Consider the following 44,805-nt stretch of genomic DNA (forward strand, 5'->3'; position numbering starts at 1 on the left):
GCGCACGCCTGGAACGCGTGTTGGGTTAACGCCCTCGGGGGTTCAAATCCCCCATCCTCCGCGTTGTCAAGTAGCCCCTGGCTAGTGGAAACACCGGTCAGGGGCTACTTTCATGTTCGGGGTGCCGGATCCGCCCAGCACCACGTTGCTGACCTATGACCCACGTCCCAATCCTGGACATGTGAGGCACTGTTCTGTAGCCGACGACATTTCAGGTCGAGATGCGTATCGAAAAGGCACTCTGAAGTGCGTTCTCGCGCCACAGATGTCAGGGCCTTCTAAGACCGCGGCTTTGTGGTGGTATTCGACCCGAGTTTCGGCCGTCCAGGACTGGTGGACTGCACACTCATCGACGGTGCGACCAAGATTCCCCGCACCCCGCATGCTGATCGACGATAGAGCCAAGAATCATTCGGTTCCAGGCGTTACCGTCGATCAGGATGCACTGGCTCAGGTGTGAGGGCACTACCGTCGACCAGAATGCAGTGCCACCGCCGAGCCTCCGTGCGCCGCGAGCGGTGGCAGAGGGTCAGCCGTTCCGGCGCCTGGCAACAGTGTCTGCATAGGCGGTATCAGGTGGGGCTAGAGCCCCGGAGCTACCGCTTCTTGGGCGTGAACGACGTGGTGCACTTCCAGATCGTGTTGCCCTGCTTCGCGGATACCTCCACAACCACCTTGCGTCCGGGTGTTGCACCGGCGATGGGGTACTTGATCGACGCGGTGCCCTTGGTGGAGGCGGTCGCGTACTTGGTGTTCGTGGTGGTCTTGTACTTGGCCTTGGTGGTGACCTTGGAACGTGCCCCCACCTTGGACACGTTCACGTACGTGTTCGTGTACTGGCGGGGCTGAGTCACGGACATGGTGGCCTTGCACGGCTTGACCACCGCGGCTTCGGCAGGTGCGGTGCCGACGGCAACGGTGCCGGAAGCCAAGAACAATGCAATGAGTCCGGTCGTCACAGAACGACGGAAGGATGATGCGGCAATCATGCGCGGATCCTTTGTTACGGGCGATAACTCTCCGAACTCGGAACCAATATTCCGCGTCAGGACGGCCCAGCCAGGCCGTGAGTCCCTCGCCGATCAGGGGGATGCTCACATCATAAGGACACTCATGACCTGCCAGTAACTATTGTCACAAAATGACGCGCACGAGTTTTCCAGGCTGCCGAGGCTGCAGACGCCGCCGCGCCCAGTTCGGCGCACATCGTCACCGCACCGGGCCTCCCACGTTTAACAGCGCCGCGGCCACGCTCGAAAGGAGCGTGGCCGCGGCGTCGTCGGCGGTGCTGTGAAGGCTACTTTTTGCCCGCCCGGAAACCCGCGATGTACGGGTCGTGGTCGGATGAAGCGATCTCGTTCGCCACGTAGTAGTCGAGCGCGGTGGTGCGGTACTGGCTGTACTGCAGCAGCGGGGACTGGCCGGAGTTGATGTTCCAGGCGTCCGCGCCGGTCATGCGCTTCTTCAAGGACGGCGAGACCAGCATGTGGTCCAGCGAACCCACCTGGCCACCGAACACGTACGTGTAGTCGTCCTCCGTGGCCTGCGCGTAGCCGGCGCCGTAGAACTCCTGCATCGGGTCCTCCTGGGCGTAGGAATTGAAGTCACCCAACACGGCCACGTCCTCGGAGCCCGCGGCCTTGCTCAGCTCGGGGATCCAATTGACGACGGCGCTCGCTTGCGCCACGCGCGCGGCGTTCCAGGCTCCCTGGCCGTCGCCCGAGTCGCGGTTGGGGCCCGTACGAGGCGCGGAACCCTTGGACTTGAAGTGGTTGACCACCACGGTGGTGGGCGCGGCGCCGTGCTTGCCGCCGCCCTTGGTCGAGGTGAAGGTGGCGGCCAGGGGAGTGCGGGCGTTTTCGAAAGCGCCCCCTGCAACGGCCTCGGAACCGAGAGCCTGGGCTCGGCCCACCTGGGTGACCTGCTTGGGCTGATAAATGATGGCGTTGGTGATGAAGTCCTGATCGGCCACGGGCTGCAGCTCGGAGTCGGGCACGGACACTAAGTCCCACTTCTTGAACCCGGCGGCCTTATTCAGCGCGGCGACGAGGTTCTGCAGGGCCTCGTCCTTGGGCTCACCGAGTTTGACGGAATTCTCCACTTCCATGAGACCGACCACGGAGGCGTCCAACTGGTTGATCGCGGAGACCGTCTTAGCCTGCTGGCGTTGGAAATCGGCCTGGTCGAACGCGCCGCGCACATCGCAGTTCTGGGCCACGTTGTAGGTGCCGTCGGTCGAGTAGTTGCCGCCGCGGCAGCCCTTTTCCTGGCCCACGGTCGTGAAGTAGTTGAGCACGTTGAATGAGGCGATCCGCATCTGCCCGCCCACCGCCGACTTGGGATCGGCCGAGCCCGAGAAGCGCGCCGGTTCCTCACCCGGAACCACAGGGGAGGTCGGCTGGAAGCGCCACTTGTCGAAGCGGTAATCCACGATCACAGGTTCGGTGATGCGCGCGGAATCGCCCACCGCCACGGGATCCTCACGGGTCAAATAGGGAACCTGACGGGGCTCCTGGGTCGGCGACGCCGCGAAGCCCCGGTTGGTGCCGTCATCGAGCGTGACCGAGATGGCACTGTTACGCTCCGCCTGAGCTTGCGCCTCCGCGCTGCCCGGCCGCGCGACCTGGGTCGGTTGCGCGGGAAGTTCCTTCCCCGCGGCCAGCCCGAGTTCGCCATAGCGACCCAGGCCGTAGGTATCCGCGACCTGGAACTTATCCTTGGGCTTGTACAGCATGGATTCAAGGTTCTCGCGGGTGGCGGCGGTGGAAGCCCAGTCATTGGTGGCGGGCTCCACCGCGGGGAGCTCCTCGGCCACCGGCGTGATCTCGATATTGCCTTCCAGCTGGGTAAGACCGCGATACTCCCCGGCTTCGCCCGTGACCTGGACCCTGTCGCCCACGGACACTGTGGACTGCGTGCTACCGGTGTAGACGAACACCCCGGTGGAGGCCTTGCTCATGTCCACCTTCCCACCGGAGCCGGGGGTCTGAATCACGAAACCACCCAGCGTGCCCGGATCGCCCGGGTACACAGCGGTCACGATCGAGGGTTCAGTCGTGACGGTTTGACCCTTGAGCGGAGTCTCGGCTCCGGTGCCCTGAATCTCGGCGATGGACACGGTGTCGGTGGCCGGGGCTGCGAAGGCGGGCGCCGCGGCAATGCCGCTACACAGCAACACCGCTCCGGTGGAGGCAGCGGCAATGCGGGTCCGCAGCGAGGGCTTGGACATGGATACGGGCATGAGTGATCTCCAGATTGTGGTGAGGGGCTATCGCTTGCCCGGAACCTTGACGTCCACCCATACCAGGCGGTGGTCGGAGGTCGGGAACGGGTATTCGCCGGTCAGTTCGGAACCGGGCTGACCGGGCGCTGGCCAGAAAACACCGGCATCCAGCAGCGGCAAATTCTTGGACGGCAACGCGTAGTCCACGCGCAGGTTGCCGGGGGTGGGGTTGTCATTGAAGTCGGCGGTGTCGCGTGCGGGATCGGATTCGTGGGCCAGGTTGGCGCCGCCCTGACGCTCGCTCGCCTCAGTGGCTCCGGTTGAGGTCGGTTGCGGATCGCGCACCCGCGAGTTGTTCAGCAACTGGCCGATGGCACCCGGGAACGAATCGCCGTCGTTGGGGTCGGAGTTGTAGTCCCCCACGATCACGAAGCGCTCGCCGCGCGGCAGGCCACCGTGGTGCCCGGCGTCGTCGTAAATGTAGGAGGTGGTCTTGTTGCCCGTGACGTAGTCGGCCCAGAAGCGGATCTCGTCGTTGTTCTTGCGGCCGTTGCGGTCTTCGGGGCCGTCGAAGCTGGGTGGGGTGGGGTGTGCAGCCAGAACGTGCACGGTTTTATTGCCGATGCGCACGGGCACGTCCCAGTGGGACTTGGACGAAAGCCGCAGCTGCTCGGCCTGCTCACGCGTGTAGTAGTCGGTGGGCAGTTGGTTACTGGGCATGTCCTGCCAACGGAAATTCTGGAAGGTGCGCACCTGATCGTGGGCGATCGGATACTTGGAGTAGATCACCATGCCGTACTGGCCGGGGAACAGACCGAAGCCCCAAGCATCGTCGGGCCCGCCCGTCTGCCCGTCCTGGTTGAGATCCAGCCCGGACTGCACACCCGTATTGACCGGCGCCACGTAGTAGTAGGGGTAGTCCACCGGTACCTGACCGTTCTGCCCGACCGAAAGATAGTTGTTGCGGAACGCCTCCGCAGCCTGGCCACCGGGCACGTAGTCGAACTCGTTGACGAGCACCACGTCCGGGTTGTTGATCTGGATGACTTCCGCGATGTTCTTGGCCTGCTGATTGTCCGGCGTGGACAGGTCGCGCAGCAACTGCCCCGCCTCATTGCGGTTCAGGGACGCGTTGTACGTGGCCACGCGCAGCCCGTGCTTGTCGCCGGTCGCATTCGTGCTCTTCGACGACGACGCCGCTCGCCCACCTTCACCAGCCACGGCCGGTGCCGCGGCGCTCACGGCGAGAGCAACGGCGAGTGCACCCGCCGACGAAACGACAAGGGCGCGAGATCGAGCACGCATACGAACCTCCAGGTCAACACACAGTGACCTTGAGCATAAGCGCGATAAACGACCAGGTCGTGGCGGGGAAGTAAAAACTTGGTGGTGGCGGGCTGCTGTGTTGCGGAGTACTGGCGACGCGAGTCCCGGGGAGGGGTGAGTTCGCTGATCACCGTGAGGCTGATGTTCAGCCCATGCCTGACATGACCTGTTCACGATGACGGATGTCCGGCAGACTCGAAGCATGTCTTTCGGTCGTCGTGTCCATGCGCCCCCTGAGTTGGCGGAGCCAGCCTCGAATCCTGGGGATGTCGTGCTCAGGGTTGAACTTCTTGGAATAGAGCCAGTCATTTGGCGGCGCATCCGCGTGGGGCAGGATGCTCGATTGCCCGATCTCCACACGATCGTCAACGCCGCTATGGGGTGGCTGGATTGCCATTTGCACTCGTTCAGAGTTGAAGACAATGCGCCGTTCCTCACGAACATCGACTTGATCGAGGGTTCAGACGCGGGCATTCATGAGGGCTCCGTGCGCGTCAGCCAGGTGTTGCGCTCAGTCGGTGACGAGCTGATGTACGACTATGACTTCGGGGACGGTTGGGAACATCGAATTACTCTCGAGGAGATCCTGCCGAGCATTGAATCCACGGTGCCCCATGTGCTCGACGGGGCCCGGGCCTGCCCACCCGAGGATTGTGGAGGGATCCCCGGCTATGGCGAACTCTTGCGGGCTCGCCAGGCGACTAGCCCTGATGAGCATCAACGGATGCTGTTGGATTGGTGCCCACCGGGATGGGATCCGGAACGCTTCGACGTGGACCGGCATAACCGCGTGGTCAACGCGCTGATGAATCCGCAGCCACTGGACGATGTAAGGCCTGAGCTGATCGAGCTGATCGACTCATCTGCTACGCGGAAAGAACTACTCGTGACGTTGCAGATGACCGAATTCAGCCAACATCCGCCCACGGAACAAGAAATGGCCGACGCGGTTCGGCCGTTTCAACTGCTCCTGGACGCGGTTGATGACGGCGTCACGCTGAGTAAGGCGGGTTGGCTCCCACCCACCGTGGTCAAACGGCTGGCAACGACCCTGGGCGTGCCGTCGTGGATAGGTCAAAACAATAGAGAGCAACACACAAGACCAGTTCAGGACTACCGGCGGACCCTCACACACTTGGGGTTGCTGAAGGTCCGCAAAGGAGAGCTCAGTCGGACGCAGATCGGAAAGAAGCTGTCAGGCGACCCGCGTGAACTCTTCTTTTACATCGCCATGAAGTTGCCCCTGGGCCGGGACGATTTCGACCGTCACGCTGGGTGGTTGTGCCTACTCCACCGAGCCGCTGGTATACCCGATTCGACCTACGGCGACTGGGTAGCCGACCAGCTGATGCTGCTCGGCTGGGCCCCGCCGGGTGAGTCTCCAGTCTCCGCGTTCGAGGTGTATGAGGTCACCCGGGATACAGCATGCGCGCTTGGGCGGGATGCATGGGAGCTTTCGATTGTTTCCCAGGAAGGCTCCCTGGCTCTGGCTCAAGCCGCGCTGCTCCGCCCGGATGTTCTTAGATATTCAATATAATGATGGGTCTTCTGAACTCCAACCTCTCACCACTACTCATCAAGGTGTCTATCGCAGCAAGTGATGCTCGATACCTCTAGCCGGCTATTGTTCGCTATGCCAATATATTGATATGGGTCAGCCTGAATTTCACTACGTGGACCAACTTCCCCGCCGCCCGCAGAAGCCTGAGATGCGCCTCGTTGCAAAAGATGGTGTGCGGCTCCGCGAGATGGGCGGCGAATCGTGGCTGGAGGTGGACCCGAGCGCGATCAAAGCGATGGCCTACGAGGCGTTCAGCGATGTATCCCATTTCTTGCGGACCGATCATCTGGCACAGCTGCGGCGAATCCTGGACGACCCGGAGGCCTCACCCAATGACCGCTACGTGGCCCTGGACCTGTTGAAGAACGCCAACGTGTCCTCCGGGGGTGTTCTGCCCATGTGCCAGGACACCGGCACGGCGATCGTTGCGGCCAAGCGGGGTCACCGGGTGATCACTGACGGCAAGGACGCCGAGTACCTTTCGCACGGCATCTTTGACGCTTTCCAGGAGCTCAATCTGCGGTACTCCCAGATGACGCCGGTCTCCATGTGGGACGAGGTCAATACGGGAACCAATCTGCCTGCCCAGATAGAGGTTTCGCTGGGTGAAGGAGCGCAGTACGAGTTCCTCTTCATGGCCAAGGGTGGTGGGAGTGCCAATAAGTCCTTCCTCTACCAGGAGACCAAAGCGCTCCTGGATGAGCAGCGGATGCTGGACTTCCTGCGGGGGAAGATCGAAAGCCTGGGGACGACGGCCTGCCCGCCGTATCACTTGGCGGTTGTCATTGGTGGTACGTCCGCGGAGTTCGCGCTGAAGACCGCCAAGCTGGCCTCCGCCCACTACCTGGACACCCTGCCCGATCACGGTGAAGGCCTGGGAAACGGCTACCGCGACATGGACTTCGAGGAAAAAGTCTTCGAACTCACCACGCAGCTGGGATTGGGCGCCCAGTTCGGCGGTAAGTACTTCTGCCACGATGTGCGCGTTGTCCGGTTGCCACGCCACGGCGGTTCGCTCCCCGTGGCGCTCGCGGTGTCCTGCTCGGCGGACCGTCAGGTGCTGGGGAAGATCACCTCGGACGGAGTCTTTCTCGAACAGCTCGAGCGGGACCCCGCCCGGTTCATCCCGAGCGCGGGGCTGGAAGAACTGACCGGTCCGGAGGATGTGGTGACCATTGACCTGGACACCTCGATGGGCGAGATTCGGCAGCGACTGAGCCAGTGCGACGTCGGCGCGCGAGTATCCCTGAACGGGACTCTGATCGTGGCCCGCGATATCGCCCACGCGGAAATGCGCGCGAAACTAGAGCGGGGCGAAGACCTGCCCGACTACATGCTCAAACACCCCGTTTACTACGCCGGGCCGGCCAAGACTCCGGATGGCATGGCGTCCGGATCGTTCGGGCCGACCACTGGTGGCCGGATGGACGGATACGTCGAAGATTTCCAGTCGCGGGGTGGTTCATTGGTGATGCTGGCAAAAGGCAACCGGTCCGCCTCCGTGACCCAATCGTGTGAACGCCATGGTGGCTTCTATTTGGGTTCGGTGGGCGGACCGGCTGCCCGGTTGGCTCAGGACTGCATCACGTCAGTCGAGGTGCTCGACTATGAACACCTGGGAATGGAAGCAGTCTTCAAGATCACTGTGGAAGATTTCCCCGCTTTTGTCGTTGTCGATGACAAGGGCAACGACTTCTTCCAGGATGGAGGTGCGACCGTTGTCCCCCTGGGTCGCACTCGGCTGGTAGATCACCCCTGATGTTTCGGGCCTAGTCAAAGTCCGATGCGTACTTTTGGCGCTCATCGAGCTCTTCGGTCAATTCCTCGACGCGATCCAGCGTGGCAGGATCTGCGCCCTCCGGATTGGTGAGGTATTCGCGTTCGAGCTGCCGACATACCCGGCCATGAAGGGCCATTACCGTCATCAAGTCAAGGTCTGCCAGCTCGCTGGGGAACTGATCTGCTGGAGCCAGGAAGGTGCTGGCGGGGTCGAGCCGTCGGGAGTCAGTGGGCGCACTTTGGGGAGTGCTCGAGGGGGTCGTGGGAATGATGATTTCGCTCATAATGCACCTTCTTCGTGGGGCGCTGCTACCAGGCTCGTGTAAGTGTTAGATGCGTTTATGCCGACAGTTGCGTGATGGCGGGGGAGGTGGGCGGGAACCACGAATTGAACGGGTGGCCCGTTGCCTAGGGATACCTCGTAATCGACGGCATCGCGCAGCAACTCCAATCCAGCCGCGTCAACATGGCGCGTGGGGGTTGCGTCTACGGTGACGTGAATGCCGGGCGTGAGTTTGCGAGCCCGGCGGATGAGGGGCAGAAGAGCCGACTGGCTAAACCTGGTCAGGCATCCTGCGGTGATGATCCGGATATTTTTTCCGTCCATGTCGATCTGGACGGTTACAGAAATTTTATGGTCCACTCGTGCAGCCTTCCTCCATGTTAGGGGGTGGCCGCGGCTTGACCTACAGCTAAGCCCATTGGACTACCAGTGAGTAGGGAACGTTTTCCCAGATAAGCGGTAATTTGGACGCAAAGTGTTAACGTTCAAAATGAGTGCGACCGGGCCCGCCGCCCATTTTTGCCACCAGCTCGGCGGCGAGGTCACGCAGCTTGATATTGCGGTGGTTGGAGGCCGCAGTGAGGATATCCACGGCCTCACCTTGCGAACATCGGTTCTGTCCCATGACGATCCCCACGGCAAGGTTGATCACCGTGCGTGAGTTGATGGCGGCCGTCAGGTCCTTTTCTACGTCCCGCTGACTTTCCAACCTCAAAGCGAGACGCAGTGCGCTGGAGACGGCCGCGACTTCCTGCTCGATCAGCTCCACCGCGGGGACGTCGAAGGCGCGGGGACGGGTCGCATAGACATCCAGTCCCGCGGCGGCCCCGCTTTCCAGCTCCATGGGTACCCCCAGAATCGAGTAGGTTCCCATTTCCGCCGCGGCTTTCCCATACTCCGGCCAGCGAGTATCCGATCGAGTATCGGGGACGTACACCACCTGTTTGTCCCGGGCTGCGGTCAGGCAGGGACCATCGCCGTGATGGAACTGGAGCTCATCAAGGTCTTCCAGGAGCTCGTGCGAAGAAGCCATTGGAGTGGTGCGCTTGGGGCGCAACAGGGTCACTGAGCAATAGACCTCGTTCCGGTTATCGGAAATAGTCCGGGCCAGGTTGACCGTGAAAACGTTGAGAAATTCGGAGATGTTTTCACTGTCGAGCAGCAGTTGTTGGATCTGCTCGTGTGAAAGGTCGTCGGCCTCGCGGTCGGTCATGGACTGCTCCTTTGCAGCTGTGCCGAACTCCCCGAACGGATCGATTCGGGGCCAGAAGTTTCAGCCCAGTCTAGTCTTCCACGACCTCTTTGCCTTCAGGGTCTTCCCGTTCATCGGGAGTCGGCCCGTCAACCGGTGAGGTTCGACGGCGCAGGATATCGGCCGAGTACGGAGCCCGAGGGGGAGCCTGCTCTGCGAGGAGTTCATTAGCGGCTTGGGCGAGGAGGTCGCGTTGGAGGCGCGGCAGGACCAAGGAGTGGTGGAGGAAGGCGTCCATCTCGAACTCGCTGATGCTCCCACCAACGCTGAAGAAGTACAGCCACAAGCGACCTTGGTCTATATTGGCTGCGCGCATGGTCGCCAATAACTGTCGCGCCTGTTCGTAGCCGACAGAAGCGTCATCGGACTCATGTGATTTCACGGTGATTCGCCCTGCTTCTCCCAATCAGTCAAGATTTCGGAGGCCACGTCGATGACGCGGCGATTGCTGGTTCTCGCCCGTTCCAGCAAACGGGTGCGCGCTACATCCCGGTTCAAATGCTCCTGAGCCATGAGGACACCCGCAGCCAAGCCGATGGTGTCCCGTGTGGTCAAAGCGTCCGTCAACGCTTTACTCAGTCGCACCGGGGTGTCGATGCTCTGCGCTGTGCCCAGCAGCGTGGCAGCGGCATCGGCCAGCAATCCTAGAAGGTGCACCTCTGTCTCGCCAAAGGCATGGGGCTCTGCCGCGTAGACCTTCAAGGCACCAACATGACGTCCTCGGTAAATCATGGGGGAGCTCAGGATCGATCCGATCCCCATGGAGGACACGGCCCCGATCCAATCCGGCCAGCGGGTTTCGGTGGCGGTGTCGTCTACACGTTGGGGTTCACCGGTTGCCCATGCGCTCAAGCAGGGGCCTTGTCCCAATTCGTATTGCAGAGCGTCGATCGCCTCCACGGTGGGATCGGTGGAAGCACTGGATAGTCGCTTGCCATCTTCATCGAGGAGGGAGAAGCCGGCGCCGGTTGCGGAGGGAACGGTCTGATGAGCGGCCCAAGCGAGTTTGCTGGCCGCAGAGGTGGCGTCCTTCTCGTTCAGGATCATCCCGGACAGGTGCGCGAAGATCCTACTGAGTTCAACGGGTGTGGAATCAAATGACATGATGTGCGCAGTTCTTTGGGTGGCCGGTCAAAGTGGGATGGCATCTGCCCCAAAGTGATATGTGAGTTTCCAGCCGAAGTCAGAAAATCAACTTACGAACCACTGTACTCGGGAAGTGCGGTTTCACTCGGGAAGGTGACAGGTGATTCTTAGAGCTCGAGCACCCGCGCGTGGATGACCGAGCGATGGTGGAGCGCGGTACGGAGGGCACGGTGGACGCCGTCCTCCAGGTAAAGCGTGCCGTTCCAGGAGACGACATGCGGGAAAAGGTCACCGAAAAAAGTGGAATCGGCGTCCAGGAGTTTTGACAGATCCAGCATGGACTGTGTGGTCACCAGGTCGGCGAGTCTCACTTGCTTGGGTGGAATTTTCGACCAGTCAGAGGGTGTGACCAGGCCGTGTTCGGGGTAGGGGCGTGAATCGCCCACGGCCTTGAAGATCATTGGTTCAGCCTAATGTGTTGCGCTCCTGCGATGAGGTGTGGTTCCGATGGGGGGACTTCTTACGAAACCACGCTCAAGGCCGGTCGCGCCAAAGGCAACTGAACGGGGCGGAAGTTCTGATCGAACTGGGCGCCCAGGCCACGCTGGATGAACAGAACGGTCGCATCGGTCCGTTCCTTCTGAGCTCGCTCGCTCTCGGCGCCATGACTGCGGTCCGCTGTGGACGCGAGTGAACCGTGCACGAGCTGGGTGAGCTGGGCGGGATCGGTACGGGGGAGGTAACCCTCGGACATGGCGCGTTCCAGGATGCCCACCAGGACCCCTTGGAGCTTGCCCACGTGCGCGCCCAGCTTGGCAAAATCCTCGGGTGCGAGCACGGTCTTCATCGCCTCGCCGGGGGGCAAGTGACGGCGGCTCATGTCCTCAAGCTGTGCCCGTACGTAGATGCCCAACTGATCGATGGGATTGTCGGTCTCGGTCAGATCCCGCTCCAGATCCGCGACGAACCGTTCGGTCTCGTCCAGCGCATAGGCGACCAGCAGCTCACCCATGTCCGCGAAGTAGTTGTAGACGGCGGTGCGCCCCACGCCCGCGGTCTTTGCCACCTGGGTCATGGTCAGATCGGTGAGCCCTTGGGTGTAGAGCAGTTCTCCAAACGCGGTGAGGATCGCACGCTGGGTGCGCTCTCGCTGGGCAGCGTTACTGGAGGCTGTAATGCGGGGCATGATGACACCTTATCTGATTCTGTCAGTAAAGCGGGGAAGGTCTGACCTAGGCGGGTGACGGTCTGTCATTACATTCAACGGCACGGGGTGCCAGATGTAATCCAGGCGCAGCGATCTCACTGAGATCTTTCAGGAAACGTCCCGCTTGTGCTCCGAAATGCCGACGACGCCGCGCTCGCCGGCCCCAGCGTGGGGAACCGGTGCGCGCGGCGTCGTCGATCGTGGGAGTCAGGACTCGGCGGCGAGCCCGCCCTGCCACAGGGATTCGAACGGGAGGTGAGAATCGAGTCGGTGGCGGATGCCGGCGGAAACGAACGCCTTGGCGGTGCGAGCTGCGTCGATCTCGGACGCGCCCTTGGCCAGCTCGGCGGCAACCGCGGCGGCCAACGAGCAGCCCGCACCCGAGACCGGAACCTCGCCCACCTTGGGTTCGCTGAGCACCTCGAGTTCGGAGCCGTCGTAGAAGACGTCCACGGCGTCCGGGCCGGACAGACGCACGCCGCCCTTGGCCAGCACGGTGGCGCCGGAGGAATCGTGGATGCGTTTGGCGGCTTCCTTGAGATCCTCCACGTTGTTGATCTCGTTCATGCCGGACAGCGATAACGATTCGAAGTGGTTGGGCGTCACGAACGTGGCCAACGGCAGCACCTCGGCCTTGAGCGCCTGATCAGTGTCCAGGGCCGCGCCGGGCTCTTGACCCTTGCAGATCAGCACGGGGTCCAGCACCAAGTGACGCGGCTTGAGCTCGGTCATGGCCTTGGCCACGGTGTGGATCGTGTCCGGTGAACCGAGCATGCCGATCTTGACGGCGTCCAGGTCGTACGCGGCAGAAATGGTCTGCAGCTGATTGGCCAGGGTCTCCTGGTCAACCGGAGTCAGGCGATGGGCCCAGTCATTCTCCGGATCGAACGCCACAATGCAGGTCAGCGCCAGGGAGCCGAAAACTCCCAGCGAAGTGAAAGTCTTGATATCCGCAAGCGCGCCGGCCCCGCCGGTGACTTCGGAACCGGCAATCGTCATGGCAACGGGAGGTTGCGGGCGGGAAAGTTCAGTCATGGGGATATTGTGCTCCTGCAATCCCCGTGCTCGCGAATTCAACGCAACAGGCGTAACCATTACACTGATCCACGACGCCGGGTGGCAGGCGACGTCGCACCAGTTCCCTTGATTCCGTGGAGAGTTTGTCGTGCCCAATTCCGCCACCCCGGTCACCCGTGACGTTTCCTCAACTGCGGCCCCGTCCGACGCCGCCGGCCCCGCTTTCGCTCGCCGCCCCCGTACGTACTTCGACCTGATTCTGGCCGCCTATTGCGTGATCCTTGTGCTCTCCAACATCGGAGCGACCAAGGGTGTGGAGTTCGGTCCCATCATCACCGACGGTGGGTTCTTCCTGTTCCCGTTGGCTTATGTGCTGGGCGATGTGGTGTCCGAGGTTTACGGCTTCAGGGCTGCTCGCAAGGCCATCATCACGTCCTTCGTGTTCGGTGCGTTCTCCTCCGCAGTGTTCTGGATCGTGATCATCCTGCCGCCGGCTGAGTTCTACGAGAACCAGAGCGCATTCGAAGCCGTGCTGGGCCCGGTCCCGCTCATTGTGGTCGGTTCGCTACTGGGCTACTTGGTCGGCCAGCTACTCAACGCCTACGTGATGGTCAAGGTCAAAGCCAAGACCAAGGAGAAGCACCTGTGGGCCCGCCTCATCGGCTCCACCATGGTGGGTGAGCTGGTCGACACCATCATCTTCTGCTCGATCGCGGCACCGATCATCGGCATCGATTCGTGGTCCGGGTTCCTCAACTACGTGATCGTGGGCTACGTGTACAAGTGCCTGGTCGAGGTGCTCCTCATGCCCGTCACGTACGCCGTGATCGGGTGGATCAAGCGCCGCGAGCCGAGCTACGGAACGGTTCGGAGCGACGTCGAAACCCGCGCGTAGTTCACGGGTCTCGGCCCATTGGGGTGCGGCCGCAGTGTGAGATCGGGACTGAAACTCAGTCAGTAGCCGAGGTAGGCGAGCTGCGCGGTGATGGAGTGCTCAGCCGCGCGGCGGACTCCCTCCGGTACGTCCGCGTAGACGGCGTCCGTGATGGCCTCGAGGCTCGCGCCGCTGCCCAGCTCGTTGAGCACCGAACGCACCTGATCCAGGCGTTCCAGGCGGTGTTCAGTGAGCTCCTCGCAAATCTCTTGGATATCGTGCAGCGGGCCGGCGTGGGCTGGCAGCACCATGGCACCCGAATGCCGACCCAAGACGTTGAGCGAGCGCAGGTAATCGCCGAGTGAGCCGTCCGGGTAATCAATCATGGTGGAACCGCGGCCCAGGATCGTGTCCCCGGTGATGATGGTTTCCGGTTCGTCGTGCGGAATTCTGAAGCTCACGGAGTCCGACGTATGGCCGGGGGTCGCGATGACCTGAATCCGCATTCCTGCGGCCACGATCGTGTCTCCATCGCTGAGCGGTTCGCCGTCCCGGCAGTGCTCAGGTAGTGCCGCCCGAACGGGGGCGCCCGTCAGCTCGTGGAGCCGGTCGATGCCGTCCGTGTGGTCACCGTGGCGGTGTGTGATCAGAATCAGCACGACGTTACCGACATCCACGATCGCCTTGAGATGGCCGAGATCCTCCGGCCCGGGATCCACCACCACGACATCACTGCCGGGCCACGAACCACGGCCCTGCGCCGAGGGGTGACTGCCGTAATGGGCATGCTCCGGATCGGAACCCGGCGCGGACAGGATCCACGTGTTGGTTCCGTCCAACGTCATGGGCCCGGGATTGGGCGCCAGGATCACTCCCGCGCACGCGCTGACCCGGCGAAGCTCGCCGGGGTGGGCGTGTGGCTGGTCCGTGTCCATTTAGATCCGGTTCTCCTGCACGGCCGCAGCAATGGTGTCGAAGGCGGTGAGGGTGGTCAGCAGCATCCACGCGTCTTGCGGCACCGGCCAGCTCGAGAGCTTGGTGGCGACCACGCGGGCCGGGCGGTTGATATAGATCATTTGTCCGTGGATGCCCAGGGCAAGGATCACGTCCGAACCTTCGCGCGGAATCCAGAACTGGTTTCGGTACATGCCGCCGGGCATCCGGGTGTCCGTGGGGGAATCCGCGAAAACCTGGCGGGAATCAGGGCCACCCGCCACGGTGTCGTAGATCCACTCCGCGGGGGTCACCCGGGCGCCGGTCATGGACACGCCGTCACCCAGGACCACGCGGCCCACTCGAGCGATATCGCGCAGGGAGGCGGAAATGCCGCCGTCGAACATGCCGGTGCCGGTGCTGTCCACACCAATGTTGGCGTCCTCTTCTGCACCGATGCGACTCCACAGCATGCGGGACATCAACTGCTGCATGCGTGCACCGCCGGCGGCCTCGCAGACCCAACCGAGCACATCGGTTTCCGCCGAGCGGTACTCGAACACGCCTCCGTGCTCGCGGACCTTCTTCAGGCCCAGCAGGAATTCGTACATGCTGCGCGGGCCGGGGTGGGTCCAGGGCTTCCACCCGATGGCTTCCTCGAGCTGGCGGACCTCTGCATCCGGGTCCGTGTACTCCTCGGAGAAGCGCACGCCCGTCCGCATGTCCAAGAGGTTCCGCACAGTGGCGCCCGCGTACCCCGAATATGCCAATTGCGGTACGTAGGCGGTCACGGGTGCGTCCAGGTGGAGGAGGCCCGAGCCCCAGAGTGATCCTGCAACGAGCGAGACCAGGGACTTACTCACGGACATCAGCAAGTGCTTGGTGCCCGGAGCCATGCCACCGGGGTAATGCTCGGCCAGGATCTTGCCGTCATGTTCGACCAACCAGCCGTCGGTGTAGGTCCAGTCCATGACTTCGCCCACGGTGAGAAATCGACCGTCAACCGTGACAAGGGGGAGGTTCTCCACGGGTGCGGGAGCACTCTCGAACGTAGCTGCCGGTGCCGCGGCGCGCGAAATGGCCGCGGTGGGCAGGATGTCCGCAATGTGCTGGAACGACCACGCGAGTTGCTCGGGGGTCTGCCAGTTGTTGAGAGTGACTCCCATACCCGGGGAGCCGCTGGTCTCGCTGAGCAACCTAGGCCTTCAAACCTGCAGATCCCTTGGCCCCTGCAGGACGAACCAGGGGAGTCACGGTGTACATGTCTCGGAAGGATTCGATCAAATGCTTGGCTCGAATGCTAAGCGCGGTGCCATTGCCGGTGTCACGCTGCAATCGCCCGACCGACACGATGATGCCCAGATCTGCGCCCTTCCAACGAAACTCGCCGGGACCGTAGATCCGCATGAAAAAGACTTCCGACGAGTTCTGAAGCTGGTGCCAGTCTAGCGCCGGGCGTCGGTAAACGAGGCCTCCGTCAGCGTCCACGAAGTACTGGCCAGTGCGGGGCGCTTTATCGATTCGGGCAACGCCCGGGGAGATCTCCTTGACCACGGCCTGGCTCCACACGTCCACGGCAGCCAGCTCGGCCCAGCGTTCATTGATCTCGTCCACGTCCAACTGCAGTTCGACATCCATGTACTGCAGGATGTGGAACAAGAACAGGGGGACGTCCGCGTATGCACCGGCGGTGACTTGAGTAATGGATGTTGCTCCGGAAATGCGCGGGTTCAGCTCACCCAGGTACACGTCCTTGGTGTCCAGGTCGATGAGCACGTCCACTTCGAAGAAGCCCTTGTAGCCCTCCTCACCCAGGCGGTCACCCAGTCTGCGGACCATGTCCGAGGCCACGGCGCGCGTCTCGTCGTCGAGTACGTCCGGGAAGGTCTCGTTGCCGCACCAGCCACCGCGGTAGGGGGTCAATTCCGGGTATCCGGTCAACTCGGTCATGAACGGGCCCACAATGGTGCCGGCGTCGGTCTGCACCGCCTCCACCGCAACAGGGAAGTTGTTGATGCGCTTCATGACCTTGACCTCTTGGCCGACGATCTCGTCCTTGTATTGATTCCAGTCCTCTTCGGACTTGATGAAGAACGTAGTCTTGCCGGAGTCGCCGTAGGCCGTCTGCACCACGAGGTCGGTGCCGAGGCCGTTCTCGGTGGTTTCTTTCTGGAGCTCGTCCCAGGAGTCCACCGTGGTGAGGATGTTCGGTACCGAGGGCACTCCCACCTCGTGGCCGAGGCGCGTGGTGATCAGCTTGGAGTCCAGTTTTTCGCGAAGCTCCGCCTTGGGCAGGATCAGGTCGTACCCGAGTTCCTCGCAGATCTCCTCGGTCTCTTCGTTGAAGAAGACCAGAGCGATCTTGGGTCGGGTCCCCCGAGGCGTGCGGGAATCGATCAGCGCGCGAACCTCGTGATGACGCAGGAGCCAGTTGTTGATGTCCTCGCCGGACTCGAACTCACGGGCGGGCTTGTTCTTAGGCGTGAAGATGCGCGGATGTGCGCCGTCCCAGCCGTCGTAGAACGAGATGTAGGACAGGTTGCGCACCCAGCGGTCCAGGCCCAGCAGGTTGAACGGGGTGGCACCCACGAAGAACACGGGGGTGTCGTTGACGCGGAAGAAGTGCCGCACCTCAGAGATATTGCGCAGTACGCGTCGCGTGGGTCCAGCCATGCTGGGCGGGACATATTTTGCATCAACACCCACGCCGTAACCGCCAGCGGTGACTTCGTTCGTTTCGTCTACGGAGGCTGGCCTGCCGGGGATCACGCACTTGGCGGGTTGTTCACTTTCGCGGGGATCCACCAGGGACAGGCCCCCGGTGGGTGGTGCTTTGAATTCTCCGTCTACGGGTTCGCTAGCAGGAGTGCCGGCGAGTGTTTCCCCCACTCCGGAATTGGCCGCATCTTGCGCGGGTGTGGGCGTGGAATCCAAGTCCACGCCAGTTTGGTCCTCGTTCTCGGTCATGCTGACCACCCCTCCGGATCGCTGTGATTCCCGTTTATACAGGGCCGCGAATGTGGTGTACAACACAGTGCGGCGTGTCCCGGGGTTTGAGTACAAAGATTTCAGACGGCGGGACCGCGACAGGGAGAGTAGCAGTAAGGTGATCATTGCATTTGGTAGTAATTCCTGAGAGTTTTATCTCGGTATTCGAAATAATTTCCGGTGTTTATCGCGTCGCGCGCTCCGGACACGATGTCCAGGATGAACCGCTCGTTGTGGATGGATGCCAAGGTCGCGGCGTTGCGTTCCTTGGCCTTGAACAAGTGCCTCAAGTACGCCCGGGTGTAGTGGGCGCATGTGTAGCACGGACACGTGTCGGAGATCGGTGTGAAGTCCCGCGCAAAACGTGCGTTGGTCAGGTTGAACCGTCCGGTCGGGGAGTAGACGGCTGATGAGCGCGCCACCCTGGTGGGTGAAACGCAGTCGAAGGTGTCCACGCCGTTGTCGATTGCCGTAAAGATATCATCGGGTTCGGAAATGCCCAGAAGATGTTTCGGTGTACTTTCCGGTAACTCTTCGGTGCACCAGCGAACAATTGTTCCCAATTGCTGTTTTTCCAGGGCTCCGCCGATGCCGAATCCGTCGAAGCCCATGGTGGCCAAATCTCGGCAAGCCTTCCGGCGCAGGTCTTCGTACTGTGCACCTTGAATAACTCCGAACAGCGCCTGGTACGGCTTGTGGGAGCGCTCCTCGGTCAGGCGTTGGTGTTCCGCGATGCAGCGAAGCGCCCACAACCGAGTTCGCTCTAACGCCTCTTCCTGGTAGCCCCGGGAGTTGTGGAGCGTGGTCAGCTCATCGAAGGCGAACATGATGTCCGCGCCCAAGTTGTGCTGGATCTGCATGGAGATCTCCGGGGTGAACCGGTGGAGGTCACCGTTGATGTAAGAACGGAACCACACGCCGTCGTCGTCGACGTTGGCCATGCGTTCCTGGCCCTTGGCGATGTCGTCGTCGCCGAGCGGTTCCTCGACCGTGGACATGTCGATGACCTTGCCCAGGCCCGAACCCTGGGACATGACCTGGAACCCGCCCGAGTCCGTGAAGGTGGGGCCGGGCCAGTTCATGAACTTCCCTAGGCCGCCGGCGGCGTCCAGAATGTCGTCGCCGGGCTGGAGGAACAAGTGATAGGCGTTGGCGAGCATGGCCTGAGCGCCCTCGTCAGCCAGCGACTCCGGCAGAACGGCCTTGACCACGGCCTGGGTGGCCACGGGGATGAACGCCGGCGTCTGGATATTGCCGTGCGGGGTGTGGATCGTGCCGGTGCGGCCCTGGAACTGGCCCCCATTTGCCTGGATCTGTTCGGTCGAGGGGGATGAGCTGTCCCGCAGGCGGGTCTCGATCTCGAAGCTGAAGGGAGCGCTGGAAGTTTCGGTACTGGGCGTAGGCACCACACCATTGTGCCGGTTCCCGGCGACTGCGAGAGAATGGGCCCGGTTCAACGTTCCAGACAGAGAGGTAGGCCGCACTCAGGTGAGCACGGTTGCCCAGTTTTTCGCCCTCCCGCCATCACAGCGGGATCACATTCCGGCGGCGCGTATTGCGCTGTCCGTGGCCATACCCCTGCTGGTTCTGCTGGCCCTCGACCGGACGGATCTGGCGATCTACGCGGCCTTCGGCGCTTTCACCTCCATCTACGCACGCAACGAACCTATCCGTGATCGGTTCAAGCACCAGTCGCAGGCCGGTCTCATTCTCTTGGTGTGCATCTTGCTGGGTGCGCTGCTGTCCAACCTGGGTGCCGCGCAGGTGGTGACGCTGGGGGTCACCGCGGTGGTGGCGGGATTAGGCGCACTCGTGGCGGCCTACCTCACCCTCAAACCGGCCGGGTCGCTGTTCTTCATCTTTGCGGTGGGGGCCATCGGCTCCCTGCCCGACGCCGCCCCTCTGTGGGTCGCGGGTCTGATCGCCGCCTTGTCCGCAGGGCTTTCCGTGGTGCTCGGGTTGGCCGGAAAATGGGTGGGCGAAGGTGTTCACGGTCCCATCGCCTCCGTGCCCGCCCATCACGGGCTTACGACCGGTCAACTGTGGTCGCATGCGGGTCGGTTCTTCCTGGCGACCTCCGTTGCCGGGGCCCTGGGCATGATGAGCGGACTGTCGCACAGTTACTGGGCCATGGTCGCGGCGGCCGCGCCGATTGCTGCCCCTGATCTGAGTGCCAGGCTCCAGCGCGGCGTGCACCGCATGGTGGGCACTCTGGGTGGCGTGGGTGTCACGGCCTTTTTGCTGTCTCTGCAGTTGGAAACGTGGCACATCGTGGTGTTCGTGATCCTGTTGCAGTTCCTGGCGGAGCTGTTCATCGGCCGCAACTATTCGATCGCGTTGTTGTTCATCACCCCGCTCGCTCTGCTCATGACGCAGCTGGCCCACCCCGTGGAGGCGCTCTCCCTGCTGCAGGCTCGCGCCGTGGAAACCGTGATCGGAGCGGTGTGCGGACTGGCGGTCGTGTACATCTTCCGCACCCGGTCCGAACGCGAGGCGGACACCCGTGCCGTTCCCCTGATTCGTCAAGCGGCCAACGGGGACGAGCCGCAAGACTGACGCCCGCATGATTCGTGCACCGGCCGGGTTCGACGCCGCTCCTCGGTGACATCTCTGGCACGGGTTCGCAGAAAACGCCGGGTTCCAGGCGCGTTCCTCTGCCCTAAATGTTCAGCTGCGATCCTCGACCTCAAATGTCCACGAGCGAGTGCTTTCGGGCGAGGAAACGCGCGCCAACGCGACCGAGTGGCGTCGTCGTCGGTGGTGGTGGTGGGGAACGGCGGTGAGGCTCAGCGGCCCCAGCCGGCGTGCGCGATGGCTTGGCGGATCAGATCCCCGCGGCCGCCTTCGAACTCGCCCTGGACGTCTGCGGACAGCGCCTCGTCCGGGGTCATCCACGACAACTGCAGAGCGTCCTGGCGCGGCTCGCATTCGCCGCGCACCGGGATGATGTAGCTCAGGGCCACCGCGTGCTGTCGATCGTCGGTCAGGCCGGTCTCGGACGGAGACGGGAAGAATTCGGAGACCGCGAACGGGACCGTGGAGGACGGCATCTGCGGGAACGCGAGCGAGCCCAGATCCTTCTCGAGGTGCCGCAGCAGCGCCGCGCGCACCGTCTCGCGGTACATCACGCGCCCGGAGACGAACGTGCGCACCATGTGGCCTTCCGAAGTCCCCTGTAGCAGCAGGCCGATCTCGGAAATGCAGCCGAGGGGGTCCAAGCGCACGGGGATGGCCTGGATGTACACGATGGGCAGCAGCGACCGGGCATGATTGAGGTCGTCCTCACTGAGCCAGCCTGGATTGGGGTCCGGAGTACGTACAGAACTCATACAGTGTTTCTACCCCAGCGCACCCTTTACGGCTATGCCGAGCGCCGGTTTCGCGGGGTGGTTCAGCGCACAGCCGAACCTCACGAGAGCAGCGCGGCGGCTTCCAGAACGGTCCATGCCTGCACCTGCGTGCCGAGTTCCACGGGGGCTCCCACGCGTTGCGCCTCGTTCGAGTGACGTGCCGGTTCGGGGGAGAACACGGCCACGGTCTCGCCCTCTTCGCGCTGGGCGACGGGCTTGGAAAAGTCCTCGACCGGGTCGAATTCGCGTCGGCCGTCCCACAGCGCCCGGGCAGTCTCTTCGACTAATTCACGGGCCACTGCTCGCGCGTCAGGATCCAGCAATTCCGACGACGCCGCCTGGCCCAGATAGCGCGCCAGGATCCCGGTGAACAGCCCGCCGTCCCCTCCGCCGTGGGTGCGCAGGACCGGTTTTCCGTGGGGACCGTCCACGGTGAACTGCTTGGCCGCGCCGTGGACGATGGCCGCAGCGCGGTCCAGCCACAGTTGACGTTCGGCCGGGTCCCGGGTGAGTTCGGCCAGTTCCAGGACCGCACCGAGCGCCGGGCCGGAGTTGTAGCTGTACAGCGCGCGATCCACCGAGGTGGTTTCCGTGCCGGAACCGGCGGCGACCAAGCGGATGCCATCCAGGAAGGCCCCGCGCTCGTCATCCCACAGGGTGTCGAACAACCAGTTCAACTGGTCGCGGGCCTCGGCCACGCGGTGGGTGCGCAGCAGGGCAAGTGCGGTGGGAGCCGTGGCGGCGGTGTTCTTGTAGTCGCGGGTGGTGTTCCACCACGTACCGCCGCCCAGGTTGGAGTCGCAACCGGATTCGAGGCGGTTCATGAGTGAACTGCCCGCGCTCAACACGTCCTTGCCGCACGTGCCGGTGGCCTCGAGGTCTTCCTCGCGCAGGCGTCCCAAGGCCAGGGCGAGCCAGGCCATGTCATCGAAGAACAAGTTGTTGGTAACCCGGCCACCGCTTCGGATGGCCATGCCGCGCAACAGACGGTGGGCGCGAGAACGCAGGCGGGCGGCGTCGTCGTCGTGACCGGCGCGGCGCTCGCGGGCGGCGGCGTCGACGAGCGCGTCAAGGAGGTGGGCCTGCCACCAGTAGTGCCACGGGCCCACGCGCGGGTGGGGGAAGGCCACGGCGCCCAGGTAGGTGCCCGGTACGCGGAGGGCGCGGGAGCCGAACAGGCGATCCACGGAGTGCGCGGCTTTGGCGGCGCGGTACGCCGGGGATTCGGACATGGCAGTGCTCCTGGGCCGGAAAACGAGACGGTCCGAGCCTAACCGGCTAGCCGAGTTGTGCCTGCAACTCCGGCTCGGCGATCTGGGAGACGAGCCACGGGCTGAACGCGAACGGCGCGCGCTGGACGGCGTCGGCCAGGTCCTGCGGGGTGGCCCAGGCGTATTCGGAGACCTCGGACTCCACGGGCTCGGGCTCGAAATCGGTGATGGCCACGAACACCGGGCAGAACTCGTTCTCCACAATCCCGGACGCGTCCGTGGCGCGGTAGCTGAACTCCGGAATCACGGGGGCGATGTTGCGGATCTCCAAGCCGAGTTCCTGTTGCGCGCGGCGAGCGATGGCCGTCTCGAAGGGCTCGTCCGGACCGGGGTGGCCGCAGAAACTGTTGGTCCACACGCCCGGCCAGGTCTTCTTGCTCAGCGCGCGGCGGGTCACCAGGACCTCGCCCTTGGTATTGAGCACGTGACATGAGAACGCGAGATGCAGGGGAGTGTCCTCAGTGTGGACCTCCGATTTGAGCGCGGTGCCGGTGGGCTGATGCTGGTCATCCAGGAGCACCACGTGCTCCGCGGTGGTCTGCTGGGTCACGATGGGCCGCCTCTAAGTCGTGTGTTAGGTTCCAGGCCATGGTAGCTGGCTGGTCTCACGCGATATGAGGAAACGACGCACGGCACCGCCCCTGCCCATGGACCGCGGGGTGGGGCCCACGCGGGTTCGCATGCCGGGGCCGGGCGCGCCTGACCCTGTGCTTCTATCGCTCGGTTCGCTGCCCGCAACCGCCGTCTCCTACGTGATGCAGCGGTTCCCGGACAGCGCCGCGTGGTTCGCGGACGAGGTCGGGGCTGGTCGAGTGCGTTCCGACGACGGCACCGTGGTCACGACTTCTTCGCCCTACGTTCCGGGCGCTTCCGTGTGGTTCCACCGTCCCATTCCCGACGACGACGCCGCTCCCGTCACCTTGGACGTGTTGTACGAGGACGAGTGGATCATCGCCGTGGACAAGCCCCATGGGCTGTGCAGTACCCCCAAGGGAGAGAACGTCCGCCGCAGTGCGGTGGTCGCGGGGCGCGTGCAGTTCGCCAACGACGAGATTTCCGCACTGCACAGGCTGGACCGTTCCACCGGAGGGGTCCTGTTGCTGTGCAAACGGCGCGAGCATCGTGGGGCCTTCCACAAGATGTTCGAGCAGCGGTCGGTGTCCAAGACGTATTGGGCCGTGGCTTCGCTCAACGGGCGAGTGGATGCCGAACCGGTGCGCGTGGAATCGCGAATCAACAAGACGCAGGGTGAGTTGCAGGCCCGCGAGGATCCGGGGGAGGTCAATGCGATCACGGATGTTCGGCTGCTGGTTTCCTTCACGGATGAGTCCGGTGAGTGGGGACTCTACGAAGTTCGGCCACTGACCGGACGCACCCACCAGATCCGCGTGCACATGACGTCTTTGGGGCTGCCGTTGCGGGGCGACAAGCTGTACCCGGTGCCGCTGAATGACTTCGATGTGGAAGACCCGGACAACCCCATGCAGTTGATCGCGCGTTCCATGACGTTCGTGCATCCGATGACGGGGGAATCCGTGATGATCGATTCTCGCTTGACGCCGAGTAGTCATGCGGCGGTGGCGGGCTAGTCATAACTATGGGGTGCGGGGAATGAACGTGGTTTCGCCACTAACGTCAGTCACTGTGGCGATACTTCCCGTCGTTTCCCGATTGTTCACTTCCACGGGGAAATTTGGTTCCAGAAAAACCATTAATAACGACAAGATAACGTCAATGTGTGTAGTATCAACGATGGCTCTTCCCCCCAGCCACCTCCCGGTGGACGGTGCTCTTCTTTTTGAACCGCTCCTTTGACGCAGAACCCCCCGTGCGCAATTTCGTCTGGTCTTTAGTTGACTCTGCGCACTTCTCTGCGCCCGACGACGAAATGGCCCGATACTGATGTTCAAGTACCGCACCCCCAAACATGCCGCCCCCAAACGTAAATCGAGCAATCGACTGCTCACTTCCGCGACCGCAGCATGCATCATGCTCGGCGGTCTGACCGCCACAGCGCCGGCGAATGCTGCTCCCAACGACATTGTCTCTGTGTCTCAGTCAACCCGCGCAGCTGATGCTCAGAACATGCTCAATCAAATTAATGCTCACCGCGCATCTAAGGGTTTGGCCCCGGTGAAATACTCGGCCAGCCTGTCCGGCATTGCACAGGGGCAGTCCAACCGACTGGTCCAGCAGGAAGTCATCAATCACAGCAACACCTTTCTGACCGATCCTCGGGCCGCCGGGTACAACGCGGTGGGGGAAATCCACGCGCTTTCCTACAGGAACTCGGTCACTGATCTTGTGCAGTGGTGGAAGGGTTCCAACGGACACAACAAGGTGTTGACCGATCCGAAGATGAAGGTCATTGGAATTGGGCTCACTCACGTGGACGGTTCTTTGTCCCGCACCGGTTCCGGGTGGCGCCTGGTCGGCACCGTGGTTTCCTACGGATTCCCGCAAGGCGCGGGTCCAAAAGATGTGTCCACCACCGTTTCGGGAAGTCTTCTCGGAGGGGTCGCTACGCAGTCCAATAAAAAGAGCCCAACATACTCAACAGCGCCTCAAAACATTGGTGGTTACACGGTCAAGGGCGCTATCAAGGCTCGGCATAGTGCCCTGGGCGGAACCGGCGTTGTCGGAACCCCCACGATGAACGAACGCGGTGGACTGATCAACGGCGGCGCCTACCAGAGCTTCCGCAACTCTAGAGGGGTCGGACACAAGATCTTGTGGTCCCCGGCCACTGGCGCGCGGGCGGTTGTTGAAACCGGTGCCATCGGAAACGCATGGAAGAAGTCGGGATACGAGCGCGGCTGGGGGTATCCCACTACGGATGAGTATCGAGTCGGTACCGAAGTCCAGCAGCGCTTCTCCAATGGCTACGTAGCTCACTGGTCCTCGGTGACCGGGAAAACCTGGGTTACCCGCTAGAAGAGCCACAAGTGGTGCACCGTAGATGGTTCGCGAACTGCGGTGCACCACGGGTAGGTTGGCTGAAGCCTTCGGAATTGATCCGTGTGAACGTATTTCTGAGGGATCTCGACTGACGATTCCGGTGCCTTGGTTAGACTCGTCAACGACTGCCCGTCGCCACCAGGTGAAAGCGCCAACCTGCAAGTGACTGACCACACTTCGGAGCTCATATGACTGACCGAACCGCTAAGAGCGTCCAAACGCGACAGCGGTTCGTGGATGTGGCATTGCAGCTCATCAAAGAACGTGGATACGAGCAGACTTCCATGGCGCAGATTGCGTCCGCCGCTGGTAGTAGTCGCGCGAACCTATACTTGTACTTCAAGAGCAAACCACAAATCATTATGGCTCGAATGCAGGAAATCGAGACTTTGATAGCCAGTCTCTACGATCGTCTTGACCAGATGTCATCGCACAGTTGCGAGGCCATGAAAGCATGGCTCGATGAGGCTCGCGACATGTGGATCCGGTACTCGACGGAATTCGAGGCCATCAATCGAGCGATGGCAACGGACCCAGAAGTTCTGGATGAATGGCTAGGGCTGGGGCGTCGAATTTCGAGCCGTCAGACCGCTCTCTATAGGGATTGCCGGAACCAGGAAGAACGGTTAGATCGGGAAGTTCACATGACAACTCTCATGATGAGCCTGGAACGAAATTTCTATTTCCTGTACATCCGTGGTCACAGAGAGCGCGAGGACCGGGTACTTGCCTCTTTAGCGCGCCAATGGGCGCAGCTTTTCGGCGAGTAGCCCGGCCCTTCTTGGCGTTGTAGATCAGCGATCCAACACCAGCTTGGGACAGCCGACGGCAGCGCGGGACACACAGATCATCATGGTCTCGTTCGTCTCCTGCTCTGAGGCCGTAAGGATTGAATCCCGGTGGTCCGCCTGACCGGCGACAATCGGGGTTTCACAGGTGCCACACGTGCCGGTCTTGCACGACGAGATCACCGGCAACCCCTGACGCTCGGCGGCATCCAGGATGGTCTCGTCCGCTCCTACGGTCACGGTGGTTCCTGACGCTGCGAACTCCACATCGAAAGGAGTGTCGGGCACTGTACGTTCGACCACCTTGGGCGCGAATCGCTCCAGGCGGAGAGAGTCCTTGGGCCAGTGGGCGGCACACTCTTCCGCGGCTCGCAGGAGGGGTTCGGGCCCGCACGCGTAGATCAACGTTTCTTCACGAACTTCGCCGAGCAATCCGGGCAGGTCAATGATTCCGAGTTCATCCTGCGGAACCAGAGTGACCCGATCGCCGTACTTCGCGAGATCCGACAGGAACGCCATCGAGGACCGAGTGCGTCCGCCATAGACCAGTTCCCAGTCCGCCCCGGCACGCTCCGCCTCCCGGATCATCGCCAGGATGGGTGTGATGCCGATGCCACCGGCGACAAAGATGTATTTCGGAGAGGGCGCCAACCTGAAGTTGTTACGGGGCCACGAGGCCGTGACGCGCGAGCCTGGAAGCAACGTCTCGTGCAAGGCTTCGGAGCCTCCGCGCCCGGAGACTTCTTTGAGCACACCGATGCGGTAAACGTTCGTCTCCCCCGGATCGGAGGACAAGGAGTACTGCCGCACGAAAGGCTCCAGCTCACCGTTGGGAACGTGCACGTCCACGTGCGCGCCAGCGCGCCAGGTGGGAAGTTCACCGCCGTCGGGGTGACCCAGGGTCAACGTGACCACTCCGTCCGATGCTTCTGTTCGGTCCAGAACCTCAAGGTTGAGGGTCCGCACGGTGCGTTCCTTGGAGCGCTCCACGTCCGCAACATCCCAGTGCACGTTCAAAGATCGCCGAACGGGTAAGAGGGCCATGCGGAGAAAATCCAGTTCCGCCGTGTCATCGGGCCGGAGCGAGGGCAAACGCTCGAACAGTACGCGCAGGCCAGTTGCCCCCTGGACGCGGGCCAGGGGGTTGCCCAGGCACGTGTGCCGCCCGGCCGTGAACGCGAGGTGGTCGGTGGGGTCGGGCCGATGGATATCAAACTCGAAGGGCCGCTCCACGTGCTCCGGGTCCGTATTGGCGGATGCCAGGGCAACCCAAATCATGTCCCCCTCCTCGACCGTGACATCGGATAGGGTGACCGCGCGCGTGGCCCGTCTCGACGTGAAGGTGGAAGAAGGGCGACGTCGCACGGTTTCCTCGAAAGCGCGAGGCCACAACTCCGGCTCCGCGATCGCATCCTGGAGGGCGCCGGAATTCCGGGACAGGAAGATCACGGCATTGGTCATTGCCTGGGCCGTGGTGTCCGTACCCGCCGCGGCGAATTCGGAGACATGCAGCGCGATCTGAGGCGTGGGCAGGGCAAAGGAGCCGTCATCCGTGCGTGCGGATGCCATGACGGAGATGATGTCGTCCGCCTCGGAATCCCTGCGGGAGTCGATGATCTCTCTCAGTGCCAGGTTTGCTCGGACGAACCGGTCCCACACCTCCGAGCGTTTGGGCTCGGGCAGTGGCTCGTGGGCTGAGGACAACACCGAGAAGAGATCGTCTCGCAACTGACGCATCATGGGTTCGTACTCGTAGTCCAGGCCCAGCAGAGCCATGATGGTCTGCGTGGTCAGCTCCAGTGAATACTCCTCGAGCAGGTTTGCAGATCCGGTTGCTTCGAAGCGATCGATGATGCGGTGGGCGCGGGCCTCGATCTCGGGCTGAAGCCGGTCCATGCGTTCCTTGATGAACCCGCGATGAGCCACCGAACGGGCTTCGGTATGACCCGGGGGATCTTGACCGACGATCATTTTTGCCACGAGTTCAGGCGGATAGACGTCCTGGTACTTCTCGGGCACATCCGCGGCCGAGTTGGCCGCTGACGAGTAGGTCTTCCAATCCGAGAGGACCTCCAGGCAATCGTCACGCTTGGTCACGATCCAGGCATTGAGGTACGGATACCAGAACACCGGCGTGGCATCTCGCACTTCGGCCAGATGGCCGGCGGGGTCTCTGTAGTAGTCATCGCCCATGGCATCGAAACCATGCGCGACCGGGCAGCGCCCGGCGGGGTGAGCGGCGTCGTCAATCGTGGTCATGGCGCAATCCTTAGTTGTCGGAGACGGCGGAAGCCGCGATCGTGGACAGTTTCTGGAAACGCGCAACGTTGTCGCCTTCGTCCATGACCCCGGACGAGAGGAAGCAGAAGGACACATCGCTCACGGGATCCACCCACAGCAATGACGATCCGGCGCCGTAGGAGCCGAAGGTTCGTGGGGAGACGAAGGGGCCGAAGAAGCGCGCGTGCGTACCTGATCCGGCCAGCGCCATACCCAAACCCATGTTCCCCGGGGGAAGTTCCCACTTCCTGGCGGCGGCGACCATACCGTAGAGGTCGTTGATTTGATTGCCCGTCTGATTGGTGGTGGCGAAGTCCAGTACAGACTCCCCGATGATCTGCTCACCGGATGCGGTACGGCCGTGGTGCCGCAGCATTTCCGTGAACGCGAAGACGTCGTCAATGGTCGAGACGGCGCCGACCCACGGCATCTCGGCATCCGGTCGGTCGATGACCTCATTGAGGCATTCGATGTCTTCGGGTTTGAGCCAGGAGTCATTGGCCACAATGACCTTCAGGGGGACCGCGCGATCCGCAAATTCTGCGGGCATTCCGAAGCGTGTGTTCGTCATGCCTACGGGGGTGAAGATCTTGTCCTGCATGAGCTCACGGAAGGACTCCGCACCGTAGGCGCGGCGGGCCATCTCACCCAAGAGCGCATGGTTGATGGCCGCGGAGTAGTTCAGATTGGTGCCCGGTTCATGCACCACGTCCACGCCGCAGAGCGCGGAAATGACGTCCGCCAACACTGCGAATCCTTCCGGGCCCAGCCCGGGGTTGGGCGTCGCGGGCATGCCGGCGCGGTGGGTCAACAGGTGCGCCACGTTGATCCGGTCCTTCCGGGCAGCGCGAAACGGCTCGGTACCGAAGAACTCGGGGATCAGATCGACCACGCGGGTGGACAGCATCAGCCGGCCTTCGCTCAGTGCCCGGTAGATCAGGGCATTGGTGAACCCCTTGGACATGGAAAGAATGCGGTACACATCGTCAGACTTGGTGGGGCGCTGCGACTGGATGTCTGCCAGGCCGTAACTGCCGCGAAGGGCCACTTGACCGTGGCGGGCCACCACGATGTTGGCGCCGTGATAATCGCCCCGGGAGATGTCCTCGCGAATGGTCTCGTCGAGGACCTCCAAGAAACGCCGGTCCAGGCCGGGTACCTCGGAGATTGTGGGTGTGGTCACCTGTGTGGAAGTGTGCTGCATCGAGTGGCTCCGTTCGAAAATTGAGGTGGGTCTCAGAGCATGAGGGCGCCGCCGGACGGCGACAGGGTTTGCCCCGTGTAGTGGGCTCCGGCGTCAGAGGCGAGGAACAGAACCGTCTGCCCGATCTCCTCGGGTTCCGCTACGCGTTTGAGGGGCTGCAGTGCGAGGAGTGCCTGCACATGGTCCTCCCCGGAGGCGGTGAACATAGGGGTGTTGATTCCGGCCGGGGCCAGGGCATTGACGCGGATGTTGAAGGGCGCATGTTCCGCGGCCACGGCCTTGGTGAGGCCGACGACCGCAGCTTTGGACGCCGGGTAGTACGCCGGCATCGGAAGTCCGATCAATCCGGCCACCGAGGCGAAATTGATGATCGACCCGCCACCGGCCTTCTTCAAGAGAGGAACGGCCGCACGGATCGTGTAGAACGTGCCATTGAGATTGATGGCGACCACCCGGTCGAAGTCTTCGTCGCTGATTCCCTGTAGGAACTCGGGGTTGTACGGCTCACCGGCCTTGAAGGACTCGATCATGGTGGCATTGATCTCATCGACCCAGGTTTGCTTCTCCCGATTGGGTGTGGAGACTCCCGCGGCGTTGACCAGAACGTCCAACTTTCCGTGGTCCTTATTGATTCGTTCGAAGACCTCATTCACCGCGTTCGAGTCGGAGACATCTACCGCGAATCCTTGGGCTCCTTCGAGTCGGGCGAAGTCGGCGTCCAAAGCTTCCTGGCGAAGGTCCATTCCGTATACGACGGCGCCCGCTCGGGTGAGGACTTTCGCGGCGGCCAGACCCATGCCCGACGCTGCTCCCGTGATGACTGCAACTTTGTCGTCCAGATCCATGTGTTTCTCCATCCGTTGGAAATCACCGTGCAGCATGGCTGTGTGCCAGCTCACATCTTCCGGGTAGCTTGGCAGAAAAGTAGACACCTGTCTAGGTTCTGAAAGAGATTGCGGCCCCGGTGGTCCGAGCAGGCCTAGATCGGGGAAAATTCTTACGAAAGCTTCAGGTTCCTGGGATGTGGACATCACGTTGAGGTGAGAGTATTTAGGCTGCCTTATCTTCGGAGGTTCCGGGGCCGAGGACCGAATAAGGGAGCGCGCAATCGGCGGCACCTAGGATTCGGGGGGATTCAGGGGGATCAATGAACGCCATAGATGGGGCGGGGAAGAACCATCCGATAGAAATGGACCGGGCACCGAAGAAGCTGTCCAAGCGGCTGGTCGGAATCGACGCTGCCCGGGGCTTGGCATTGGTTGGCATGATGGCCACCCACCTTCTCCCAGCGTGGAACGAGGACACCGGAGAAGCGACACTGAGTTGGATACTGTTTTCCGGGAACGCAGCGGCTCTCTTCGCCATGCTGGCGGGTGTTGGGTTGGCCCTGAGCACCGGCGGCAGAAACCCGCACCAGGGAAAGCGACTGACTGCCGATCGAGCGGGCATAGCCGTCCGAGCCGTACTGATCACTCTCGTGGGGCTGTGGATCGGCACCTTGATGTCGGAAGAACCGCCCGCCTACAACATCCTGATCTACTACGGGATGTTCTTCTTGCTGGCCATACCGTTCCTGCGCCTCGGCCCCAAAGCGTTGTTCGTGTCGGCGGGGGCCTTTGGCCTACTGGCACCCTTGTTGATGCAGAACTTGCTTGATGTCCTACCCGAGTGGAGCTCCCACAATCCCACGCTGGGAACGGTCCTCTTGGAACCGGGGGGCACATTGTCTCAGCTGATGTTGACGGGCTCCTATCCTGCGCTGCCGTACATGACCTATCTACTGGCCGGGATGGCTATCGGCCGGTTGGACCTGCGCAGGATCAAGACTCAGATCACTCTGTTGGTCGCCGGTGTCGGAGTGGCAGTCGTAGCTCACGTGACGTCCTACATCCTGCTGTATGGACTGGGCGGCTATCAACGGTTGTTGGACTCCTCGCAGGTGAGCGAGGAAAAGTTAGTCGAAATCCTGACGTGGGGCCCTGACTCCTTGCCGACTTCCACTCCGTGGTGGCTGGCTATCACCACTCCTCACGCAGACACCCCGCTCTCGCTTGCGGCGAGTCTGGGCGTGAGTATGGCCGCACTCGGGGTCTTCCTGTTGATTGCCCGAAAAGCCGGAGACTGGTTGTTGCCGCTCACGGCCATGGGCGTCATGACGTTGACTCTTTACACCGCCCACTTGGTGGCACTCTCCTTCGAGATTCACTACGACCGGCCCTACCTCTGGTACCTCATCCACTTGGTGGTCGCAGTGGTCTTTGCTCTGGTGTGGTACCTGAACCTGGGCAAGGGGCCCCTGGAGCGAGCCATCGGTTACGGGGTCACGGGCGCTCGCAGAATTGTCATGGGCGGAAGTTCAGGATGCACCGATTTCGGAGCCTGACACTGACGTATCGTGGATGAGCCCACGCGCACGCATCCAGTGCTCACCACCGGATTCGATGCCGGACCAGCTGGCGAGATGAGGAGTCGCATTGATCACCGCTCTCGTGGTTTCCGCGCTCTCCGCATATGGCCTCTATGTGGTGGGCGCGGAGGCAGCTCGCTGAGGCCCCATCTCGGGACACGCGAACCAGCGGAGGAGCTTTTCGCTTCTGTCCGCTCCAATGCGGTGGCGCACACCTGGGGAGCTGTAGTCCACGTAGTCGCTACGCCAATTGCCGCGGTGGCTTCGCTGCCCGCAGCACTGTGGATCTTTGGGCTTGGTCTCCTGCTGCATGTCTATCCGGTCCTGCTCCAGATGCGTACCCACTGGCGGTTACAGGCACTGCAGAGCTTGTCCCAAAGGTAATCAGGATGGCTTTCGGATCGCGGTCAGTCCAAGGGGGACGGCCAGTGGAATCACGATGGCGGTAATTCCGTCCCCAAGCTCCGAACTCAAGAATGCCCAGAGGAGTCGTCGACTTCGTCGATTTCGAAACGGCTCGATGAGACGTCGGTGGGATTCTCGGCGCCTCAAGAGTCAGCGCCCTGACACCTCGGGCACCACGCAATCTGCCGCAAGTGTTGGACCGCGGCAGGATCGCGGGGCTCGGTGATGGACGGGGCGGCGTCGTCGATCTCGCCGCGCTTGAGGCGCGTGCCGCAGCGGCGGCAGGGCTGGTCGTAGTGGCCGTAGGCCCAGAAGAGCGGGCGCCCGGTCGCGGGGTGGCCCACCGTGGATCGCAAGGGGCGGTCGCGATTCAGGTTGAGTAGTTTGTGCGCCAGCTTCACGATCTCGACGAGCTTCGCATCCGGAATCGATCCCGCGGGTGCCCAGGGGTTGGTGCGCGTCATGAACAGCACCTCCACCCGGTACACGTTGCCGATGCCCGCGAGGTTGCGCTGGTCCATCAGGGCCGTGCCGATCGCGCGATCCGGCTGGGCGCGCAACCTGCGCAGCGCCTCGTCCACGTCCCAATCGGGGCCGAGGATGTCCGGACCCAAATAGCCCACGAGCTCCTGGTCCTCCAGCCGCGTGGGAACCAGCCGCACGTCTTTCACATCGAAACCGATCGCGTCCACGGTCGCCGTGCGCAGGATCGCGCGGATCGTGTGCGAACCCTGCCCGATCGACACGTCCGCACTCAACGGCGTGCGAGCCTCCGCGCGGGAGCGCACGCTCGCGTAGCGGCGATACGGCTGCCGCCCGCGCCTTCCGCGAACGGCCGGGGAAGTTCCGGACGACGCCGACGCCGCCCGCTCGCCGCTATCTCGAGACGTCCCGGCCCGCTCGAATACCCGCCACGTGCCGTCCATCATCAGGTGCGAGTGCAGGGTGAGTGGCTCGGCACCGGACCTCAGCTCGTCAGCGTTGGGGGCCGCCGACAACCGGATCAAAATGTGCTTGCCCCGCGGCACCACATCCATCACCGTGCGCCCGGACAGGTCAGTGGTCGCCAACGTGGGCACCCGAAGATCCGAGGATTCCAGCACCTGCCCCTTCAGCGCCTCGCGGAGCATCTTGCATTGCCGGTAGACGGAATCGCCCTCTGGCATGGGCGATCACCCGCTCAGTGGTGCGCGCATACGAACCCCGCGCGGCGTTTGGTAGAAGCCTCCGGACAACAGTCCTTCCCGCACGGCAGTCACCATCTCGATCGATGACAGCACGGATTCGCCGTTGACCTTCTCAACCACGAGTGAGTCCACTGCACGCCGTTGCACGAGACCCGCCACGGCCTCGGCCGCCATGCGCAACTCGCTCTCGGACGCCGTGAACGCGAGCGCGGTCTTGCCTCCACGCTCCAGGTACAGCACCAGATCGCCGTCCACGAGCACCACGATGGCGCCGGCCTTCCGCCCCGGGCGGTGCTTGGTCGAGGATTCCAGTGCCACCACCTCGGGCCAGTCCAGCGCGGCGCCGTACGGATTCGCCGGGTCGGTGGCGGCCAGCGCGAGCACCTGCGGTTCGGGGGCGCGCACCGAATCGTCCTCGGAGAAACTGCGCAAAATATCAACCGTTGCCGGTTGAGTGAACTGCGCGGCCCCCAGTCCTTCGATGAAGTAACCGCGCCGCGCCCGCCCCGCGTCCTCCAACGCCCGCAGCACCTTGTACACGGTCGCGAACCCGCCCGGCACGTCCTCCACGGCAACCGGTCCGCGCGTGAGAATTCCGTAGCGATCCAGCAGCAGCTCGGCCTGCGCTTGCGCGCGCACCGTGGCGTTGAGCGGTTCGGGCCGCAGCACGGACCAGCGACCGGCCGTGGTGCGCTCCTCGGAACCGCCCTGGGCTCGCACCACGTGACCGCCGGACTCTGCCCCGGAAACGCCCATGCCCGACGTCGTCCCCGGCCGGGACAGCCCGCGCAACCGGGCGGCACCGCGTCGGCCGGCCGCGCGTGACCGCGCCGGTCGTTTGGGCGTCTTGTGCGAGGAATGCCCGCCCGCCATCAGCGCGCGCACCGGCGCATACGTGTCATTGGTGATGAGCCCCGCCCACAGCAAGTTCCACAGCGCGGTCCGCAACTCGGGCATCCCCACAGCCAGCCCCGCCTGGGACAGCGGCTCGATCAGCTGCCACGCGAAATACGCGCCGCCGCCCTGCAGCACAGCCAGCACTTGTTTCTCCAGCTCGGAATCCAACTCCGACGCCGCAACCTGCAGCTTCTCGACCGGCGGCAAGGACAACTCCGCGGACTCGGCCAAGTGGAACGCGACCCAGCCGTCCTCGTCACCCAGCGACCCGGCTCCGGAGAACAACACCTCACCGGTGGCCATGAGCTCATCGAGCATTCCGGGGCGGTAATCCACGACCCGTTGCGCCAGTACGAGCGGCTCCCACGCGGAGGCCGGAATCGGCACTCCCGCGAGCTGATCGATCACGGTCAGCACGCCGTCCAGCCCGCGCACTTGATGACCCTTGACCGCGTGCTGCCACGCCGGCAGGAACTTGGCGTAAATACTGGGCGCCACGGGTTCCACGTCTTCGCGCAGCGCCGCGAGCGAGCGGCGTCGTAGGGTGCGCAGCACCTCGATATCGCACCATTCCGAGTCCGACGCCGCCGGGTCGCCACTCGGACGGAACGCGCCTTCGCTGACGCGACGCTGTTTGCCCAGGGCCCGCAGCGCGGACTCGACCACGGCCGGACCCAGGCGCAGCGCCGTTGCGGCCTCGGCCACGCTGAACGGGCCGTGCGTGCGAGCGTAGCGGGAGACCAGGTCGCCCACCGGATCGGCCACCGGTTCCAGGAACGCCAATGGCACACCCATGGGTAGCGGAATCCCCAGGGCATCGCGCATCCGGGCCGCATCCTCCACCGCGCAGTAGACCTCGGTGCCGCCCACGCGCATGGTGATTGCGCGGTTGGTGGTGACCAGCTGATCCAGCAGGGCCTTCGCGTTGGATTCGCTCAGGTGAAGGTCGTCGGTTTCGAGTGAGTCCTGCGGACGCAACCGAAGGGCGGTTTCGGCGGGAGTCATCGGCCCGAGCAGTCGCAGCAGATCGGCCGCACCTTCCACACCGCGCAACCTGCGATCCGGGGCCAGCCGTTGCAGCTGCGCCACCATCTGCTCGATGACCTCTTGATCGAGCAGTTCCCGCAGCTCGGCCCGGCCCAACAGTTCGTTGAGCAATGCCGGATCCAGGGACAGCGCGGCGGCCTTGCGCTCGGCCAGCGGGGAATCGCCCTCGTAGAGGAACTGCGCGACGTACCCGAACAACAGGGTGCGCGCGAAGGGAGAGGGAGTGTCCGTGGTGGTCTCGACCAGGCGCAACTTCCGCCCGGCCAGCTCGCGCTGCAACCGCAACAGCGCGGGCAGGTCGTAGACGTCCTGCAGGCACTCGCGCACCGTTTCCAGGATCACCGGGAACTGCGGATATTTGCGGGCCACGTCCAACAACTGCGCCGAACGCTGGCGTTGCTGCCACAGCGGCGTGCGCTTGCCGGGATCGCTGCGGGGCAGCAGCAGAGCGCGGGCGGCGTTCTCCCGGAACCGGGATGCGAACAGCGCGGAACCGCCCACTTCCTCGGTCACGGTGTGTTCGAGTTCATCCGGGTCGAAAAGGAAGAGCTCCGCACCGGGAGGTTCCTCGTCCGTGGCAGGCACGCGCAGCACGATGCCGTCGTCACCGGCCTGGGACGCGGCGTCGAGACCCCAGCGTTCCTCCAGGCGAGCGCCCACGGCCAGGGCCCAGGGCGCGTGCACCGGTTTACCGAACGGGCTGTGCAGTACCACGCGCCAGTCGCCCAATTCATCGCGGAAGCGCTCGACCACCAGGGTGCGGTCGTCGGGGATGTGCTCGGTGGCCAGGCGCTGTTCGTCCAAGTAAGCCAGCAAATTGTCCTGCGCCCACTCGTCCAGACCAGCAGCGGTGAGGCGCTCGCGGGCGGTCTCCTGCGAGGCCCCACCGATCTCGCGCGTGAAGCTGCCGACGGCGCGCCCCAGTTCCACGGGCCGGCCCAGGCCGTCGCCGTGCCAGAAGGGAAGCTTGCCGGGCACACCCGGGGCGGGGGAAACCACCACGCGGTCGTGGGTGATGTCCTCGATCCGCCAGCTGGAGGCGCCCAGGGCGATGATGTCCCCGACACGGGATTCATAGACCATTTCCTCGTCGAGCTCGCCCACGCGCTTGGGGTTCTTGCCGTCCTGATCGCCCACCAGGAACACGGGGAACAGGCCGCGGTCGGGAATGGTGCCGCCGGAGGTCACGGCCAAACGCAGCGCTCCGGGGCGCGCCTGGAGCGTGCCGGTTTCGCGGTCCCACACCACACGGGGTCGCAGGTGGGCGAACTCGTCGGACGGGTAGCGTCCGGCGAGAAGGTCCAGCACGGCGTCGTACGCGGAGCGCGGCAGGTTTCGGAACGGCGCCGAACGGCGGAGGGTGTCGAACCAGGCCTCCACGTCCACGTCCTCGGCGGCCGCGGCGGAGATCGTGTGCTGGGCGAGGATGTCCAACGGGTTGGCGGGGATCGCGAGCGGCTCCAGCCGACCGGCCAGCATTTGCTCCGAGATCACGGCGGCATCGCGGACATCACCTCGGTGTTTGGGGTACATGCGCCCGATCGAAACCTCGCCCACCTGGTGCCCGGCGCGCCCCACGCGCTGCAGACCCGAGGACGCGGACGGCGGTGACTCCACCTGCACCACCAGATCCACGTGCCCCATGTCGATGCCGAGTTCCAGGGACGAGGTGGCCACCACACAACGCAGCCGACCCGTCTTGAGGTCTTCCTCGATCAGGCTGCGCTGGTCCTTGGACACCGAACCGTGGTGCGCGCGGGCCAGCACTGAGGTGGCGCCCTCGAAACGGTTGTGCTGGCGTGAGATGTCCGCGAACTCGCCGGTGGTGGCGGCGTCTGCGGTCGCAATCGACTCGGTTTCATCAGGATCTTCCGACGCTGATGGGGCGTTGTTGACCCGGAACTCGTGGATCTCGTTGAGCCGCGCCGTGAGCTTCTCGGCCAGACCGCGCGAGTTAGCGAACACGATGGTGGAGCGGTGCTGCTCCACCAGATCCACGATGCGTTCCTCCACGTGGGGCCAGATCGAGGCCGTCGCCTGGTAGTCGGAGGCCTCCAGGTTCGCGTCAATGCTGGCCGAATCCACCGAGTACGGCGAGGCCGAGGCCCCACCCAGCGCCGTCATATCCGGAATCGGCACGGACACCGTGAGATCCCAGTCCTTCTCGGACGGCGGCCGCACCACGGTCACCGGTTGCGAGCCACCCAGGAAACCGGCCACCGTGTCCACCGGTTCCACGGTCGCGGACAGGCCGATGCGCTGGGCCGGTTCCTCTAGCAGATCATCGAGCCGCTCCAGGCTCACGGCCAGGTGCGCGCCGCGTTTGGTGCCGGCCACCGCGTGCACCTCGTCGATGATCACGGTTTTCACGTGCCGCAACGTCTCGCGCGCCTTGGACGTGAGCATCAGGTACAGCGACTCGGGCGTGGTGATCAGGATGTCCGGCGGGTGGGCCAGTAGCGATCGCCGGGTCGCCTGCGGAGTGTCACCGGAGCGCACGCCCACGGACACGTCCGACGGGGCGACTCCGGCGGCCTTCGCGGCCTGAGTGATGCCGATCAGCGGCGCACGGAGATTGCGCTCCACATCCACGCCCAGGGCCTTGAGCGGGGAGATGTAGAGCACCGATGTGTGCTCCTCGTCCTTGGCCGACGACGCCGCTCGCTTGGCTTTCTCCCGCAGGTCCACTTCGGTTCCGGGCAGGGTGTCCTGCACCGGGGCGGGTGAGCTCTCGCCCGTGGTTTGTGCACGGGTATCGGTCTCCCCACCTGCACTGGCCCCGGACGCGGGCGAGCCGCCCCCGGAAGGTCCGGGAGCGGCGTCGTCGGCATCGGTCGGCCGGGCGATGAGCCGGTCGATGGCCCACAAAAAGGCCGCGAGGGTCTTACCCGACCCGGTGGGGGCTACCACCAGTGCGTGGCGACCGGCCGCGATGGCCTCCCACGCGCCGCGCTGGGCGGCGGTTGGACCGTCGAATGCGGCGTCGAACCAGGTGGCCGTCGCCGGGGAGAAGAGCTTCAGGGACGGGTCAAGACCCAAAACCACGCACCTGGAGCTGCTCGATCTTGGGGTTGCCACAGGCCTGGCCCGGGTAGCTCAGGACCAGGGATTCGTAGCTGCCCGGCGGGTAGACGCGGAAGCCGTTGGTCTGCTGCGGGTTGCACAGCTGACCGATCGTGCCCGGCTGGGTGATCTTCAACGGGGCCGAGGCGGACTGACCGGGCTGCAGGGAGATCGCGGTGCCGGAGGAGGCCCCGTCGCGGGCCGCGGGAGCCCCCACGGTGCCGCCACTCGGGTCAACGAAGGAGACACCGGGGTAGCCGTGAAGCACGCACGGTTGATTGCCGGTATTGGTGAGGTTCACGGAGGCCAGCACGGAACCGGCCGCACCCTGATTGGGCGTCACATTGCCGGACAGCTGGGACACGCTGCACGAGCCGGCCTGCGTACCGGGGTTGCTCTGGCCGTCCGTGGCGGGCGGGGTGAACGGGACGGCCGGCGGCATGCCCAGTTCGGGTGCCGACGCTGTGCGCTCAGGTTCCGGAGCCTCCGGGCCTTCCGGTGCAGCCGCGGTTTCCTCGGGGGCGGGGGCCGCCGCAACGTCGCCGGAATCCGACGTCTCGGACGCCTCTGCCGCGGACTCGGTGGGCTCGGGGGTTGCAGACTCCGACGGTGATTCAGGCGCAGACTCCGAGGGCGATGCGGACGGCGTGGCACTCACCGACGCGGACGGAGACTGCGTGGCTGATTGCTCGTCGGCGGTGGTGTCCCCACCACCGCCACAAGCGGACAAGAACAACACGGCGGCCAGGCCGGTTGCGATCATGACGGGACGGGTACCGGTGCGGGTGCTCTGGGGGGCGAGCGTGATTCTCCTCATAGCAACAGTGTGCTACTTTTCCGGCCGAATAGCTGCACGCATCACCTGTGCCAGGTGAACACCTTCAGCACCGGTTCCCTGCGCGATCTGCGTACGGCACGAAAAGCCGTCCGCGAGCACAATGGTCCCGGGTTGAGCAGCGCGGATGCTCGGGAACAGCTCGCGCTCGCCGAGGGTCTGGGACACCTCGTAGTGACCGGGTTCGAAGCCCCAGTTACCGGCCAAGCCGCAGCAACCGCCACCCACCACGTTGCTGTTGACGCCCAACTTTTCGAGGACCTTCAGCTCGGGGGAGTAGTTGCCCATCGACTGTTCATGGCAGTGCACCTGGCACAGCGCCTGGCCGGGGCCCGCCTGGGTCTCCAGGGTCCCGAACGGCCAGTGCCCGCCGTCCTCGGCGTGCTGGGCGGTGAACTCACCCAGCGTAACCGTGAGGACCTGCACCTTGTGGGCGCGAGGGTCATCCGGCAGCAGCTCGGTGATGTCGTGCTGCAGCATCACGGTGCAGGACGGTTCCAGGCCAATGATGGGGTAGCCCGCCTCGAGGAGCGGCTCCATCACGTCCAGGGTCTGCCGCAGGGTCTTGCGGGTCATGTCCAACTGCCCGGTCGAGTGCCACGTCAGCCCGCAACACACGTTGCCCATGGGCATGAGCACGCGGTAGCCCATGGCCTCGAGCACCTCGATCGCCGCCTTACCGGGAGCATCGGCGGAGAAGTTGGTGAACGTGTCCGGCCACAGCACCACCGAGGGTTTGTCATCGGTCGCCGACGCCGCTCGGTGACCTCCGCGCGCAAGGTCGCGGGCGGCGTCGTCGCCCTTGCTGCGGGCCTTGTACCAGGAGGTGAGCGGGGCGTTGTTGAAGCGAATCATGCGGCGCTTGGGCTCGATGCCGCCGAGCTTCTTGGTGAGTTCCTCGACCGGGCGGAACCGCTCCAGGAAGTTGACCGCCCGCAGCGAGCCGGGGACCTTGGTCACGAGCTTCATGAGCCACGGCATCCACCCCATGGTCAGGTGCGCCATGGGGCGGCGGTCCTTGCCGATGAACGAGGTGAGGCCCTGGCGGAAGTGGTGGTGCAGGAATTCGGCCTTGTAGGTGGCCATGTCCACGTTGACCGGGCACTCGGTCGCGCACGCCTTGCACGAGAGGCACAGATCGAGAGCCTCGTAGGTCTCCTTGGACTTCCAGCCGTCCGTGATGGTTTCCCCGCGCAGCATTTCGGCGAGTGAGCGCATGCGGCCGCGGGTGGAGTGGACCTCGTCGTGGGTGGCTTGGAAGGACGGGCACATGGCACCCGCGTCCGAACGGCACGCACCCACGCCCACGCAGCGGTTGATCGCTTGGCCGAAGGAGCCGTTGTCGGAGGAGAACGCATGGACGGGAGTGAGCTCGAACGTGCGAGCGCCGGGGCCCGGGCGGATGCCCTGGTCGATGGGTTCCGGATCCACGAGCACGCCGGGGTTGAAGAAGTTCTCGGGGTCGAAAATCCGCTTGAACTCTGCAAAGGCCTGAAGGGCTTGAGGCGTGTAGATGGTGCTCAGCAGTTCCGAGCGGGCGCGGCCGTCACCGTGCTCGCCAGAGACCGAGCCGCCGTAGCGGTGCACGAGCTTTGCCGCGCGCTCGATGAATTCGCGGTAGCGGGCCACGCCCTCATCGGTGTTGAAGTCGAAGGAGATGCGGATGTGCACGCAGCCCTCACCGAAGTGACCGAACGGGATGCCGCGCAGGTTCATCTCGTCCAGCAGTTCGTAGAGGTCCTTGAGGTAGGCGCCCAGATGCTGCGGGGGAACCGCGGAGTCCTCCCAGCCGGGCCAGGCCTCGCCGCCGTCCGGGAGGCGGGTCACGATGCCCGCGCCGGCCTCGCGGATGCGCCACAGCGCGCGTGCCTCGGCGGGGTCGCTCACGACCACGGAATCCACCACGGTCTCCTCGACCAGCGCGGGGAGTTTCTGGGCCGCTGCGAAGGCTTCTTCTTGAGTGTCCGCGCCGACCTCACAGTAGAGCCAGCCGCCGCCCTCGGGGAGTTCGCCGCCCGCGTTCTCCTGACCCTGGCGGGTGCGCAGCGCGGTGAGGAGGTCCGAGCCCATCCCCTCGATGGTCGTCACACCCGGCACGCGGAACTTGGGCGCGGCGGTGGCTGCCTCGATAGCGTCCTTGAAACCGAGGACTGCCAGTGCGGTGAACTTGGGCTTGGCGACCAGCTTCACCTTGAGCTGGGTGATGATGCCGCACGTGCCCTCGGTGCCGGAGAAGGCCTTGGCCACGTCAAAGCCGTTCTCGCCGAGCAAGTACTGGAGACCGTAGCCGGAGACCTGGCGCGGGAACTGACCGAGTTCGGTGCGCAGCATGGCCAGGTGCCGGTCGCGCAGTTGCTTGAGCTGCGAATCCAAGGCGGCGTCCGAGGTGCCGCCGGCCTCCAAGGTGACCTCGCGCCCGTCGGCGAGCATGACCGTGACCGCCACCAGGTTGGAAGCGCTCGTGCCCCACGCGACCGAGTGGGAGCCGCACGCGTTGTTGGCCACCATGCCGCCCACCGTGCAGCGCGAGTGGGTGGAGGGGTCCGGGCCGTAGGTGAGGCCGAACTCGCTCGCCGCATCGCGCAGCTGATCGCAGATCACGCCGGGTTCGATCGTTGCCGTGCGCAGGTCCGGGTCGATCTCCAGGATGCGGTTGAAGTACCGGGAGGTGTCGATGACCAACCCGTCACCGATCGCGTTACCCGCCACCGAGGTTCCACCGCCGCGGGAGATGACCGGCCAGCCCTTGTCCTGGGCGGTGGCCAGCAGCTCGCGGATCTCCTCCACGGAGCGAGGTTCCGCCACGGCCTGGGGGAGCCTGCGGTAGATGGAAGCGTCGGACACGTACGCGGCACGAGTGGTCAGATCATCCCGGAGAGCAGTCATGGTCTAACTTTCGCGTACCCGCCCCCGGGATTCCAATTAGGTCACCTTTCTTCCGTGTCGCGGGGCGCTGCACAGACAACGACGCCGCTCGCGGACCTTCGTGGGGAAGGTGCGCGAGCGGCGTCGGCGGGATCTAAAGCTGGTGGCTCACCACTCCGGGGCGATGATGATCTCGGCGCCCTCGAGGTCCTCGTTCCATTCGACCTGACAGGTCAGTCGGGAGTTGTCGTGACGGGTGTCGTCGAGCATCTCCAGGAGGTCTTCTTCCTCCTCGTTGGTGCCGCCGGTCTTCACGAACGACTCCTGATCCAGGTACGAGTGGCACGTGGAGCACGAAGCGTTGCCGCCGCAGGTCGCCAGGATGGGGAATTTGTGACGGGTCAGGGCCTCCATGAGGGACTCGTAGTCCTTCCACTCGACGCCCTCGGTGCGCACGCCGTCGCGGTCGGTCACATTGATCTTGATGCTGCTCACTCGGGTGGACCTCCTACAGTTACGACCCGTTGTGGATTCTCAGAACTAGGGGCCATTCTACGGTCGCAGCGCCCGGCCGAGGCCAACGGTATTGCGAAGTGTGATCAGTCCCCCATGCGGCGCACGGTCAACGCCTGGGCCACGCGTCCGATCGGGCCGTTCTCGTCGAAGAGTTCGGAGTGGGTCAGGCCCACGCCACCGGGGCCGATTTCCACGTTGGTGTCCAGGCCCACCCATTCGGACACCGGTTCGCGGATCAGGTGGATGGACAGGTCCACGTTGGGGAAGGCCCACTTGCCGGGCTCCACGCGGGGTGCGATGCCGTTGGCGGTGTCGATGGCACTCACGAAGCGTGCGGTGTTCGACGATTCCTCGCCTTCTACCACCTGATGCTTGATGCGCAGCCACCCCGCGGCACTTCCGGGGCGAGGTTCGCGAGCCAGGTGAGCCTCCAACGTGGCGATGAAGCCACCGGCCCACGTCTCGGTCATGTCCACCGGCGGGCACTCCTTGACCGGAGGCAGGGGGCGGATCTCGCCGCCGGCCACGTCCTGGGTGTCCGAGGTCTTCAACCGCCACATGCTCAACCGGATGCAGTCGCGGCCGTCCGCGCTCATGGTGGCTTCGAGCAGTTCAATGGTCTTGCCCGGGCGCAGCACGCGCGTGTGTACCTCGATGTCACCGCCGGGGATGAAGCCCAGGATGTCGTAGGACAACCGCACCGGAATCACGTCTTCGCGCGGGTGGTTGCGTTCGATTTCATGGACCATCAAGCCCGACGACGCCGCCATGTGCTGTTCCAGCGGGCTCCACGCACCCTGCGTGTACACCGTGGTCCGGAAACTGTGGTCCCCGGTCCGCACGTAGTGGGCATCGGGGACGTCCTCCCCATTGGCGCCGAGGTGCTGGGGCTTGGGCTCGGTGGTCATGCTTGAAGTCCTCCTGCAAGGTGGTGTTTGTGTCCTGCATTACACCTTAGAGTCCTTCGCCGATTTCGCTGTGCACCCCGGTGCTCGAATCCATCAGTCGAGGACGGCAGCTACCGCTTCGATCTCGACCAATTGGTCGTCATAGCCGAGAACGGTGACGCCGAGCAGTGTGCTGGGAACGTCATGATCACCGAATGCGTCTCGCACTACTTCCCAAGCGGTCACCAGGTCTTCTTGGCGGGAGGAGGCGACGAGCACCCGGGTGCTGATCACATCGGTGATTCCGGCACCCGCTTCCCTTAAGGCGATCTTCATGTTGGAAATGCACTTCGCCGCCTGGACGGCGTAGTCACCGACCCCCGCGGTCGAGCCGTCTTCGTTGAGCGGACATGAACCGGCCAGGAAGATCAGACGCGAATCGGCGGGCGCGGTGGCGGCGTAAGCGTACTCGGCTGCGTTGGATAGTTTTGTTGAACGGATCAGGGAAACAGCTTTCGGCACGGAACTCTCGCTCCCTATTGGTGACATGTGGACTCGGCATACGGCGATCGGTTTCCGGTGGAAGCCGGAGGGACTATCTGCTGTCTGATCAACGGTACGGCCCACTGGATCGGAGGGGTTGCACGTTGATCGACGGTGACGCCAGAGATCCGGCGATTCTTGGTTCCAACGTCGACCAGAATGCAGCGGGCCGGGGGGCAGGGTCGTAGCGTCGATCAGGGTGCAGGGTGCAGGGTGCAGGGTGCAGGGTGCAGGGTGCAGGGTGCATGTGCCAAGGCTGTAGCGTCGATCGGCCTGCAGCTGCTGTCACCCCGGCGATGTGAACGTCGATGACACGGCACCGGAGCGGCGGTCAGACATTTGTGGCTGAGGATCGCACTGTTTGACCTGCTCCTACTGCGTACCTCGACCCAGAATGTTCGGGGGTGGGATTCTCTGCCGGAAATGTTCCAGGGGCCACGCGGTCGTCCGTAGTCACGCAGTCATCCGTGATGCTGCGCCTGATTCGAGCCCGGTTGCTGGTACGCCGACATGGAAATCGCCCGCTACCCCTGTTTGACTAGGGATAACGGGCGATTTCGACTGGCGGTGACGGAGGGATTTGAACCCTCGTTGGCTTTAACACCAAACATCATTTCGAGTGATGCACCTTCGGCCGCTCGGACACGTCACCAGCTCGAAGTACTTTACCGTCAGGTTCCACCGGGAACCAAACCGCGACGAGACTCAGCTAAAAGGTCCGGGAACGGGAGCGGGTGCCTCACGTAAGAATGTCCGCGTAGTTCCCTGGGGTG

At 63.7% G+C, this 44,805-nt stretch carries 36 protein-coding genes and 2 tRNA genes (1 of these 38 cut by a window edge); 9 read left to right on the forward strand and 29 right to left on the reverse strand.

Annotated elements, in window-relative coordinates; genetic code table 11:
- Window positions 1–61: transfer RNA gene (locus tag EWV37_RS08180), tRNA-Ser, on the forward strand; it begins 24 nt to the left of the window's first position.
- A 535-nt stretch (window positions 62–596) separates the two neighbouring features.
- Here the strand turns inward: EWV37_RS08180 and EWV37_RS08185 are convergent.
- The 3 genes from EWV37_RS08185 to EWV37_RS08195 form a co-directional block, all read right to left on the reverse strand.
- Window positions 597–989: a hypothetical protein gene (locus EWV37_RS08185; protein WP_129700940.1), complete on the reverse strand. Its 393-nt coding sequence runs from the start codon at window positions 987–989 to the stop codon at window positions 597–599.
- 308 nt (window positions 990–1,297) lie between these two features.
- Window positions 1,298–3,241, reverse strand: a complete 1,944-nt coding sequence (locus tag EWV37_RS08190; RefSeq protein WP_238663153.1) for an ExeM/NucH family extracellular endonuclease — start codon at window positions 3,239–3,241, stop codon at window positions 1,298–1,300.
- Window positions 3,242–3,268: 27 nt separating this feature from the next.
- Window positions 3,269–4,528 (reverse strand): endonuclease/exonuclease/phosphatase family protein, encoded by a 1,260-nt coding sequence (locus EWV37_RS08195; RefSeq protein ID WP_238663155.1) that lies wholly within the window; start codon window positions 4,526–4,528, stop codon window positions 3,269–3,271.
- 223 nt (window positions 4,529–4,751) lie between these two features.
- Between EWV37_RS08195 and EWV37_RS08200 the strand changes: the two genes are divergently transcribed.
- Together EWV37_RS08200 and EWV37_RS08205 are read left to right on the forward strand one after the other, a co-directional pair.
- On the forward strand, window positions 4,752–6,086 hold the full coding sequence (locus EWV37_RS08200; RefSeq protein WP_165189323.1) for a plasmid pRiA4b ORF-3 family protein: 1,335 nt from the start codon (window positions 4,752–4,754) through the stop codon (window positions 6,084–6,086).
- Window positions 6,087–6,258: 172 nt separating this feature from the next.
- The gene (locus EWV37_RS08205) at window positions 6,259–7,869 is read left to right on the forward strand and encodes a FumA C-terminus/TtdB family hydratase beta subunit (protein ID WP_238663156.1); all 1,611 of its coding nucleotides are present in this window, start codon (window positions 6,259–6,261) and stop codon (window positions 7,867–7,869) included.
- A 10-nt stretch (window positions 7,870–7,879) separates the two neighbouring features.
- Here EWV37_RS08205 and EWV37_RS08210 read toward each other — a convergent pair whose 3' ends face one another.
- From EWV37_RS08210 to EWV37_RS08245, 8 genes are all read right to left on the reverse strand, one after another.
- Window positions 7,880–8,173, reverse strand: a complete 294-nt coding sequence (locus tag EWV37_RS08210; RefSeq protein ID WP_095796241.1) for a hypothetical protein — start codon at window positions 8,171–8,173, stop codon at window positions 7,880–7,882.
- Entirely contained in the window at window positions 8,170–8,532 is a 363-nt protein-coding gene (locus EWV37_RS08215) for a hypothetical protein (protein WP_129700946.1), read from the reverse strand. Before EWV37_RS08215 ends, EWV37_RS08210 begins: the two co-directional genes overlap by 4 nt.
- Before the next feature lie 118 nt (window positions 8,533–8,650).
- Window positions 8,651–9,385 carry a GAF and ANTAR domain-containing protein gene (locus tag EWV37_RS08220; RefSeq protein WP_129700949.1) on the reverse strand — a complete coding sequence of 245 codons (735 nt, stop codon included), beginning with the start codon at window positions 9,383–9,385 and terminating at the stop codon, window positions 8,651–8,653.
- 70 nt (window positions 9,386–9,455) lie between these two features.
- On the reverse strand, window positions 9,456–9,806 hold the full coding sequence (locus EWV37_RS15530) for a hypothetical protein (protein ID WP_193554308.1): 351 nt from the start codon (window positions 9,804–9,806) through the stop codon (window positions 9,456–9,458).
- A complete protein-coding gene (locus EWV37_RS08230) occupies window positions 9,803–10,528 on the reverse strand; it encodes a GAF and ANTAR domain-containing protein (RefSeq protein WP_129700950.1) in 726 nt (241 codons plus the stop codon). Before EWV37_RS08230 ends, EWV37_RS15530 begins: the two co-directional genes overlap by 4 nt.
- A gap of 149 nt (window positions 10,529–10,677) precedes the next feature.
- Window positions 10,678–10,971, reverse strand: coding sequence for a type II toxin-antitoxin system VapB family antitoxin (locus EWV37_RS08235; RefSeq protein WP_016997782.1), 294 nt, complete (start codon window positions 10,969–10,971; stop codon window positions 10,678–10,680).
- A 59-nt stretch (window positions 10,972–11,030) separates the two neighbouring features.
- Window positions 11,031–11,696: a TetR/AcrR family transcriptional regulator gene (locus EWV37_RS08240; protein WP_095796245.1), complete on the reverse strand. Its 666-nt coding sequence runs from the start codon at window positions 11,694–11,696 to the stop codon at window positions 11,031–11,033.
- Window positions 11,697–11,924: 228 nt separating this feature from the next.
- Complete coding sequence (locus EWV37_RS08245; protein WP_129700952.1) at window positions 11,925–12,752, reverse strand: hydroxymethylpyrimidine/phosphomethylpyrimidine kinase; 828 nt, start codon at window positions 12,750–12,752, stop codon at window positions 11,925–11,927.
- A 130-nt stretch (window positions 12,753–12,882) separates the two neighbouring features.
- On the opposite strand from EWV37_RS08245, the gene EWV37_RS08250 reads away from it, so the two are divergent.
- A complete protein-coding gene (locus tag EWV37_RS08250; protein ID WP_129700954.1) occupies window positions 12,883–13,629 on the forward strand; it encodes a queuosine precursor transporter in 747 nt (248 codons plus the stop codon).
- A gap of 59 nt (window positions 13,630–13,688) precedes the next feature.
- Here the strand turns inward: EWV37_RS08250 and EWV37_RS08255 are convergent, their stop codons facing one another.
- The 4 genes from EWV37_RS08255 to tgt all read right to left on the reverse strand — a co-directional run bounded on the left by EWV37_RS08255 (window position 13,689) and on the right by tgt (window position 18,935).
- Complete coding sequence (locus EWV37_RS08255) at window positions 13,689–14,543, reverse strand: MBL fold metallo-hydrolase (protein WP_129700956.1); 855 nt, start codon at window positions 14,541–14,543, stop codon at window positions 13,689–13,691.
- Complete coding sequence (locus EWV37_RS08260; RefSeq protein ID WP_129700958.1) at window positions 14,544–15,707, reverse strand: serine hydrolase domain-containing protein; 1,164 nt, start codon at window positions 15,705–15,707, stop codon at window positions 14,544–14,546. It lies immediately after the preceding gene.
- Between the two features lie 31 nt (window positions 15,708–15,738).
- Window positions 15,739–17,508 (reverse strand): biotin carboxylase, encoded by a 1,770-nt coding sequence (locus tag EWV37_RS08265; protein ID WP_238663157.1) that lies wholly within the window; start codon window positions 17,506–17,508, stop codon window positions 15,739–15,741.
- 143 nt (window positions 17,509–17,651) lie between these two features.
- Window positions 17,652–18,935 carry a tRNA guanosine(34) transglycosylase Tgt gene (gene tgt, locus EWV37_RS08270; RefSeq protein ID WP_095796624.1) on the reverse strand — a complete coding sequence of 428 codons (1,284 nt, stop codon included), beginning with the start codon at window positions 18,933–18,935 and terminating at the stop codon, window positions 17,652–17,654.
- Window positions 18,936–19,017: 82 nt separating this feature from the next.
- Between tgt and EWV37_RS08275 the strand changes: the two genes are divergently transcribed.
- A complete protein-coding gene (locus EWV37_RS08275; RefSeq protein ID WP_129700960.1) occupies window positions 19,018–20,085 on the forward strand; it encodes an FUSC family protein in 1,068 nt (355 codons plus the stop codon).
- A gap of 230 nt (window positions 20,086–20,315) precedes the next feature.
- Here the strand turns inward: EWV37_RS08275 and EWV37_RS08280 are convergent, their stop codons facing one another.
- From EWV37_RS08280 to idi, 3 genes are all read right to left on the reverse strand, one after another.
- Window positions 20,316–20,858 carry an NUDIX hydrolase family protein gene (locus EWV37_RS08280; RefSeq protein WP_129700963.1) on the reverse strand — a complete coding sequence of 181 codons (543 nt, stop codon included), beginning with the start codon at window positions 20,856–20,858 and terminating at the stop codon, window positions 20,316–20,318.
- A gap of 80 nt (window positions 20,859–20,938) precedes the next feature.
- On the reverse strand, window positions 20,939–22,111 hold the full coding sequence (locus EWV37_RS08285; RefSeq protein WP_129700965.1) for a glycoside hydrolase family 76 protein: 1,173 nt from the start codon (window positions 22,109–22,111) through the stop codon (window positions 20,939–20,941).
- 46 nt (window positions 22,112–22,157) lie between these two features.
- Complete coding sequence (idi, locus tag EWV37_RS08290; RefSeq protein WP_095796251.1) at window positions 22,158–22,700, reverse strand: isopentenyl-diphosphate Delta-isomerase; 543 nt, start codon at window positions 22,698–22,700, stop codon at window positions 22,158–22,160.
- Between the two features lie 157 nt (window positions 22,701–22,857).
- Between idi and EWV37_RS08295 the strand changes: the two genes are divergently transcribed.
- The 3 genes from EWV37_RS08295 to EWV37_RS08305 all read left to right on the forward strand — a co-directional run bounded on the left by EWV37_RS08295 (window position 22,858) and on the right by EWV37_RS08305 (window position 25,878).
- Window positions 22,858–23,739: a pseudouridine synthase gene (locus tag EWV37_RS08295; RefSeq protein ID WP_095796625.1), complete on the forward strand. Its 882-nt coding sequence runs from the start codon at window positions 22,858–22,860 to the stop codon at window positions 23,737–23,739.
- A gap of 496 nt (window positions 23,740–24,235) precedes the next feature.
- Window positions 24,236–25,084 carry a CAP domain-containing protein gene (locus EWV37_RS08300; RefSeq protein WP_238663159.1) on the forward strand — a complete coding sequence of 283 codons (849 nt, stop codon included), beginning with the start codon at window positions 24,236–24,238 and terminating at the stop codon, window positions 25,082–25,084.
- Between the two features lie 212 nt (window positions 25,085–25,296).
- Window positions 25,297–25,878 carry a TetR/AcrR family transcriptional regulator gene (locus EWV37_RS08305; protein ID WP_095796253.1) on the forward strand — a complete coding sequence of 194 codons (582 nt, stop codon included), beginning with the start codon at window positions 25,297–25,299 and terminating at the stop codon, window positions 25,876–25,878.
- A 24-nt stretch (window positions 25,879–25,902) separates the two neighbouring features.
- On the opposite strand, the gene EWV37_RS08310 is transcribed toward EWV37_RS08305, so the two are convergent.
- The 3 genes from EWV37_RS08310 to EWV37_RS08320 are packed head-to-tail and all read right to left on the reverse strand — an operon-like array spanning window position 25,903 to window position 30,279.
- A complete protein-coding gene (locus tag EWV37_RS08310; protein WP_129700969.1) occupies window positions 25,903–28,155 on the reverse strand; it encodes a cytochrome P450 in 2,253 nt (750 codons plus the stop codon).
- Window positions 28,156–28,165: 10 nt separating this feature from the next.
- Window positions 28,166–29,359, reverse strand: a complete 1,194-nt coding sequence (locus tag EWV37_RS08315; protein WP_202976199.1) for a serine hydrolase domain-containing protein — start codon at window positions 29,357–29,359, stop codon at window positions 28,166–28,168.
- 53 nt (window positions 29,360–29,412) lie between these two features.
- Window positions 29,413–30,279, reverse strand: coding sequence for an SDR family NAD(P)-dependent oxidoreductase (locus tag EWV37_RS08320; protein ID WP_202976200.1), 867 nt, complete (start codon window positions 30,277–30,279; stop codon window positions 29,413–29,415).
- A gap of 248 nt (window positions 30,280–30,527) precedes the next feature.
- Here EWV37_RS08320 and EWV37_RS08325 point away from each other — a divergent pair, with 248 nt between their 5' ends.
- Window positions 30,528–31,763, forward strand: coding sequence for a heparan-alpha-glucosaminide N-acetyltransferase domain-containing protein (locus EWV37_RS08325; protein WP_238663160.1), 1,236 nt, complete (start codon window positions 30,528–30,530; stop codon window positions 31,761–31,763).
- A 572-nt stretch (window positions 31,764–32,335) separates the two neighbouring features.
- On the opposite strand, the gene EWV37_RS08330 is transcribed toward EWV37_RS08325, so the two are convergent.
- The 8 genes from EWV37_RS08330 to EWV37_RS08365 form a co-directional block, all read right to left on the reverse strand.
- Entirely contained in the window at window positions 32,336–33,358 is a 1,023-nt protein-coding gene (locus EWV37_RS08330; RefSeq protein ID WP_129700973.1) for a DNA-formamidopyrimidine glycosylase family protein, read from the reverse strand.
- Between the two features lie 6 nt (window positions 33,359–33,364).
- On the reverse strand, window positions 33,365–38,368 hold the full coding sequence (locus EWV37_RS08335; RefSeq protein ID WP_420843753.1) for an ATP-dependent helicase: 5,004 nt from the start codon (window positions 38,366–38,368) through the stop codon (window positions 33,365–33,367).
- Entirely contained in the window at window positions 38,352–39,203 is an 852-nt protein-coding gene (locus tag EWV37_RS08340; protein ID WP_129700975.1) for a DUF4232 domain-containing protein, read from the reverse strand. The genes EWV37_RS08335 and EWV37_RS08340 overlap by 17 nt, the downstream gene beginning before the upstream one ends.
- 12 nt (window positions 39,204–39,215) lie before the next feature.
- Window positions 39,216–42,107 (reverse strand): FAD-binding and (Fe-S)-binding domain-containing protein, encoded by a 2,892-nt coding sequence (locus tag EWV37_RS08345; protein ID WP_129700977.1) that lies wholly within the window; start codon window positions 42,105–42,107, stop codon window positions 39,216–39,218.
- Between the two features lie 147 nt (window positions 42,108–42,254).
- Window positions 42,255–42,581, reverse strand: coding sequence for a 2Fe-2S iron-sulfur cluster-binding protein (locus EWV37_RS08350; RefSeq protein WP_016996927.1), 327 nt, complete (start codon window positions 42,579–42,581; stop codon window positions 42,255–42,257).
- A 104-nt stretch (window positions 42,582–42,685) separates the two neighbouring features.
- Entirely contained in the window at window positions 42,686–43,510 is an 825-nt protein-coding gene (locus EWV37_RS08355; RefSeq protein WP_129700979.1) for a thioesterase family protein, read from the reverse strand.
- A 93-nt stretch (window positions 43,511–43,603) separates the two neighbouring features.
- Window positions 43,604–44,011 (reverse strand): RidA family protein, encoded by a 408-nt coding sequence (locus EWV37_RS08360; protein ID WP_095796262.1) that lies wholly within the window; start codon window positions 44,009–44,011, stop codon window positions 43,604–43,606.
- 583 nt (window positions 44,012–44,594) lie between these two features.
- A tRNA-Ser gene (locus EWV37_RS08365) sits at window positions 44,595–44,684 on the reverse strand.
- Window positions 44,685–44,805 lie beyond the last annotated feature (121 nt).

Origin of the sequence: Kocuria carniphila, assembly GCF_004136555.1 — a bacterium.
In the GTDB taxonomy this organism is placed as follows: domain Bacteria; phylum Actinomycetota; class Actinomycetes; order Actinomycetales; family Micrococcaceae; genus Kocuria; species Kocuria carniphila.

Excerpts from the sequence above, each read along its gene's own strand:
- EWV37_RS08185 (WP_129700940.1), bottom strand. The coding sequence starts at position 989 with ATGATTGCCGCATCATCCTTCCGTCGTTCTGTGACGACCGGACTCATT.
- EWV37_RS08265 (WP_238663157.1), bottom strand. The coding sequence starts at position 17,508 with ATGACCGAGAACGAGGACCAAACTGGCGTGGACTTGGATTCCACGCCC.
- EWV37_RS08235 (WP_016997782.1), bottom strand. The coding sequence starts at position 10,971 with ATGATCTTCAAGGCCGTGGGCGATTCACGCCCCTACCCCGAACACGGC.
- EWV37_RS08255 (WP_129700956.1), bottom strand. The coding sequence starts at position 14,543 with ATGGACACGGACCAGCCACACGCCCACCCCGGCGAGCTTCGCCGGGTC.
- EWV37_RS08260 (WP_129700958.1), bottom strand. The coding sequence starts at position 15,707 with ATGGGAGTCACTCTCAACAACTGGCAGACCCCCGAGCAACTCGCGTGG.
- EWV37_RS08195 (WP_238663155.1), bottom strand. The coding sequence starts at position 4,528 with ATGCGTGCTCGATCTCGCGCCCTTGTCGTTTCGTCGGCGGGTGCACTC.
- EWV37_RS08345 (WP_129700977.1), bottom strand. The coding sequence starts at position 42,107 with ATGACTGCTCTCCGGGATGATCTGACCACTCGTGCCGCGTACGTGTCC.
- EWV37_RS08355 (WP_129700979.1), bottom strand. The coding sequence starts at position 43,510 with ATGACCACCGAGCCCAAGCCCCAGCACCTCGGCGCCAATGGGGAGGAC.
- EWV37_RS08305 (WP_095796253.1), top strand. The coding sequence starts at position 25,297 with ATGACTGACCGAACCGCTAAGAGCGTCCAAACGCGACAGCGGTTCGTG.
- EWV37_RS08230 (WP_129700950.1), bottom strand. The coding sequence starts at position 10,528 with ATGTCATTTGATTCCACACCCGTTGAACTCAGTAGGATCTTCGCGCAC.
- EWV37_RS08325 (WP_238663160.1), top strand. The coding sequence starts at position 30,528 with ATGAACGCCATAGATGGGGCGGGGAAGAACCATCCGATAGAAATGGAC.
- EWV37_RS08200 (WP_165189323.1), top strand. The coding sequence starts at position 4,752 with ATGTCTTTCGGTCGTCGTGTCCATGCGCCCCCTGAGTTGGCGGAGCCA.
- EWV37_RS08285 (WP_129700965.1), bottom strand. The coding sequence starts at position 22,111 with ATGTCCGAATCCCCGGCGTACCGCGCCGCCAAAGCCGCGCACTCCGTG.
- EWV37_RS08190 (WP_238663153.1), bottom strand. The coding sequence starts at position 3,241 with ATGCCCGTATCCATGTCCAAGCCCTCGCTGCGGACCCGCATTGCCGCT.
- EWV37_RS08280 (WP_129700963.1), bottom strand. The coding sequence starts at position 20,858 with ATGAGTTCTGTACGTACTCCGGACCCCAATCCAGGCTGGCTCAGTGAG.
- EWV37_RS08205 (WP_238663156.1), top strand. The coding sequence starts at position 6,259 with ATGCGCCTCGTTGCAAAAGATGGTGTGCGGCTCCGCGAGATGGGCGGC.
- EWV37_RS08340 (WP_129700975.1), bottom strand. The coding sequence starts at position 39,203 with ATGAGGAGAATCACGCTCGCCCCCCAGAGCACCCGCACCGGTACCCGT.
- EWV37_RS08245 (WP_129700952.1), bottom strand. The coding sequence starts at position 12,752 with ATGACTGAACTTTCCCGCCCGCAACCTCCCGTTGCCATGACGATTGCC.
- EWV37_RS08330 (WP_129700973.1), bottom strand. The coding sequence starts at position 33,358 with ATGCCAGAGGGCGATTCCGTCTACCGGCAATGCAAGATGCTCCGCGAG.
- EWV37_RS08240 (WP_095796245.1), bottom strand. The coding sequence starts at position 11,696 with ATGCCCCGCATTACAGCCTCCAGTAACGCTGCCCAGCGAGAGCGCACC.
- EWV37_RS08310 (WP_129700969.1), bottom strand. The coding sequence starts at position 28,155 with ATGACCACGATTGACGACGCCGCTCACCCCGCCGGGCGCTGCCCGGTC.
- EWV37_RS08220 (WP_129700949.1), bottom strand. The coding sequence starts at position 9,385 with ATGACCGACCGCGAGGCCGACGACCTTTCACACGAGCAGATCCAACAA.
- EWV37_RS08300 (WP_238663159.1), top strand. The coding sequence starts at position 24,236 with ATGCTCAATCAAATTAATGCTCACCGCGCATCTAAGGGTTTGGCCCCG.
- EWV37_RS08210 (WP_095796241.1), bottom strand. The coding sequence starts at position 8,173 with ATGAGCGAAATCATCATTCCCACGACCCCCTCGAGCACTCCCCAAAGT.